The 56,964-nt window shown below is 70.6% G+C and carries 52 protein-coding genes, 2 tRNA genes and 3 rRNA genes (2 of these 57 running past the window's edge); 29 read left to right on the forward strand and 28 right to left on the reverse strand.

Translation table 11 applies throughout. The annotated features are described in order from the left end of the window. Positions 1-443, forward strand: the 3' end of a protein-coding gene (locus tag K5S26_RS09850; protein WP_308122879.1) for a M23 family metallopeptidase. The gene continues 721 nt to the left of window position 1, outside the view; only the last 443 of its 1,164 coding nucleotides appear in the window; its start codon lies beyond the left edge, outside the window; it ends in the stop codon at positions 441-443. Positions 444-519: 76 nt separating this feature from the next. Continuing rightward, on the forward strand, positions 520-816 hold the full coding sequence (locus K5S26_RS09855) for a DUF6112 family protein (RefSeq protein WP_221857822.1): 297 nt from the start codon (positions 520-522) through the stop codon (positions 814-816). A 49-nt stretch (positions 817-865) separates the two neighbouring features. On the opposite strand, the gene K5S26_RS09860 is transcribed toward K5S26_RS09855, so the two are convergent. After that, positions 866-1,216: a DUF6907 domain-containing protein gene (locus K5S26_RS09860; protein WP_221857823.1), complete on the reverse strand. Its 351-nt coding sequence runs from the start codon at positions 1,214-1,216 to the stop codon at positions 866-868. A 329-nt stretch (positions 1,217-1,545) separates the two neighbouring features. Here K5S26_RS09860 and K5S26_RS09865 point away from each other — a divergent pair, with 329 nt between their 5' ends. The 12 genes from K5S26_RS09865 to K5S26_RS09920 all read left to right on the forward strand — a co-directional run bounded on the left by K5S26_RS09865 (position 1,546) and on the right by K5S26_RS09920 (position 12,422). Next, positions 1,546-1,887 (forward strand): DUF6112 family protein, encoded by a 342-nt coding sequence (locus tag K5S26_RS09865; RefSeq protein WP_221857824.1) that lies wholly within the window; start codon positions 1,546-1,548, stop codon positions 1,885-1,887. Between the two features lie 33 nt (positions 1,888-1,920). After that, positions 1,921-3,441: a TrbL/VirB6 family protein gene (locus K5S26_RS09870; RefSeq protein WP_221857825.1), complete on the forward strand. Its 1,521-nt coding sequence runs from the start codon at positions 1,921-1,923 to the stop codon at positions 3,439-3,441. Positions 3,442-3,583: 142 nt separating this feature from the next. Beyond that, positions 3,584-5,044 carry an SCO6880 family protein gene (locus tag K5S26_RS09875; RefSeq protein WP_221857826.1) on the forward strand — a complete coding sequence of 487 codons (1,461 nt, stop codon included), beginning with the start codon at positions 3,584-3,586 and terminating at the stop codon, positions 5,042-5,044. 78 nt (positions 5,045-5,122) lie between these two features. Next, a complete protein-coding gene (locus K5S26_RS09880) occupies positions 5,123-6,646 on the forward strand; it encodes a putative type IV secretion/conjugal transfer ATPase (RefSeq protein WP_221857827.1) in 1,524 nt (507 codons plus the stop codon). 64 nt (positions 6,647-6,710) lie between these two features. Continuing rightward, positions 6,711-6,992, forward strand: coding sequence for a hypothetical protein (locus K5S26_RS09885; protein WP_221857828.1), 282 nt, complete (start codon positions 6,711-6,713; stop codon positions 6,990-6,992). Beyond that, entirely contained in the window at positions 6,993-7,175 is a 183-nt protein-coding gene (locus K5S26_RS09890) for a hypothetical protein (protein WP_221857829.1), read from the forward strand. It abuts the gene before it with no gap. 52 nt (positions 7,176-7,227) lie between these two features. After that, the gene (locus K5S26_RS09895) at positions 7,228-7,770 is read left to right on the forward strand and encodes a hypothetical protein (RefSeq protein ID WP_221857830.1); all 543 of its coding nucleotides are present in this window, start codon (positions 7,228-7,230) and stop codon (positions 7,768-7,770) included. A gap of 98 nt (positions 7,771-7,868) precedes the next feature. Next, the gene (locus tag K5S26_RS09900; protein ID WP_221857831.1) at positions 7,869-9,650 is read left to right on the forward strand and encodes a type IV secretory system conjugative DNA transfer family protein; all 1,782 of its coding nucleotides are present in this window, start codon (positions 7,869-7,871) and stop codon (positions 9,648-9,650) included. 70 nt (positions 9,651-9,720) lie between these two features. After that, positions 9,721-10,242 carry a single-stranded DNA-binding protein gene (locus tag K5S26_RS09905; protein WP_221857832.1) on the forward strand — a complete coding sequence of 174 codons (522 nt, stop codon included), beginning with the start codon at positions 9,721-9,723 and terminating at the stop codon, positions 10,240-10,242. 110 nt (positions 10,243-10,352) lie between these two features. Beyond that, entirely contained in the window at positions 10,353-11,009 is a 657-nt protein-coding gene (locus tag K5S26_RS09910) for a hypothetical protein (RefSeq protein WP_221857833.1), read from the forward strand. Continuing rightward, the gene (locus tag K5S26_RS09915; RefSeq protein ID WP_246603866.1) at positions 11,006-11,218 is read left to right on the forward strand and encodes a helix-turn-helix transcriptional regulator; all 213 of its coding nucleotides are present in this window, start codon (positions 11,006-11,008) and stop codon (positions 11,216-11,218) included. Before K5S26_RS09910 ends, K5S26_RS09915 begins: the two co-directional genes overlap by 4 nt. Before the next feature lie 115 nt (positions 11,219-11,333). Further along, positions 11,334-12,422 carry a site-specific integrase gene (locus tag K5S26_RS09920; protein ID WP_308122883.1) on the forward strand — a complete coding sequence of 363 codons (1,089 nt, stop codon included), beginning with the start codon at positions 11,334-11,336 and terminating at the stop codon, positions 12,420-12,422. A gap of 177 nt (positions 12,423-12,599) precedes the next feature. On the opposite strand, the gene K5S26_RS09925 is transcribed toward K5S26_RS09920, so the two are convergent. Next, positions 12,600-12,673, reverse strand: a tRNA-Pro gene (locus K5S26_RS09925). A 193-nt stretch (positions 12,674-12,866) separates the two neighbouring features. On the opposite strand from K5S26_RS09925, the gene K5S26_RS09930 reads away from it, so the two are divergent. Next, positions 12,867-13,460 (forward strand): GNAT family N-acetyltransferase, encoded by a 594-nt coding sequence (locus tag K5S26_RS09930; RefSeq protein WP_221857835.1) that lies wholly within the window; start codon positions 12,867-12,869, stop codon positions 13,458-13,460. 4 nt (positions 13,461-13,464) lie between these two features. On the opposite strand, the gene K5S26_RS09935 is transcribed toward K5S26_RS09930, so the two are convergent. Beyond that, the gene (locus tag K5S26_RS09935; RefSeq protein WP_221857836.1) at positions 13,465-13,866 is read right to left on the reverse strand and encodes a PPOX class F420-dependent oxidoreductase; all 402 of its coding nucleotides are present in this window, start codon (positions 13,864-13,866) and stop codon (positions 13,465-13,467) included. A gap of 62 nt (positions 13,867-13,928) precedes the next feature. Between K5S26_RS09935 and K5S26_RS09940 the strand changes: the two genes are divergently transcribed. Further along, the gene (locus tag K5S26_RS09940; protein WP_221857837.1) at positions 13,929-14,297 is read left to right on the forward strand and encodes an RNA-binding S4 domain-containing protein; all 369 of its coding nucleotides are present in this window, start codon (positions 13,929-13,931) and stop codon (positions 14,295-14,297) included. A 129-nt stretch (positions 14,298-14,426) separates the two neighbouring features. Here K5S26_RS09940 and K5S26_RS09945 read toward each other — a convergent pair whose 3' ends face one another. The 9 genes from K5S26_RS09945 to K5S26_RS09985 all read right to left on the reverse strand — a co-directional run bounded on the left by K5S26_RS09945 (position 14,427) and on the right by K5S26_RS09985 (position 22,864). Continuing rightward, the gene (locus K5S26_RS09945) at positions 14,427-15,326 is read right to left on the reverse strand and encodes an NUDIX domain-containing protein (RefSeq protein ID WP_221857838.1); all 900 of its coding nucleotides are present in this window, start codon (positions 15,324-15,326) and stop codon (positions 14,427-14,429) included. Between the two features lie 123 nt (positions 15,327-15,449). Then, positions 15,450-16,973 (reverse strand): ribosome biogenesis GTPase Der, encoded by a 1,524-nt coding sequence (der, locus tag K5S26_RS09950; RefSeq protein WP_221857839.1) that lies wholly within the window; start codon positions 16,971-16,973, stop codon positions 15,450-15,452. Continuing rightward, positions 16,963-17,682, reverse strand: coding sequence for a (d)CMP kinase (gene cmk, locus K5S26_RS09955; protein WP_221857840.1), 720 nt, complete (start codon positions 17,680-17,682; stop codon positions 16,963-16,965). Before cmk ends, der begins: the two co-directional genes overlap by 11 nt. Further along, positions 17,675-18,805, reverse strand: a complete 1,131-nt coding sequence (locus K5S26_RS09960) for a prephenate dehydrogenase (protein ID WP_221858001.1) — start codon at positions 18,803-18,805, stop codon at positions 17,675-17,677. The genes cmk and K5S26_RS09960 overlap by 8 nt, the downstream gene beginning before the upstream one ends. A 26-nt stretch (positions 18,806-18,831) precedes the next feature. Then, positions 18,832-19,638, reverse strand: a complete 807-nt coding sequence (locus K5S26_RS09965) for a pseudouridine synthase (RefSeq protein WP_221857841.1) — start codon at positions 19,636-19,638, stop codon at positions 18,832-18,834. A gap of 58 nt (positions 19,639-19,696) precedes the next feature. Next, positions 19,697-20,365, reverse strand: coding sequence for an SMC-Scp complex subunit ScpB (gene scpB / locus K5S26_RS09970; RefSeq protein ID WP_221857842.1), 669 nt, complete (start codon positions 20,363-20,365; stop codon positions 19,697-19,699). Further along, positions 20,355-21,224 (reverse strand): segregation and condensation protein A, encoded by an 870-nt coding sequence (locus K5S26_RS09975; RefSeq protein ID WP_221858002.1) that lies wholly within the window; start codon positions 21,222-21,224, stop codon positions 20,355-20,357. Before K5S26_RS09975 ends, scpB begins: the two co-directional genes overlap by 11 nt. 91 nt (positions 21,225-21,315) lie before the next feature. Next, on the reverse strand, positions 21,316-22,215 hold the full coding sequence (locus tag K5S26_RS09980) for a ParA family protein (protein WP_221857843.1): 900 nt from the start codon (positions 22,213-22,215) through the stop codon (positions 21,316-21,318). A gap of 70 nt (positions 22,216-22,285) precedes the next feature. Then, complete coding sequence (locus K5S26_RS09985; protein WP_221857844.1) at positions 22,286-22,864, reverse strand: TetR/AcrR family transcriptional regulator; 579 nt, start codon at positions 22,862-22,864, stop codon at positions 22,286-22,288. Between the two features lie 102 nt (positions 22,865-22,966). Between K5S26_RS09985 and K5S26_RS09990 the strand changes: the two genes are divergently transcribed. Then, positions 22,967-24,007: an NAD(P)-dependent alcohol dehydrogenase gene (locus K5S26_RS09990; protein WP_221857845.1), complete on the forward strand. Its 1,041-nt coding sequence runs from the start codon at positions 22,967-22,969 to the stop codon at positions 24,005-24,007. A 70-nt stretch (positions 24,008-24,077) separates the two neighbouring features. On the opposite strand, the gene xerD is transcribed toward K5S26_RS09990, so the two are convergent. From xerD to K5S26_RS10040, 10 genes are all read right to left on the reverse strand, one after another. After that, positions 24,078-24,980, reverse strand: a complete 903-nt coding sequence (gene xerD, locus K5S26_RS09995) for a site-specific tyrosine recombinase XerD (RefSeq protein WP_221857846.1) — start codon at positions 24,978-24,980, stop codon at positions 24,078-24,080. A gap of 40 nt (positions 24,981-25,020) precedes the next feature. Continuing rightward, positions 25,021-25,644, reverse strand: coding sequence for an NUDIX domain-containing protein (locus K5S26_RS10000; protein ID WP_221857847.1), 624 nt, complete (start codon positions 25,642-25,644; stop codon positions 25,021-25,023). A gap of 1 nt (position 25,645) precedes the next feature. Further along, positions 25,646-27,331, reverse strand: coding sequence for a CTP synthase (gene pyrG, locus K5S26_RS10005; RefSeq protein ID WP_221858003.1), 1,686 nt, complete (start codon positions 27,329-27,331; stop codon positions 25,646-25,648). A gap of 136 nt (positions 27,332-27,467) precedes the next feature. Next, complete coding sequence (locus K5S26_RS10010; protein WP_221857848.1) at positions 27,468-30,416, reverse strand: DUF2207 domain-containing protein; 2,949 nt, start codon at positions 30,414-30,416, stop codon at positions 27,468-27,470. A gap of 43 nt (positions 30,417-30,459) precedes the next feature. Continuing rightward, positions 30,460-32,151, reverse strand: a complete 1,692-nt coding sequence (gene recN, locus K5S26_RS10015; protein ID WP_221857849.1) for a DNA repair protein RecN — start codon at positions 32,149-32,151, stop codon at positions 30,460-30,462. 25 nt (positions 32,152-32,176) lie between these two features. Beyond that, positions 32,177-33,208, reverse strand: coding sequence for an NAD kinase (locus K5S26_RS10020; RefSeq protein WP_221857850.1), 1,032 nt, complete (start codon positions 33,206-33,208; stop codon positions 32,177-32,179). Between the two features lie 40 nt (positions 33,209-33,248). Continuing rightward, positions 33,249-34,046, reverse strand: coding sequence for a TlyA family RNA methyltransferase (locus tag K5S26_RS10025; RefSeq protein WP_221857851.1), 798 nt, complete (start codon positions 34,044-34,046; stop codon positions 33,249-33,251). After that, the gene (locus K5S26_RS10030; protein ID WP_221857852.1) at positions 34,043-34,219 is read right to left on the reverse strand and encodes a hypothetical protein; all 177 of its coding nucleotides are present in this window, start codon (positions 34,217-34,219) and stop codon (positions 34,043-34,045) included. Before K5S26_RS10030 ends, K5S26_RS10025 begins: the two co-directional genes overlap by 4 nt. A gap of 126 nt (positions 34,220-34,345) precedes the next feature. Continuing rightward, entirely contained in the window at positions 34,346-35,383 is a 1,038-nt protein-coding gene (locus K5S26_RS10035) for an HAD-IIA family hydrolase (RefSeq protein ID WP_221857853.1), read from the reverse strand. Then, positions 35,367-36,197, reverse strand: coding sequence for a hypothetical protein (locus K5S26_RS10040; protein ID WP_308122885.1), 831 nt, complete (start codon positions 36,195-36,197; stop codon positions 35,367-35,369). Before K5S26_RS10040 ends, K5S26_RS10035 begins: the two co-directional genes overlap by 17 nt. Between K5S26_RS10040 and K5S26_RS10045 the strand changes: the two genes are divergently transcribed. Further along, positions 36,189-37,448, forward strand: coding sequence for a hypothetical protein (locus tag K5S26_RS10045; RefSeq protein ID WP_221858021.1), 1,260 nt, complete (start codon positions 36,189-36,191; stop codon positions 37,446-37,448). The two genes, K5S26_RS10040 and K5S26_RS10045, sit on opposite strands and share 9 nt — an antisense overlap. Positions 37,449-37,494: 46 nt before the next feature. On the opposite strand, the gene rrf is transcribed toward K5S26_RS10045, so the two are convergent. From rrf to K5S26_RS10060, 3 genes are all read right to left on the reverse strand, one after another. Further along, positions 37,495-37,611, reverse strand: a 5S ribosomal RNA gene (gene rrf, locus K5S26_RS10050). A 104-nt stretch (positions 37,612-37,715) separates the two neighbouring features. Then, positions 37,716-40,820, reverse strand: a 23S ribosomal RNA gene (locus K5S26_RS10055). Positions 40,821-41,174: 354 nt separating this feature from the next. Next, positions 41,175-42,697 (reverse strand): 16S ribosomal RNA (locus K5S26_RS10060). Together the 16S, 23S and 5S rRNA genes form the textbook arrangement of a ribosomal RNA operon. Before the next feature lie 667 nt (positions 42,698-43,364). Between K5S26_RS10060 and K5S26_RS10065 the strand changes: the two genes are divergently transcribed. The 10 genes from K5S26_RS10065 (at position 43,365) to K5S26_RS10110 (ending at position 54,401) form a co-directional block, all read left to right on the forward strand. After that, positions 43,365-44,738: an MmgE/PrpD family protein gene (locus K5S26_RS10065; RefSeq protein WP_221857854.1), complete on the forward strand. Its 1,374-nt coding sequence runs from the start codon at positions 43,365-43,367 to the stop codon at positions 44,736-44,738. 26 nt (positions 44,739-44,764) lie between these two features. Further along, entirely contained in the window at positions 44,765-45,601 is an 837-nt protein-coding gene (locus tag K5S26_RS10070; RefSeq protein WP_221857855.1) for a phosphosulfolactate synthase, read from the forward strand. Between the two features lie 124 nt (positions 45,602-45,725). Further along, a complete protein-coding gene (mvk, locus tag K5S26_RS10075) occupies positions 45,726-46,697 on the forward strand; it encodes a mevalonate kinase (protein WP_221857856.1) in 972 nt (323 codons plus the stop codon). Next, positions 46,694-47,722 carry a diphosphomevalonate decarboxylase gene (mvaD, locus tag K5S26_RS10080; protein WP_221857857.1) on the forward strand — a complete coding sequence of 343 codons (1,029 nt, stop codon included), beginning with the start codon at positions 46,694-46,696 and terminating at the stop codon, positions 47,720-47,722. The genes mvk and mvaD overlap by 4 nt, the downstream gene beginning before the upstream one ends. Next, entirely contained in the window at positions 47,719-48,810 is a 1,092-nt protein-coding gene (locus K5S26_RS10085) for a phosphomevalonate kinase (RefSeq protein ID WP_221857858.1), read from the forward strand. The genes mvaD and K5S26_RS10085 overlap by 4 nt, the downstream gene beginning before the upstream one ends. Then, complete coding sequence (gene fni, locus K5S26_RS10090; protein WP_221857859.1) at positions 48,800-49,921, forward strand: type 2 isopentenyl-diphosphate Delta-isomerase; 1,122 nt, start codon at positions 48,800-48,802, stop codon at positions 49,919-49,921. Before K5S26_RS10085 ends, fni begins: the two co-directional genes overlap by 11 nt. Further along, positions 49,918-50,991 (forward strand): hydroxymethylglutaryl-coenzyme A reductase family protein, encoded by a 1,074-nt coding sequence (locus K5S26_RS10095; protein WP_221857860.1) that lies wholly within the window; start codon positions 49,918-49,920, stop codon positions 50,989-50,991. Before fni ends, K5S26_RS10095 begins: the two co-directional genes overlap by 4 nt. After that, a complete protein-coding gene (locus tag K5S26_RS10100; RefSeq protein WP_221857861.1) occupies positions 50,988-52,178 on the forward strand; it encodes a hydroxymethylglutaryl-CoA synthase in 1,191 nt (396 codons plus the stop codon). Before K5S26_RS10095 ends, K5S26_RS10100 begins: the two co-directional genes overlap by 4 nt. Continuing rightward, entirely contained in the window at positions 52,175-52,948 is a 774-nt protein-coding gene (locus K5S26_RS10105; RefSeq protein WP_221857862.1) for an L-threonylcarbamoyladenylate synthase, read from the forward strand. Before K5S26_RS10100 ends, K5S26_RS10105 begins: the two co-directional genes overlap by 4 nt. Positions 52,949-53,081: 133 nt before the next feature. After that, positions 53,082-54,401 carry a S1C family serine protease gene (locus tag K5S26_RS10110; RefSeq protein ID WP_221857863.1) on the forward strand — a complete coding sequence of 440 codons (1,320 nt, stop codon included), beginning with the start codon at positions 53,082-53,084 and terminating at the stop codon, positions 54,399-54,401. 55 nt (positions 54,402-54,456) lie between these two features. Here K5S26_RS10110 and K5S26_RS10115 read toward each other — a convergent pair whose 3' ends face one another. Next, positions 54,457-54,918, reverse strand: a complete 462-nt coding sequence (locus tag K5S26_RS10115) for a MarR family winged helix-turn-helix transcriptional regulator (RefSeq protein WP_221857864.1) — start codon at positions 54,916-54,918, stop codon at positions 54,457-54,459. 96 nt (positions 54,919-55,014) lie between these two features. Between K5S26_RS10115 and K5S26_RS10120 the strand changes: the two genes are divergently transcribed. After that, entirely contained in the window at positions 55,015-56,028 is a 1,014-nt protein-coding gene (locus K5S26_RS10120) for an LLM class flavin-dependent oxidoreductase (RefSeq protein WP_221857865.1), read from the forward strand. 78 nt (positions 56,029-56,106) lie between these two features. On the opposite strand, the gene K5S26_RS10125 is transcribed toward K5S26_RS10120, so the two are convergent. After that, a tRNA-Ala gene (locus K5S26_RS10125) sits at positions 56,107-56,179 on the reverse strand. Positions 56,180-56,243: 64 nt separating this feature from the next. After that, positions 56,244-56,964: the 3' portion of a hypothetical protein gene (locus K5S26_RS10130; RefSeq protein WP_221857866.1), read on the reverse strand. The gene runs 176 nt beyond the window's last position; 721 of the gene's 897 nt are visible here — the last part of the coding sequence; its start codon lies off the right edge, out of view — the gene reads right to left on this strand; the stop codon is at positions 56,244-56,246.

Genomic DNA, 56,964 nt, shown 5'->3' on the forward strand with positions numbered 1-56,964 from the left:
CGTACGTCAAGACCTCCTCCTTCGGTCCGCGTATCCATCCGATCACCGGTGGATCCCGTCTGCACGCCGGCACCGACTGGGCAGCCCCCAACGGCACGGAGATCTTCTCCCTCGCCGACGGAGTCGTCACCTACGCCGGCATGGTCGGCGGCACGTCGGGGCAGATCACGATCGAGCACACCATCGACGGGCAACCCGTCGCGACCAAGTACATCCACATGTGGGCCCACGGCATCCACGTGAAGGCCGGCGACCGGGTGATCGCCGGGCAGCACATCGGCGACGTCGGCAGCAGCGGACAATCCACCGGCCCCCACCTGCACTTCCAAGTCCACCCAGGCGGCGCCGACCAGCCCGCGGTCGACCCCGAGCCCTGGCTCGCCGAACACGACGTCGACGGCGTCGACACGCCCACCGGTGGCGGACCGTCCTGCGCCGCCTAACCCCACTCAATGCAGGCGTGCGAGCGGCGCACCTGAGAGGTGCCCGCCCGCCTTTCACGTGTCAGGAGCCCCGCTCATGCATCGCCTCACGACGCTCATCCTCGCCGAGAACGTCTACCCGGATCTCAGCGGAGTCGGTGGCAAGGACACACTGATTTCAATCGTCGGCGCCCTGTTGACGTTCGTGCTGGTCGTCGCGGTGCTGATGCTCATCGTCTCCGCGATCGTCTGGGCCATCGCCTCTGCCCACGCCAACCCCCAGGTCGCGGCCCGTGGCAAGACCGGCGTGTTCGTCGCGCTGGGAGCAGCCGCGCTTGCCGGTGCGGGCGTGACGTGGATGAACTTCCTGCTGGGCCTGGGAGACACTCTCTGACATCGGGTCACGTGCGTCGCTGCGCGCGGGTGAAAGCTCAGGCCCACAGTCAGGGAACGGTCCCGGTGGGCGCTGTGATCCGCTTGAGCAGCTGCCCGAGGGCCACGTGTACGCGGGCCGCGCTTTCGGCGGTGACTTCGACATGTTGGCGGTCGTTTGCGATCACCACCCAGGTCTCCCTCGCATCCACGTCCCGGTACGCGACGATGTTGAGCTCATCGGCTTCCACCTCATCGGGGGCTGTGTCTGCCCCGGGGATGCGTTGACGGTGCTGGATCACCGCGGCGATCTCGTACTCGCTGTGATGGCGCTGGTCTTCGAGGAGCCGTTGCTCGTCGTGCTGGCCGTCACACCATGCCGGGCAGTGTTCGGTGAGCCGTTCAGGATGTTCGTTGGACACGTTGTCTCCTTATCTCCCGGACGCACGATGTCTCCGGGAGAACACAACACAGCCCGGAGTCCGGCGATGAAGCTAGCAGCTTCGCAACCGGCGAACACATGTACTGCCACCGCCGAGCAGATCGAGCAACGCCTCACCGACGGAACTGTTCGAAGCAGCCGACCGGGAGACCTGGTCACCCGCCTGGCCGGCGCCCGGCGCGACCGCGGCCGCGGCCGCTAACCCCCGCAGACCGCCCGACCCCGCCAAAGTGCGTGGGGATCGCGCGTCGCACCTGTCCAGGTGACCGCTTCCCGTCCCGGGGAGGGGTCGCCTGTGAAGGAGCCGCCATGTCTGCCGTCCTCGACATCCTCACCACCACCTTGACCGTCGCCGCCGCGAGCGGGCTCGTCTCCGCGGAGATCGACGTCACCCCGAACGACTCGGGCCTGCCCGGGATCGCGGCACTCCGCACCATCGTCGGCGCCGTGATGACGATCGGCCTCATCCTCAGTGTCTTGGCGCTGATCGTCAGCGCAATCGTGTGGGGGTTCGGCGCGAACTCCTCCAACCCGCACCTCGCCTCCCGCGGCAAGATCGGCGTACTCGTCTCCTGCGCTGCGGCGATCATCACCGGCGCGTCCGTGACGCTGATCACCTTCTTCTGGAACGTCGGCCAGACCGTCTCCTGACCACCACCGCGACCTCGGGAAGGGAGGGGTGACGTGGCTGGCATCTGTGACGTCCCCATCATCAGCAACGTCTGCGACACCGTCGGCGAAGGCGCAGCCACCCTCATCAGCGCCCCGTTCGACTGGCTCGCCCAGGCCATCGGCCATGCCGCATCCTGGCTGTTCCAGGGCGTATGGTGGCTGTTCGACACGACAACGCTCGTCGACCTGACCGACGCGGGCTACATCGGCGTGTACAACGTGATCTTCGGGATCGGCATCTTCCTCATGCTGATCTTCTTCTGCCTCCAGCTCATCACGGGTCTCATCCATCGCGACCCCGGTTCGCTCTCCCGTGCCGGGATCGGGCTCGCCAAGAGCGTGCTCGGGTGCTTTCTGGTGATCACGCTGACCGCGACGCTCCTTGAGGTCGTCGACCAGCTCACCATCGGGGTGATCCAGGCGACCGGGACCACGCTGGAGGAGATGGGCGGGAAGATCGGCGTCCTCATCGCCGGGCTCACCGCCATTAACCTGACCGCACCCGGGGCGGGGGCGATCATCACGATCTTCCTCAGCTTCCTCGCGATCTGCGCGGCGGCGATTGTGTGGTTCAGCCTGCTGATCCGCAAAGCGTTGATCCTCGTCGCGGTCGTGATGGCGCCGATCGCCCTGGCCGGCGGGTCGTGGGATGCGACCCGGGGCTGGTTCGGGAAGTGGGCGTCGTTCGTGCTCGCCCTGATCTTCTCGAAGCTGGTGATCGTGGTCGTGTTCCTCGTCGCGATCAACCAGGTCAACGCCCCGATCGACCTCGACCTGGCCTCGATCGCCGACCCGGTCGCGGGCATCGTGCTGATGTTCGTCGCCGCGTTTGCGCCGTACATGGTCTACAAGTTCATCAGCTTCGTCGGCTTCGACCTGCACCAGGTCATGTCCGCCGAGCAGGAAGCCAAACAGTCCATGAACCGACCCATGCCCCTGCCGACCAAACCCGACGGGGACGGCCCGAAGAAGGTCCTCGACGGGTCCGGCGACGGCAATCCGCCGGGCGGGAACAACGGCGGCGGAGGCGGTGACACACCCCCGCCACCATCTCAGCCGGGCGGTCCAGCACCCGCATCCGCCGGCGCCGGCGGTACGGGCGCGAGTGGCACCGCGGCGGCGGGCAGCGGAGGCGCGGCCGGTGCGGCAGGTGGTGGTGCGGCCGCGGGTGGTGCCGGGGCTGCCGGTGCGGGAGCTGCGGCCGGGCCGGTCGGGCTCGCGGTGGTCGGCGGCGCGACGGTCGTCAAGGGTGCTGCGGAGGCGGGACCGAAGGCCGGGAACGCGATCGGACAGGCCGCAGAAGGCCACGCCGACGCCGCCTCCGACGGCCAGGCACCGCCACCGAACACTCCCGGGAACCAGCCTGCTCGGCCGACACCGCCGAGCAGTCCACCGCCAGCCGACGCCGCACAGGCACCGTCGCCGGCGTCGACGCCGCCGTCGTCTCCGCCTCCACCGTCGTCTCCGAAGCCGCCCCCGCGGGGTGATGGCGGGGCGCCGAAGCCCCCGCTGCCTCCGGAACCGAAGCCATAGGGCTGCAGCACGTCAGCAGAAGGGAGGTGATGACAGTCCCGTCGGTGTGGGCGGCAGCACGATCGCGTGCTGCCGCCCACGGCCATTCCCGGGGCGCGTACCTGACTGGCGACCCGTTGTCTTTGCCATTCCAGGAGCGCTCATGGCCACTGCATCTCCCGCGAACGAGTTCGAGCTGTCCCCGGTGAAGTTCTCCCGCCTCACCAAGCGCGGCATCATCCTCGGGCTGTCTCTGCCGCAGGTGATCGCCCTCGCCGTCGCGGTCGCCGTGTTCGTTGCTTCCCTCTACGCGGGTGGCCCCGCCGCGCTCTACACGTCACCCGTTTGGGGCACCGCGCTCGCGCTCACCTGGGCGGGCGTCGGCGGGCGCAAGCTCGTCGAGTGGGTGCCGATCAGCCTCCACTGGGTGTTGCGGTCGTTCCTCGGGCAGACCCGGTACCGGCGTCGCATCGTCAAGCCCCGGCCGGCGGGGACGCTCGCGCTTCCCGGGGATGCGGCGCCACTTCGGCAGTACGAGGACCCCGAGACGGGGGCGGTCATGGTCCATGACACGCACGCGCAGACGCTGACCGTGCTGGTGGAGGTGACGCATCCGTCCTTCATCCTCCTTGACCCCGGTGAGCAGGAACGACGCGTCCACGCCTGGGGCCGGGTGCTGTCCACCGCGTGCCGGTCCACCCGCATCGCCCGCCTGCAGGTCCTCGAACGCACCATCCCCGACTCCGGGCAGGGGCTGGCGCAATGGTGGGCGGAGCAGGGCACCGACGACGACTCCTGGGTCGCCCGCACCTACCGCGAGCTCATCGACCGGGCAGGCCCCACCGGGGAACGCCACATCTCCACGATCTCCCTCTCCCTCGACATGCGCACAGCCACCCGGCCGATCCGCGCCGCCGGCGGCGGCCACAAAGGCGCAGCCGCCGTGCTGCGACAGGAGATGGACACCCTCACCACCGCGCTGCGCACCGCCGACCTCAAACCCTCCGACTGGTACACGCCCGGGCAGCTGGCGATCATCCTCCGCTCCGCCTACGACCCCGCCATCGCCGCCACCCTCGAACGGTCCGGAGAGATCGGCAAGGACCTCGCCGCCGCAGGCCCCGTCGCCGTGGAGGAGACCTGGGACGGGCTGCGCTCGGACTCCGCGCATCACGTGGTGTTGTGGATCAGCGAGTGGCCGCGCGCGCTCGTCTACCCGGGGTTCCTCGCCCCGCTGCTGCTGAGTTCCGGGATCCGGCGGGCGTTCACGCTGCTATGCGACCCGATCCGCTCCGACCAGGCCGCCCGCGACATCCGCAAGAAGAAAACCGAATACATCAGCGACGCCGCGCAGCGGCAGAAGGTCGGGCAGATCGAGGACGCGCAGCAGACCGCCGAGTACCAGGACGTGCTGCAGCAGGAAGCCGACCTCACCAGCGGCCACGGCGTGCTTCGTTACACCGGCCTCCTCGCCGTCTCCGCTCCCACCAGCGAGGAGCTCGAGACGGCGGTCGCGGCGATCGAGCAGGCCGCGATCCAGGCCTCCTGCGAGACCAGGCGTCTCGTCGGGCAGCAGGCGCAAGCGTTCGTCGCCGCAGCGCTGCCCCTGTGCCGCGGGATCTGAGCCGCCAGGCCCGACAGCGAGCGCCTGATGGCCGTACCTGACAGGTGCCCACGTTCGTTCACAGGAAGGTGCCTGCGCATGGGAACCGATGGTTCGAAGAAGCGGTTGTATTCGACGGTGCTGGTCGAGGACGGCACCGAGAAACGCGCCCGCAAGGCGCGCGAACGCGCCGCCCGCCAGGTCGTCGCCCGCGACCACGCCACCCAGCGCCAGCAAGCTCGGGAGCGGGCGAACGCGGAGCGCGCCGAAGCCCGCTCCACCCTCTACCTCCCGCCGGGCGGCGAGCCGGGGAAGGCGGCGTTGCGGTCGTACCGGCCGTTCCGGGTGCCGGCGCATCAGGACACCTCCGCGGCACTGCGGGGCGCGTATCCGTTCCTCGCAGAAGGGGGCCTCGGGTCGCAGGGGGTGTTCGTCGGGCAGGACATGTACTCGGGCGGGTCGTTCGTGTACGACCCGTGGCGGTTGTACCAGCGGGGCGTCATCACCGCCCCGAACCTGGTGCTCGCTGGCATCGTCGGCTCAGGGAAGTCATCGCTCGCAAAGAGTCTGTACACGCGGTCGATTCCGTTTGGGCGGCGCGTGTACGTCCCCGGCGACCCGAAGGGTGAGCATACGCCGGTCGCTGAGGCCGTCGGTGGGAAGGCGATCGTCCTCGGCCACGGGCTCCGCAACCGCCTCAACCCGCTGGATGAGGGCTACCGGCCCGCCGGGCTCTCCGACGTCGAATGGGCGTCGACCGTCGCCGCGCGCCGCCGCGACCTGATCGGCGCCCTCGCCGAGACGGTGCTGGAGCGGGCGTTGTCGCCGTTGGAGCACACGGTCATCGACATCGCCCTGCAAGCTGTCGTGTCGACGGCGGCGGTGCCGATCCTGCCGATGGTCGTCGACCGCATCCTCACCCCCGACCCCGGCGGCGACGGGCGGCTCGCCGAAGATGGCCGCATGGTCGGCCACGCCCTGCGGCGCCTGGTCGCCGGCGACCTCGCCGGCCTCTTCGACGGGCCCAGCACGGTGTCGTTCGACCCGTCGTTGCCGATGATCACCCTCGACCTGTCCCGGGTCGTGGAGAACTCCACGTTGATCAGCGTGCTCATGACCTGCTCGTCCGCGTGGATGGAATCCGCGCTCCTGGACCCGAACGGCGGGCAACGGTGGGTCGTGTACGACGAGGCCTGGCGGCTCATGTCCCACCCGGCCCTGCTGAAGCGGATGGACGCGCACTGGCGGCTCGCCCGCCACTACGGCATCGCGAACCTGTTGATCTTCCACAAGCTCACCGACCTCGACAACGTCGGCGACTCCGGCTCCGCCATGCGCAGCCTCGCCAACTCGTTGTTGGCGAATGCAGAGTCGCGGATCATCTACCGGCAAGAGTCGGATCAGATCGGGACGACAGCGAAGACGCTCGGCCTGACCGGCACCGAGCAGAAGCTTCTGCCGACGCTGGGGACGGGGCAGGGGCTGTGGCGGATCAAGGAGTCCAGCTACGTGGTCCAGCACCAGCTGCATCCCGAGGAGTTGCGAGCCTTCGACACGACCCAGCGCATGGGCGAGATCCCGCGGAAACACGCCGCAAAAGCCCCGGAAAGGGAGCTTTTATGAGCGCGCGCCTCGCACACGTTTCACACCAGAAATCCGGCCTGTTCTCGCCCGAGGAGGTGCGCCCGTGGTGCTGAGTGAGGCGGAGCTGACGCGGAACATGATGGCGCTCGACGAGGGTCTGCACCGCATCGAGAAGCAGTTCGACGAGCATGTGCTGTTCTTCTACGAGGACCCGCTGACCTTCGGCGGCGGGCACTTCGTCCTCTACCCCGTGGAAGGCTCGTCTCCTCGGTTCGCGATCGAGGAGCAGTATCCGCTCGGGGTCGACTGGTCCGACGAGGACCGGGTGCCGACGTCGTGGACGTGGGTGGCCGAGGCGTACCTTCCGCAATCGGGCGGCTCGTAGATGTGGGTGCCGCACGGCGAAGGCGAGATCGCCTCGCAGGACTATCGGGAGCTGCTGACGATCGCGGAAGCATGGGCGCAAGCCCTGCACGACGTGCTGGCGCGTGAAGAGTCCCTCACGCCGGATCCGCCCGTCGCGGAGCAGACCGGGCGGCAGGATCCGGGGCGTACCTGGCTGGCATGAGCCACAGAACAACATCCTCACCATCCGTCGCTGGAACCGACGAGGCGACCGCGTGAGCGAGCAGCAGGATCATCCTCGGCGGCTGCGCCGACACGGCGCCGCCCGTGCTGGATCGGCCAGGGTGGTGCCGGCGGTGCTGCCGCAGATCGTTCTCGAGGCGGTCAGCGCGGACACGCTGATCGCGACCGTGAACGGCGATAAGATCACCGCCGCCCCGATCGCGCGCGCCGAGGTGCCCAAGACGGTCACCGAGCTCGTCGCTCGCCTCGGAACACCGACGCGGGTGGAGGTACGGGAACTGGACGGCACCGTCCACGCCGACATCCTCACCCCGCCCCCGCCCGCTGCTGACGATCCGGCGACCGGCGAGTCGGATACGACGCGGCGGTCGCTACCGGCGCTCGCGGAATTCACCGCGGACGGGTACGTGCCCGGTGAGGACGTCGCGATCGCGATGATCGTCCGCCACACGTCCGCCGACCACACGGGCCGCGCTCGAGCCCTCCTCGACCGGGCAGAACTCCCAGACCGGCCCGGGGAGCTGATCCTGCTCGGGCGGATCTCCGAGACTCTCTCGATCCACCGCACCGACTGACCCCGGCACCGGCCGGCGACGATTCCTGAACGCGTTGTCGGACGCACCTGTCTCTCGCCGCGCACCACCGACGCGTGCGGGGTAGGAAGGTGCCCTCCATGTCTGGCCCGGCGCAGGCGAAGCCCGCCAACGATCTGTTCATCAACCTCGCCCTCGGCGCGATCGTCACCGCCGTCTGCGTCGCCGGTCTCCTCCGCGTCGCGGGTTCGGTGACGGCGTTCCTCACCGGGCTCCCGCAGCCGACCGGCGGTGTCAGCTCCGGCATCGCCGTTCTCGCCACGCCCCTCGATCCCGGGGCCGCGTTGGGGGCTACGGGCTTGAACCCGTTCCTGTACTGGCTCGTCGTCGCCGTCTTCCTCGCCGCCCTCGCCACGGCGCTGGTCTTCGTCGCTCGTGCGGTCCTGGCAGGCAGGGGCCGGGCCGATCCTCATCGGCTCGCCGGGACCGCAACCGGTGCGGAGGCTGCCGCGGTCGCGTCCCCGAAGGCGTTGGTGAAGAAGGCTGCGACGTTGCGGCCCTCCCTCGGGGGTGGAAAGGCGCGGCCGGAGGAGGTCGGGTATCTACTGGGGACGTCGAAGGGCGGGCAGGTGTGGGCGACGGTCGAGGACTCGATCCTGCTCATCGGCCCGCCCCGCTCGGGCAAGGGCCTGCATGTGGTGATCAACGCCATCTTGGATGCTCCCGGCGCGGTGATCACGACCTCCACCCGCCCCGACAACCTCACCGCGACGCTCAAAGCCCGACAGGAGAAGGGGACGGCGGCGGTGTTCGATCCGCAGCACCTCGCGCCCGGGCTGCGGGCGGGGATGCGGTGGTCGCCGGTGCGGGGCTGCCAGAACCCGCTGACGGCGATGATCCGCGCGAAAGGCCTGGCGACCGCAACCGGATTCGGCGGCGTGCAGGACGCCGGGTTCTGGGAAGGCAAGACCACCGCCGCGATCCAAGCGCTCCTCCACGCCGCTGCCCTCGACGGGCGGGACGCGAAGACCCTCTACCAGTGGGCGCTCAACCCGACGCTCGCCGCCGACGCCGTCCGCATCCTCTCCTCCCACCCCGACGCCGCCGAGGGCTGGGCGGATTCGCTGGATGCGATGGTGCAGGCCGACCCGCGCACCCGGGACTCGATCTGGCAGGGCGTCTCCCTCGCCTTCGCGGCGCTGGCCGACCCCCGCGTCCTCGACGCCGTCTCCCCCGCACCAGGTGAAGAGTTCGATCCGGAGACGTTCCTCCTCGGCAACGGCACGCTCTACCTCCTCGCCACCGGGGCGGGCGCGGGAGCGTCGTCGGCGCTCGTGGCGGCGCTCATCGAAGACCTCGTCGAGACCGCCCGGAAGATCGCCGCCCAATCCCCGGGATCGCGGATGGACCCGCCGCTGCTGCTCGCCCTGGACGAGATCGGAAACCTCGCCCCGCTCCCGTCGCTTCCAACCTTGATGGCCGAAGGCGGCGGCACCGGCATCACCCCGCTGCCGGTACTGCAGTCCCTCGCGCAAGCGCGAGAGAAGTGGGGCGAGAACCAAGCGAACGCGATCTGGGACGCCTCCATCGTGAAGATCATCCTCGGCGGCGCCTCCAACTCCCGCGACCTCCAGGACCTGTCCACCCTGATCGGGGACCGCGACGAGACCACCGACTCCGTCACCACCGACGCGCACGGGGCGCACTCAAGCCAGCGGTCGATCCGGCGGGTGCCGGTGCTCCCGCCGGACGTCCTCCGCACCCTCCCGTTCGGCACCGGGGTCGTGATGCTCCGCACCGCACGCCCCATCATCATGAGGCTCCGCCCCTGGCCCGCCCGGCGCGACGCGACCGCGCTGAAGGCGCAACGGGGCGAGATCGAGAAGGCCCTCCAGGCCGGCACGGTCCCGGCCGCGGAGTAGCGCGGCGCGGGGTTCGTACCTGTCGGTTAGCCCCGCCCCGCCGGGCGGGCGTGACCGAAGGAGAACAGTCATGGTGATCCGCACGAAGGAATCCCTCTCGGGGTTCGTCGCTTCCGACCCTGAGCTGACATTCACCAGCAGAGGCGACGCCCGCCTGTATCTGCGGGTCGGGCAGCCCCAGGTGAAGTTCGAAGAGGACGGCACGTTCACGCAGCTGGACCCGACGTTCACGGACCTGGTGATGTTCCGCAAGTCCGCCGAGCGCGCCCACGACCAGTTCCGCAAGGGCGACAACTTCATCGCCGAGGGCGAGAGCCGCACCTACACCGGGCAGGACGGCGCCGAACGCGAGCAGTTCGTCGCCTCCCGCATCGGGCACGACAACAACATCACCCGCTACAGCGTCGACCGCACCCCGCCCCAGCGCGACGCCGCCGACCGGGAGACCCCGGCCCGGGAGGAGACCTCCCGTGAGCCGGCCGCGCGGGAGACGGCTCAGCAGGCGGTCGCAGCGCGCGAGGCGGCGCTGGAACCCGACCCGGAGCCCTCCGCGAGCACGACCAGCGTGCAGCGAGAAGCCGTCACCCGATAAGCCGCGGGTGCGGCGACCAGCCCACCGCCTCCACCTGGCCGCCGCACCCGCACCCCTCCGTCGCGCACGGGCGCGGCCCTCGTTCTTCCATCGATCCCAGGGAGCTTCCGATGAGCGACACCCCGACACCACCGCCCGACGACGAGCCGCCCGCCCCGCGTCCGGGGACGATGCGACCGGATGACCTGCCGCCGGAGATCGTCGCCGAGGCGAAGCGGATCGCGAAGGAACAGTTCACGACGGAGATGACCCAGGTCCTCTCCACGACGCCCAGGCCGATCAACTGGCGCACCCTGCCCCCGCCCGACCTCGAACGGGAACTGCTCGAGCTGAACCAATGGGTCGACTGGCTCCGGCACACCTACGGGCTGCCGGCGCAGGTGATCCCGCCGATGTGGCACCGGCACCCGGAACTGCTGTGGGAGCTGTCCGCGCTGCGGCAGCACTGGCTGTTCTGCTTCGACCCCGCAGCGAAAGGCAATCAGGCACTTGCCTGGCATCACGACTTCGCCGTCGCCCGCGAACGCCTCCGCGACTGGGTCACCATCTCTGGCACGCGCCTGGACCGCGACCGCCCCACCCGCATCACCGCCTGGCCCGGCGGGGAGCCCGAAGGCTGGGAGCCGCCGGACACGGCCGAGCGGCCGGTGACGAAGCGGAGCGAGGACTTCGTCGCGTTCGTCGAGGAACAGGTCGCGGCCCGGCAGCGAGAGCAGGACGCGACGATCCGAGAGATCGTGAACACCGAATGGAGCGACCGGCCATGAACGACATGACCGCCGAGACGCCGCTGGTGTCGCCGCTCCTGGACAGCCGCGAGGTGTCCGCTTACCTGAAGGTGTCGGAGGCGACGTTGTCGCGGTGGCGCACCGATAAGAAGGGACCGCCGTTCCTGCGCATGGGTGGGATCACCCGGTACCGGCTCGACGACGTCCAGACCTGGCTCGCATCGCTCACCTCCGATGAGCACAGCTGAGAACGCCCCCCTGGTCCCGCCCTTCGGGGTCAAGGTCACCACGGACCTCGAGCACCGTCCCTCCGGCATCCGGGCACGAGCGCGCTGGATCGACCCCCAGAGCAAGCGGCGCATCGTGCGCGCACTCGTCGTGCCCGACGAAGACGCCGCGGAAGCGTTCTTCAACGATCTGCGGAAGTCCTCACAGATCGGCATCGACCGCCACATCACCTTCGCCCAGTACCTGACGACCATCGGCGATCGATGGACACGAGGGCTGGACCCGACCTCAACCGCCGACGGATACAAGGTCGGCCTACGACTGCGTGTGCTCCCCGCGCTCGGACACCTCCCGCTCTCGCAGATCACCGCCGGGATGATCGACCGGACCATCGACGGCTGGGAGAAGGTGCACTCCCCATCGACGATCAAGAACACCATCGCACCGCTCGTGCGCGTGCTCGATGAGGCGGTGCGCGACGACGTGCTCGCCAGCAACCCCGCCCGCAACAGGTCCCGGCGCAGCCTCGGCAAATCCGCCCTCATCATCCCCACCGACAAGACCTCACCGCGCGCTCACGCTCTGCCCGATCTGGCCACGCTGAACCGGCTCGCCGAAGCCTGCGGACAGGTGCACCAGAGCTACTCCGACTTCGTCATGCTCTGCGCTCTCCTCGCCTCCCGCGGGTCCGAGATCGCCGGGCTCCGCGTGGGCGACGTGAACTGGGACACCAACATCGTGACCATCGAGCGACAGACCTACCCGGGCTCTGGAGGCCTCGTTACCAAACAGACCAAAGGACGGGCGGCACGCCCTGTCCCGATCCTCAACGCTCTCAGACCCGTCCTGGAGCGTCTGACCGCAGAACGCGAACCCGACGAGCGGCTGCTGCGCGGCCCGCGCGGCGGCGTCCTGACCACAGCGAGCGTGCGCGACGCGACCAAGTGGGACGAACTCATCACCGGACTCGAACTGCCCTCGCTCACCCGACACGGGCTCCGGCACACCGGCGCTACTTGGATGGCCGATGCGGGCATCCCGCTGCACGTGCTGCAACGCAGCCTCGGCCACAAGTCGATCGAGACCACCCGCGGCTACCTGCACCCGGACACCCGTCACCTCGCCTCGGCAGCCGCGCAGGCCAACGCGTTCCTCGACGCTCAAGAACGGCAGCCGATGTCCGCGCAGCGCTCCCCCGGGAACCGGCGTTCACCGCAGCGCTGACCGGCGTCACGCATCGCAGAATCCGTGCCGGTGTCCCGGCTGTGTCCCGGCGCTTGGCAACGCGCCCCAATCTCGACGTCACGACGCAGGAGAGCGTCGCTCGCGCAGGTCCGCGTAAACTCTCGGCGCGAACGACGAAGCCCCGACGAGAAATGGCTTCTCATCGGGGCTTTTCCGTCGGGATGACAGGATTTGAACCTGCGACCCCCTGACCCCCAGTCAGGTGCGCTACCAAGCTGCGCCACATCCCGTTGTTCACTTTTCAGGCTGAAACAGCCGCTACCGCACTTGACCCCCAGTCAAGTGCGCTACCAAGCTGCGCCACAGCCCGATGCCCGCCGAAGCGGACAACTCGACTAGTCTACCCGGTCGCCGAGGGTGCTGCGAACCGGTGTGGCGATCGGGGCCGTCGCGCGTGTCGGAGGCCGGTCGTACGCTGACGGCATGGCTCAGATCACGACCCGGCCGGCGACGATGGCGGAGTGGGACGACGTGCAGGCGGCGCTGACAGGCGGCGGCGACGGGCGGTCGTGCCAGTGCGTGTGGCCGCTGCTGCCGAGCAAGGAGTGGAGCGTCACGACGGTCGACGAGCGGGAGCAGCTGCTGCATGACGAGATCGAGGCGGGGCCTGCTCCTGGTCTCGTGGCGTATGTCGACGGTCGGGCCGCCGGCTGGATCCGGATCGGCCCGCGCACAGCGCAGGCGCGCATCCTGCGCAGCCGCATCGTGAAGAGCGGATCGGACGAGCCCCTCGACGACGGCGACGTCTGGGCCGTCACCTGCTTCTCCGTGCGGAAGGAGCACCGCGGGCAAGGCCTCAACGCCTCGCTGCTCGAGGCCGCAATCGACTACGCACGCGACAGCGGAGCACGCGTCGTCGAGGCGTACCCGATCGCGACCGACACGACGAAGACGTCGTCGAACTCGCTCTTCGTCGGCGCGCTGTCCACGTTCCTCGGCGCCGGGTTCCACGAGATCGCCCGCCCCACCGCCACCCGCGCGGTGGTCGCGCTCGACCTGCCCGGCGCCGCGGCCTGACCGGCTACTGCTTGGTGGCCCGCTCGATCGACATGACCAGCACGACTCGGTCGGCCGAGTCGGGCGGGGGCGTCGTGCTCGGGTTGCCGTAGCGGTTCTGCAGCCGCACGTAGAAGGCGCCCTCCGGGTCCGGCACCGCCTCCACCAAACGGCCCGCCACCTCGACGTAGCGGAACACGTCCTCCGGGTCGATCACCGACAACGCCATCGACGGGTTGTGCCGCAGGTTGCGGAACTTCTGACGCTTCGTCGTGTGCGTGAAGCGCACGAACTCGCCGTCGAACTCGAACCACATCGGCGTCACCTGCGCCGTGTCATCCGGCCTGATCGTCGCCAGATGCCCATACAGCGGCCGCTCCAACAGATGGCGGTACTCGGCCGGGATGATCTCGTCGACGCTGCTCATGCCGCCAGTCTGCTGCACCCGCGCAGAAGCCGGACCGGCGCGCGCGATCCTACGATGGACCGATGAGCGAATCCGTCCGCGTCGACGCCTGGCTGTGGGCGATCCGCGTCTACAAGACACGCTCGGCCGCCACCACCGCGTGCCGCGCCGGGCACGTGCGCGTCAACGGCGCCCACGCCAAGGCCGCGCAACTGGTCCGCCCCGGCGACGAACTGCGCGTGCGCGTCAACGGCTTCGACCGCATCCTCGCCGTGCGGCGGACCATCGCCAAGCGCGTCAGCGCCGCACTCGCCGCCACCGCCTACGAGGACCGCACCCCTCCCCCGCCTCCGCGCGAGTTCGCCGGCACCATCGCCACCCGCGACCGCGGCGCCGGACGCCCCACCAAGCGCGAGCGCCGCGACATCGACCGGCTGCGCGGCCGCGACTGACGCGTCGCCGAGCGCCACGTGGCACTCGCGGACGGGACGTGAGTGCGTTAAGGCACTCGCGAACGGCGGCCGAGTGTCATACGGCACTCGCGGGGCCGGCCCCACGCCGCCCGTCCGACGCCCAAGCCGTCAGCCCAGCAGCCCCGTCAGCCAGCCGGCGCCGTGGACGGTCGCCCCGGCGTCCTCGGCGCGGGCCCGCAGGCCGCGGTCGCTCGTGACCACCGTGACCGCGTGTCCGTCGTCGGCGAGCGCCGCCGCCTCCGCCGCGATCGTGTCGTCGCCCTCGCCCGGCGCGCGCACCGTCCGCACCCCGTCGATGTCCATCACGTCCCGAGCCTGGCCCTCGACCACGACGACGAAGTCGGGGAACCAGTGCGTCGCGCCGAGGCCCAGCGCGTCGGCCGGCACTCCGGACGACGCCAGCGCGGCCACGCGCGTGAGCAGGTGCTCGGCGGCGCCCGCGCGATCCTTCCACCAGCCGTCGGGCACCGACCCGACCACGTTCGCGGCGTCGACCACGATCACGGGGCGCACGTGCAGCAGCGACCGCAGCGACGACCACGCGTCGGCGAACCCCGGATGGAGCGGTCGGTCGTCCACCTCGTCCACCGGCGACCACTCCACCGCGAAGCTCTCGGGGTCGGTCACGGCCGCGGCGAACCGCTCGATCACGTCGGCGACGACGGTCGTGTACGACCAGACGCCCAGGTCCAGCACGTTGGTGAAGCGGGGGCGGACGGACGCGACCGGCACACCGGCCTCCTCGTGCGCCTCGCGCAGCGCGCCGGCGATCGCGGGCTCGCCCTGATGCAGCGCGCCGCCCGGCAGCGCCCATGTGCCGCCATGGTGGCTCCAGCCGACGCGGTGCTGCAGCAGCACCCCGCGCTCGGTGTCGAACGCCATGAGCCCCGCGGCGCCGAAGCGCCCCCAGTACCGCTCGCCGGCCTCGGTCACCACCCAGGCGTCACCGGGGTCGCGCGGGCCGGCGAAGCGCGGCGGCTGTCCGGGCAGCGCGGGCTCGATGGTCACCGTCCCAGCCTGTCACAGCCACGCCCGTCGCGCCCGCCGCCCCGTAACGGTTGCTCGCACAGCTCGCACAGCCGCCCCAGCGCAGCCGCCCGGGTCCTGAGGCCCGGACGGCGCCGACACGGATCAGCGCTGGCGGCGCTCCCGCACGCGCATGTTGATGACGATCGGCGTGCCCTCGAAGCCGTACAGCTCGCGCAGGCGGCGCTGCACGAAGCGGCGGTAGCCCGGGTCGAGGAAGCCGGTCGTGAACAGCACGAACGTCGGCGGCCGCGTGCCCGCCTGCGTGCCGAACAGGATGCGCGGCTGCTTGCCGCCTCGCAGCGGGTGCGGGTGCTCGGCCACGAGCTCCGAGAGGAACGCGTTGAACTTGCCGGTCGGGATGCGCTGATCCCACGATGCCAGCGCCGTCTCAAGCGCCGGCACGAGCTTGTCGAGATGACGGCCGGTCTTCGCCGAGATGTTCACGCGCGGCGCCCACGCCACGTGGGCGAGGTCGGTCTCGATCTCGCGCTCGAGCATGCGCCGGCGGTCGCCGCCGCGGCGGTCGTCCTCGAGCAGCTCGTCCCACTTGTTGAACGCGAGCACCAGCGCACGACCCGACTCGAGCACGAGGTCGATGATGCGGATGTCCTGCTCGCTGATCGGCTGACTCACGTCGAGCACGACGACGGCCACCTCGGCCTTCTCGAGCGCGGCCGACGTGCGCAGCGACGCGTAGAAGTCGGCGCCCTGCTGCAGGTGCACGCGCCGGCGGATGCCCGCGGTGTCCACCAGCGTCCACAGCTTGCCGCCCAGCTCGACGATCTCGTCCACCGGGTCGCGCGTGGTGCCGGCGAGCTCGTTGACGACCACCCGCTCCTCGCCCGCCGCCTTGTTCAGCAGTGACGACTTGCCGACGTTCGGGCGACCCAGGATCGCCACGCGGCGGGGTCCGCCGATCTCGTGCTTCGCGACGGCCGAGACCTCGGGCAGCACCTTCATGATCTCGTCGAGCAGGTCGGCGACGCCGCGGCCGTGGATGGCCGAGACGGGGTGCGGCTCGCCCAGGCCGAGGTTCCACAGCGCGTACGCCTCGGGCTCGTGGCGCGCGTCGTCGATCTTGTTGGCGACGAGGAACACCGGCTTATCGGTCTTGCGCAGCAGCTTCACGACGTGCTCGTCGGTCGACGTCGCGCCGACCGTGGCGTCGACGACGAACAGGATCACGTCGGCCAGGTCGATCGCGACCTCGCTCTGCGCCGCCACCGAGCGGTCGATGCCTCTCGCGTCCGGCTCCCAGCCGCCCGTGTCGACCAGCGAGAACCGGCGGTCGAGCCACTCGGCCTTGTACGTGACGCGGTCGCGCGTGACACCCGGGGTGTCCTCGACGACGGCCTCGCGGCGGCCGAGGATGCGGTTCACGAGCGCCGACTTGCCGACGTTCGGGCGCCCGACGATCGCCACCACCGGCAGCGCCGGCATGTACTCGATGCCGTCCTCGCCGCGCTGCACGCCGGCGAGCAGCTCGGCGTCCTCCGCGTCGAGGTCGTAGTCCTCGAGCCCCTGGCGCAGGGTGGCGGCGCGGCGCTCGGCGAGCTCCTCGTCCACCTCGGCCAGGCGCTCGGCGAGCCGGTCCGGCTTGCCCTCGTACTCGTCGTCAACGGCCATCGCGGCCTCCTAGCTTGCTGTCGATCACCGTGGTCACGGCATCGATGCTCTGTTCGAAATCCAAGTCGGTCGAGTCGACGACGTCGACCCCCGGGTCTGCCTGCGCGAGGTCCAGCACGTGGCTGTCCGACTCGTCGCGGGCGTTGATGGCGGCCGCCACCGTCGCGGTGTCGGCGCCGAGCTCGAGCCCGCGGCGCGCGGCGCGCACCTCGGGCGATGCGGTCATCAGGATGCGCACGGGCGCGTCCGGGGCGACGACCGAGGTGATGTCGCGGCCCTCCATCACGACTCCGGGCAGCCCCGACTCCCCCGCCAGCCGGCGGTAGATCGCGTTGAGGTACGCGCGCACCTCGGGCACGCGCACGAAGCCCGCGATCGCCGCGGTCACCTCGGGCGTGCGGATGGCGGCGGTCACGTCGGTGCCGCCGACGGTCACCGTGCGGTCGTCGGGCTCGAGGCCCAATCGCAGCTCGAAGCCGCCGAGTGCCGCGATCACGGCGTCCGCGTCGGCGGAGTCCACCCCGGCCGAGCGCAGGTGCCACGACAGGGCGCGGTATCCGGCACCGGTGTCGAGGTAGCCGTAGCCGCGGCGGCGCGCGACCTCCTTCGAGACGCTCGACTTGCCGGATCCGGCGGGCCCGTCGATCGCGATGATCGGGGTCTGCTCGGTCGTCGCCCGGTGGGCGGCGGCGGTGTTCGGGTCAGTCATGGGTCGTGCTCGCAATCCGCCAGCCGCGCTGCTCGAGCCCCTCGACGGCGCCGCGCAGGGCACCCGGCACCACGCTGATCTCCGCCAGGCCGAACTGCGCGCCGGGCGAGTGCTCGAGGCGCAGGTCCTCGATGTTGATCTGCAGCGTGCCGAGGTCGCCGAACAGGCGGCCCAGCTGGCCGGCGGTGTCGTCGATCATCACGACGAACGACTCGAAGCGGCGGTTCTGGCCGTGCTTGCCCGGCAGGCGCTCCACGCCGTCGTTGCCGCGGCGGATCGCGTCGGCCAGCGCGCGTCGGGCGCCGGCGGCGTCGGGATCGCGCAGGGCGTCGGCGAGCGAGGCGAGGTCGGCGGCGAGGGCGTCGAGCACGTCCACGACCGGAGCGTGGTTCGCGCCCAGGATCTGCACCCACAGCTCGGGGGCCGAGTGCGCGATCCGGGTCGTGTCGCGCACGCCCTGGCCCGCCAGGCGCAGGGCCTCGTCGGGGGCGTCGGTGAAGCGCCCGGCCAGCAGGCTCGCCACCACCTGCGGCACGTGCGAGACCAGCGCGACCGAGCGGTCGTGCTCCTCCGGCGTCATCTCGATCGGGGTCGCACCGAGGTCGAGCGCGAGCGCCTCGACGAGGGCGAGGTCGGCCGCCGTCGTCTCGCCGTCGCGGCAGATCACCCACGGGCGGCCCGCGAAGATGTCGGCGCGGGCAGAGATGGCGCCGCCGCGCTCGCGCCCGGCCATGGGGTGCGAGCCGATGTAGTGCGTGAGGTCGAGGCCGCGCTCGCGCAGCTCGCTCAGCGGGCCGAGCTTGACCGACGCGACGTCGGTGACGACGACGCCCGGGAACCGCTCGAGCTCGCGCTGCACGACGTCCGCAGTGACGTCCGGCGGCACGGCGACCACGATGAGCGACGGGGCGTCGCCCGCAGCCTCGGCCCGCCCGGCGCCGTAGTCGATCGCGAGGCGCAGCTGCGTCGGTGAGGTGTCGGTCAGGATGACGTCCACGCCGAGCGCCCGCAGGGCGTGTCCGATCGACGCCCCGAGCAGACCGGCGCCGACGATGCGCACGGTGCCGGACACGCGCGCGGCGCGGTCCCTGTCGGCGGACGGACGCGGAGCGGCAGCGGTCACGTCGCGCGCAGGCGCAGCGGTATCGCTCACGAGTTCTCCGAGTTCTCTCCCGACGGGGGCGCCTCCCCCACAGGATCCGCCTGGTCAGGGCCCGATCCACGGCGCGAGAGAGTCAGCAGCGCGCCTCGCTCCAGTTTAGTCAGTTCCCGCGCCTGACCCACTGGGAGGGTTCCCAGGTGCAACGGCCCGAACTGGCGCCGCACGAGCTCGACGACGGGGTGGCCGACCTCGGCCATCATCCGGCGCACGATCCGGTTTCGCCCGGAGTGCAGCGTCAGCTCCACGAGGCTCGAGTCGCCCGACGCGTCGAGCAGCCGGGCCTTGTCGGCCTGGATCGGCCCGTCGTCCAGCTCGACGCCCCGCGTTAGGCGCGCGATCGTCTGCGCCGTGACGCGTCCGTCGACCTTGGCGATGTAGACCTTCGTGACGCCGAACGAGGGGTGCGCGAGCACCTGCGCCAGCTCGCCGTCGTTCGTCAGCACCAGCAGGCCCGACGTGTCGTAGTCGAGGCGGCCGACGTTGAACAGACGCTCGTCCCAGTCCTTCGCGTAGTCGCGCAGGTCGGGGCGCCCGCGGTCGTCCCGCATCGAGCTGATCACGCCGGTCGGCTTGTTGAGCATCACGTAGCGCTTGTCGGCGTCGAGCTGCACGGCCACGCCGTCCACGTCGACGAGATCGGTCTCCGGGTCGATGCGCGAGCCGAGCTCGGTGACCGTCTGGCCGTTGACGCGCACGCGCCCCTCGACGATCAGCTGCTCCGACACCCGCCGGGAGGCGACTCCCGCGTTCGCGAGCACCTTCTGCAGGCGGATCCCCTCAGCCTTCTCTTCCATGTCTCACCTTCTGGGCTTCCGCCCTCTCCCCCGGCCCATGATCGAGCCGGGGCATGTCTCAGCCGACGATGTCGTCGAAACCGTCGGAGCCGTCGTCGAGCAGCGGCGAGATGTGCGGCAACTCGTCGATCGAGTTGATGCCGAGCTGCTGCAGCAGCAGCCCGGTCGTGCCGTACAGGATCGCCCCGGTCTCGGGATGCGTGGAGACCTCCGTGACGAGGCCACGCGCCAAGAGCGTCCGCACCACCGAGTCGACGTTCACCGCGCGGATCGACGCGACCTGTGAGCGCGTCACCGGCTGCTTGTACGCGATCACCGCGAGCGTCTCCAGCGCCGCCTGCGACAGTCGCGCCGGGGCCTGGCCGCCCACGTAGCCGGCGACCATGTCGTCGTAGTCGGAGCGCACGTAGAAGCGCCAGCCGCCACCCACTTCACGCAGCTCGAAGCCGCGCTCCGGCGTGCCCTTCACCCCGTCGTAGTCCTCGACCAGCGCGGCCAGCGCCTTGCGCACCGCCGGCACCGGGGCGCCCACGGCCGTCGCGAGCGTCACGACGCTCAGCGGCTCGTCGGCGATCATCAGGATCGCCTCCAGCCGCTGGGCGACGCCGCCGGGGAAGTCCGCCGGCTCCTCGGCCGCCTGCTCGACGGGCTCCAGCTCGGGCGCGGCCGCCGCGACCGTCGCGTCCTGATCGGGCTCGACCGCGTCGGTCGTCGTCTCATCGGTCATAGTCGGCCCCCAGGGTCGCCAGCGTCTCGTCGGACCAGTGGTCCGCCGTCCAGGTCAGCGTCAGCTCGCCGAGCGGCTCGAGCTGCTCGAACGAGATCGCCGCGTGCCGGTACAGCTCCAGCACCGAGATGAAGCGCGCCACGATCACGCCCGCGCCGTCCGCCCCCGCGACCAGCTCGCGGAACGTCAGGCGTTCGGCGCTGCGCAGCAGCGTCACCACCACCGCCGCCTGCTCGCGGATGCTCACCAGTGGAGCGTGCAGATGGTCCAGCCCCACGCGCGGGATCTCGCGGGGCGCGAACGCCAGCATCGCGATCGCCGCGAAGTCCTCGGGGCTGAGCGTCCACACCAGCTCGGGCGTGCGCGAGCGGTACTTCGGATCGAGCGGCACGCTGCGCGTGTGGCGCCGGTCCTCGCCCTGCAGCCGCCGCGCGAACCAGCCCGACACCTCCTTGAACGCGCGGTACTGCAGCAGGCGTGCGAACAGCAGGTCGCGCGCCTCGAGCAGCGCCACCGCCTCGGCGTCCACCAGCTCGCCCTGCGGCAGCAGGCCCGCGACCTTCATGTCGAGCAGCGTGACCGCCACGACGAGGAACTCCGACGCCTGGTCGAGCTCCTCGTCCGGGCCCAGGTCGCGCAGATAGGCGATGAACTCGTCGGTGACCTTCGACAGCGCGACCTCGGTGATGTCGAGCTCGTGCTGCGAGATCAGGTTGAGCAGCAGGTCGAACGGGCCGTCGAAGTTGGACAGCGACACCCGGAACCCCGGCACCTCGCCGTCGGCCGCCGCATCGGCAGTCGAATCGGCCTCGACCTCACTGGCCGGCTCGACCTCACCGTCGCCCGGCGACGGCGCCACAGTGCTGAACTCCGCCTCCGGCGGCCGCGGGCCGTCGCTAGGCGACGGCGCCACGGTGTTCGACTCCGCCTCCGGCGGCCGCGGGCCGTCGCTAGGCGACGGCGCCACGGGCGACCAGCTCCCGCGCAAGCCGCAGGTAGGCCTGAGCGGCCGGATGCTGGGGCGCGAACTCGGTGATCGGCACGCCCGAGACGGACGCGTCCGGGAACTTCACGGTGCGGCCGATGACCGTCTCCAGCACGTCGTCGCCGAACGCCTCGACGATCCGCTCCAGCACCTCGCGCGAGTGCAGCGTGCGCGGGTCGTACATCGTCGCGAGCAGCCCGTCGAGCTGGATCGACGGGTTCAGCCGGTCGCGCACCTTGCCGATGGTCTCGATCAGCAGCGCGACGCCGCGCAGCGCGAAGAACTCGCACTCCATCGGGATCAGCACGCCGTGCGCGGCGGTGAGGGCGTTGATGGTCAGCAGCCCGAGCGACGGCTGGCAGTCCACCAGGATGACGTCGTAGTCGGCGGCCACCTTGCGCAGCACCAGCGACAGGATCTGCTCGCGGGCGACCTCGTTGACCAGGTGCACCTCGGCGGCCGACAGGTCGATGTTCGCCGGGATCACGTCGAGGTTCTCGGTGGCGGTCTGCACGATCGCCTCGTGCGGGTCGCGCTTGGTGTCGAGCAGCAGGTCGTAGATCGTCGTGACGTCGTGCGCCTGCACCCCGAGGCCCACCGTCAGCGCGCCCTGGGGGTCGAAGTCGACCGCCAGCACGCGACGGCCGTACGAGGCGAGCGACGCGGCGAGGCTGATGGTGGTCGTCGTCTTGCCGACGCCGCCCTTCTGGTTGCACAGCGCGATGATGCGCGCGGGGCCGTGGCCCTCGAGCTTCGGCGGGGTCGGGAAGCCGTGGTACGGGCGTCCGGTCTCGCCCAGGATGACCTCATCCTGCTTCTTCGCCCGGGTCGCCTTGTCCGTCACCGATTCTCCCGCCTTCGACATGCTTGCTCGATTGTAGCGATGCTCGCCTGCGCGCCCGCGGATCGGGCCCGGCGATCCCCGGGACGCGGCCTCAGGGAGCCAGCACCCGGGTGACGCTCTCGCGCAGCAGCTCGCGCCGACGTGTGTGCACCGCGGCCGTCTCGTCGAGGCCGGCGGCGTAGACGCCGCTGGCGGGAGACCACGCGCACGACATCCCGATCACCAGCGTCAGCAGCTCGAACGGATCGCCTGCCCTGATGCGCCCGGCCGCCTGGGCCTCCTCGATCGCCGTCAGCTTCGCGGCGTGATCCGCGTCGTCGAAGAGACGACCGGTGGGCCGGCGCTCGAGGCGGATCCAGGTCGTCAGGCGGATGAGCTCGGGCTGCCGCAGGTACTCGTCGTACAGCCGCACCGCCCACCCGGCGAGGTCGGCGCCCTCGAACGGCGCGATGGTCGTCAGCCGGTCGATGGAGTCGGACACCACGGCGTCGAACAGCCCGTCCTTGCTGCCGAAGTAGCCGTAGACCTGGGCCTTGTTCGTGCGCGCGGCGCGGGTGATCCGCTCGATGCGCGCTCCGGCGATGCCGCGCTCGGCGAACTCGTCGGCCGCGACGTCGAGGATGCGACGGCGCGTCGCCGTGCCGCGTGCGGTGGATGGCAGCTCGGGCATGTGCCGAGCCTAGCGAGAGACGAACCGGTCTGTTTGCGGGAGAGGCTTGCGCGGCGTACATTAACAAACCGAACGGTCTGTTTCTCATCTCTGGAGGATGACATGCGCACGACGGAAGGCTGGCAGGCGACGGACGGGACCACCCGGCTGAGAAGGGTCGCGGTGCCCCGCCGCGACCTGCGCGACGGCGACATCGCCGTGCGCGTCGACTACTGCGGGGTATGCCACAGCGACCTGCACTCGATCCACCGCTCGGGCTCCGACGGCGCGGTCCCCGGCCACGAGTTCGTCGGCACGGTCACGGAGCTCGGATCGGACGTCGCCGCCCTGCGGGTCGGCCAGCTCGTCGCGATCGGCACCATCGTCGACTCCTGCGGAGAGTGCGATGCATGTCGCGCCGGCCAGGAGAACTACTGCGCCGAAGGAGCGACCCTCACCTACGGCGGCACCGACCGCGTCGACGGCAGCCGCACGGCGGGCGGATACAGCCGCGAGTACGTGCTGAGCGCGCGCTTCGCCTACCCCCTCCCCGAGGGACTCGACCCGGCCGCCGCCGCGCCGCTGCTGTGCGCGGGCATCACGGTCTGGGAGCCGCTGCGGGTCACGGGCATCGGCCCCGGCAGCCGCGTGGCCGTCGCCGGCATGGGCGGCCTCGGCCACCTGGCGATCAAGCTCGCCGTCGCGCTCGGCGCCGAGGTCACCGTGCTCAGCCGCACGGTCGAGAAGGCCGACGACGCACGCGCCCTCGGCGCGGCGCGACTGGTGCTGTCCACCGATGAGGCCGCCCTGCGCGACGCGGCGGGCTCGTTCGACCTCATCCTCGACACCATCTCCGCGCCTCACGACGTGCCGCCGCTGCTCGACCTGCTCGCCATCGACGGCACGCTGTGCATGCTGGGCTTCTTCGGCGAGGTCGCCGTGCCCGTCATGCGGCTGATGATGGGACGCAAGCGCCTGACCTCCTCGGGAACGGGAGGACGCGCGCACACCGCCGAGCTGCTCGAGTTCTGCGCCGAGCGCGGGATCACGGCCGACGTCGAGGTGCTGCCGTCGGCCCGCGTCTCCGAGGCGCTCGATCGGCTGGAGACCGGAGACGTGCGCTACCGCTTCGTGCTCGACCTCGCCGACCTCGACGCCGGCTGACCCGCCCTGCGCGCTCGACCGGCCGCCGCCGCGACGCGGGTGGTCGGTCGAGCGCGGCGGGCGCCCCGGCTCAGCGCGCCCGGGGGTGGCTGGTGACGTACACGTCGCGCAGGGTGTCGACCGTGACGTGCGTGTAGATCTGGGTGGTCGCGACCGACGCGTGGCCCAGCAGCTCCTGCACCACGCGCACGTCGGCGCCGCCCTGCAGCAGATGGGTCGCGAACGAGTGGCGCAGCGTGTGCGGCGACACGTGCGCCTCGATCTGGGCCTTCTCGGCGGCGGCCTGGATCACGAGCCAGGCGCTCTGGCGCGACAGCGGCGCCCCGCGTGCGCCGAGGAACAGCCGCGGCGTCGCCCTGCCGCGCGTCGCAAGATCGGGGCGCACCCGCGTCAGATACGCGTCGAGCGCCGCACGGGCGTACGAGCCGACCGGCACGATCCGCTCCTTGTCGCCCTTGCCGCGCAGCCGCAGCACGTCGCCGGTCTGGACGTCGTCGACGTCGAGCTGCACGGCCTCCGACACACGGGCGCCCGTGGCGTAGAGCAGCTCGAGCAGCGCCCGGTCGCGGATGCCGATCGGGTCCTCCCCCGAGGGGGCCGCGAGCAGCCGCTCCACCTGGTCGACGGTGAGCGCCTTCGGCAGGCGGCGGGCCTGTTTCGGCGGCCGCAGCCGCTGCGAGGGGTCGGCGTCGGCGATGCCCTCGCGTGCGAGGAAGCGGTGCAGGCCCCGCACCGACGACTGCAGGCGCGCGAGCGACGACGCCGCGGGCGGCGGCTCCGCGGAGGCACGCTCCGCGCCGAACGCGGCGATGACCGCCGGGGTCACGTCCTGGGTCTCGACGACGCCGCGCTCGTCGAGCCACTCCAGATAGCCGACGAGGTCGCGGCGGTAGGCCGCGACGGTGTGGTCGGAGAGCCCGCGCTCGATCGTGACATGCCGCAGGTACGCGTCGAGCGCGCGCTCCAGCCTCATCGCGGGCTCCGCTGCTCCAGGTGCGCGATCGGGCGCCGCATCACGCCGCGGCGTCCGCCCGTCGCCGCACCCTCTCGGCGGCGAGCATGACGCCGAGCATCATCGCGCCGTTGGCGACCTCGCCGCCCAGCACCGCCGAGACGGCCTCCTCGATCGGCACCCACGCCAGCCGGATGTCCGCCTCCTCGCCGTCCCGGTCGAACGCCTCGGGAGCGTCCGAGAGGCCGGTGGCCAGGTACAGGTGGATCACCTCGTCGCTGCCGCCGGGAGTCGGCGCCATGCGGGCGAGCTTCTCCCAGTGGTCGGCGACGAGGTCGACCTCCTCGGCGAGCTCGCGCTGGGCGGCCTCGAGCGGATCCTCGCCCTCGACGTCGAGCAGGCCGGCCGGGATCTCCCAGTCGCGCGCACGGATGGGATGCCGGTACTGCTGGATCAGCAGCACCCGGTCGTCGTCGTCCAGCGCGACGACCGCCGCGGCGCCGGTGTGCGCGACGTAGTGACGCACCAGCTCGTGGTCGTTGTAGCGGAAGCGGTCCTCGCGCACGTCCCAGACGTGCCCCTCGAAGGCGAGACGCGAGTCGAGCACCTCGACCTCGAACGGCTCGTCCCGGATGTGCTCTTCTTGGATGTGCTCTTCTTGGATGTGCGCAGCGTGCGAGGGCATGTCAGGCGCTCTCGACCTCGAACAGCTCGCTCGCCCGGTGGCGCTCGACGGCGGCGCCGACGAGCCCGCGGAACAGCGGGTGCGGGTCGGTGGGGCGCGAGCGCAGCTCGGGGTGCGCCTGCGTGGCGACGTAGTACGGGTGCACGTCGCGCGGCAGCTCGACGAACTCGACCAGGTTCAGGTCGGGGTTGATCCCCGAGAAGACCATGCCGGCGTCGGCGATCTGCTCGCGGTACGCGTTGTTCACCTCGTAGCGGTGACGGTGGCGCTCCTGCACCTCGGTCTGCCCGTACGCCTCGGCCACGATCGATCCGTCGGCGAGCTTCGCGGGGTACAGACCCAGGCGCATCGTGCCGCCCAGGTCGCCGCCGGCGATGATGTCGACCTGCTCGGCCATCGTCGCGATGACCGGGGCCGACGTCTCCGGGTCGAACTCGCTCGACGACGCGTCCTCGATGCCGGCGACGTGTCGGGCGTACTCGATGACCATGCACTGCAGGCCGAGGCAGAGGCCGAGCGCGGGGATGCCCTGCTCACGGGCGAAGCGCAGCGCGCCGAGCTTGCCCTCGATGCCGCGGATGCCGAAGCCGCCCGGCACGCAGATCGCGTCGACGTCGGCCAGCTGCTTGGCCGCGCCCTCCGGCGTCTCGCACGTGTCCGAGGGGATCCAGCGGATGTTGACCTTCACCTCGTGCGCGAAGCCGCCGGCCTTGAGCGCCTCGGTCACCGACAGGTAGGCGTCGGGCAGGTCGATGTACTTGCCGACGAGGCCGACCGTGACCTCGAGCTTCGGGTTGTGCACGGCGGTCAGCACCGTGTTCCAGCGCGTCCAGTCCACGTCGCCGGCGGTCAGCCCGAGGCGGCGCACGATGTACGCGTCGAGGCCCTGATCGTTCAGGGTCGAGGGGATGTCGTAGATGCTCGGCAGGTCGACCGTGTTGATGACGCCCTCGACGTCGACGTCGCACATCAGCGCGATCTTGTTGCGGTTCGACTCGCTCACGGGGCGGTCGCTGCGCAGCACGAGCGCGTCGGGCTGGATGCCGAGCTGGCGGAGCGCCGCGACGGAGTGCTGGGTCGGCTTGGTCTTCTGCTCCCCCGACGCGCCCATGAACGGCACGAGCGACACGTGGACGAAGAACACGTTGTCGCGACCGAGCTCGTGGCGCAGCTGACGCGCGGCCTCGAGGAAGGGCTGCGACTCGATGTCGCCGACGGTGCCGCCGACCTCGGTGATGATGACGTCGGGCTTCGGGTCGGCCTCGGCCTGCAGGCGCATGCGCCGCTTGATCTCGTCGGTGATGTGCGGGATCACCTGCACCGTGTCGCCGAGGTACTCGCCGCGACGCTCCTTGGCGATCACCTGCGAGTAGATCTGACCGGTGGTGACGTTCGCCGCCTGGCTGAGGTTGACGTCGAGGAACCGCTCGTAGTGGCCGATGTCGAGATCGGTCTCGGCGCCGTCGTCCGTGACGAACACCTCGCCGTGCTGGAACGGGTTCATCGTGCCCGGGTCGACGTTCAGATACGGGTCGAGCTTCTGCATCACGACGTGCAGTCCGCGGGCCGTCAGCAGATTGCCGAGGCTCGCCGCGGTGAGGCCCTTGCCGAGCGAGGAGACGACACCACCCGTCACGAAGATCTGCTTGGTCGTGTCGTTCTTGGGTCCCGCGCCAGGAGTCTGCATCACGGGCTTCGATCCTAACAGTCGCAGCTTCGAGCGAGCCGTGCGGCACGCCCGTGGAGACCGCGCCCGACCGCCGGACGGCATGCGGCGGGGTGCCGCGCTCGTCGCGCCGGGCCGTGCGCTTCGGCATATCGTGTCATGGCCGGGGCTTCGACCGCGAACGGCCGGTGCGCGCTGCGGGCGCGTTCGCGGCACGGCGCGTCGCGACGAGCGACCAGATCGCCGCGACGACGTTCACGAGGAACAGGATCCCCATCGGCGCGAACCACGGCTCGTCGCCGCTCCAGTCGGCCGTCGTCCACACGAACACCGGCAGCTGGGCCACGGTGGCGGCGGGCGCCAGCCAGCGCGCGGCGTCGCGTCGCGCCCCCTGCGGGAGGCTCCGTCCGCGCCGGATCCCGACGAGCGCCGCGGCGAGCGCCGTCAGGCCGATCGCCATCGTCAGGACGATCGGGAACGCGCGCCAGCCGGCCCAGAGCACCCAGCCGGTGCGTTCCGCGTCCACGACCGAGCCCTCCGGGAACAGCAGCTGCAGCCCGAGGTAGCGCGCGTCGTCGTCAGGCTCGGGGTGGAGCCGGTAGGTCACGTCTTCACCGTCGCGCTGGACGGCATCGGGCTCTCGCACCGAGACGTCGTCGTTGCGGCGGTGATCGAGCGCGCCGATACCCGCCGCCTGCTCGGCGAGGTCCGCCGGCATCGTGAGCGACACGGCCACGTCCTCGACCTCGATCGTGTCGCCGCCCAGTTCGAGCAGTCCGTCCCAGCCGAACGACCAGTCCGGGTCGATCGCCGTCCAGCGCAGCTCGTCGTGCCACGCGCCGTCGGCGAACGTCCGTACAGCGGGCGTCTCCAGCCGGTAGGCGATGACGACCTCGTGCTCGCCCGGCCAGTCATCCTGCAGCGTGGTGCTCATCAAGAGCTTCCCCTGCAGCCGGCTCGTCTCGAACGGCACCTCCTCGCCGTCCACCGTCACGCTCTCGACGACGAGACCCTGGTCCTGCCCGTCGGGCCGGTCGGTCCACTGGCGGGTGACCTGCCTGACGTACCGGCCGCCGTCGGCGACGGTCACCTGCAGGCGCTCCTCGACGGCGAGCGCGAGCCCCTCGTCGGATCGGTCGAGGCGGGCGTCCGCGGCGAACTCCCGCACGAACATGCCGTAGCTGCCGGGGACGTCGCCCAGGAAGACGGCGTCCATCTCGGGGCGGACGGTGGGCGAGGGCACGAGGGCGGCCACGAGGAACGCCCCGACGACCAGCACCGCCGAGCCGACCCGCAGCGCGATGCGTCCCCCGCTCAGGAACGCGGGATCGGCTTTGACGTCGCGGGCCACACCCGCGTCGTCCATCGCCCGGGCGACGATCGCGGCCGCGCGCCGGGGCCGCGAGAACATGACCGCGTACGGCAGCAGCGGGTCGGCGAGCGTGCCGCGCTCGGCCAGCTGCGTGCGCTCGGCGAACAGCCGCACTCCCAGGAGGTGCTCGCGCACGAACGCGCCGGGACGCGTCAGGGGTCGAGCGGTGAGCGCGATGACCAGCACGAGGGCTCCGAGCAGGATCGCCACCGCGACGGCGGCGACCGGCCACCAGTAGACGCTGAGCGGGAACTGGTGCGAGAGCTGCCGGGCGAGCCCCAGCTGCACGACGGGCAGCGCGAGGGCGGCGCCGACGAAGTTGTCGCGCACGAAGCCGTGGGGCACGCGACGCAGCTTCAGCCGGAACGTCTCCGACCAGGCCGGCGCGCCCAGGTAGTGGGTCCACGCGTGGGGCCAGTTGCCGAGCCTCCCCGCGCGGTGCAGCTCACGTGCCAGCGCGCGCCGGGCGTCCTTCGGTCGTGCGGCCGCCTGCGCGCCGCCGGAGCTGTCGACGGCTCGCCCGCCCTTGCCCTTCCGCCGCCAGCGCGGGGCCTTCCGCTCCGTCTCGGCCGCGCCCGCCGTCGCCTCCTGGTACGCGGCGAGCGCGCGCACGAGCGGGGCGGTGCCGATGGAGCGCCAGAGCCGTGCGGCGATCGACGGCGAGACGCCCTTCGGCGGATCCGACTGCGCGACGTACCAGGCCCTGCCGCGCGCATCCCCCCAGGCCACGGCGCGGGCGGCGAGCGCGAGCAGCAGCGCGAGCGCGGCCAACAGCAGCGGCACGAAGGGGCCGACCACCATCACCCAGTACAGGGCGGTCGGCGCGGGCATCTCGAATGTGCCCGGCGCGAAGTGGAACCGGAACCAGAACGACGAGTGCGGAGGTAGCGTCTGGTCGTTCGTGAGCTCGTAGGTGACGGTGTCGGCGGTCTCGCTGTCCGGTTCGAGCGCGGTGCTGTCGGCGGCGAGCAGCCACTCCACGCCGCCGCGCGGCTGCCGAGCGTACGCGTCGACGAGGTCGCGCGGCATGGTCACCGTCACGGTCGTCGACGCGGAGCCGTGCGCCCAGTCCGGGCCGAACGCGTCCCACTCCAGCATCTGCGTCCACGCCCGCGTCGACTCGTCGAACGTGTCGGCGGCGGCGTCGCGCAGCGTGTAGCGCAGCACCACGTCGTGGTCGCCGGTCAGGCGCTCCCCCGCGTCCACCCGCAGCTCGGTGCGCGTGGCGCTCCGGCGCACCTCCGCGTCGACCGCCGCGCCGTCGAGCTCGGCGGAGACCAGCGCGACGTCCAGGTCGTGGCCCTCGTACTCGCCCACCAGCACCCGCTCGACGGACGACTCGTCCACGTCCTCGGGGAAGAGGGCGGTGATCCGCTCCTCGACCTCGATCGCGAGGTGGCCGTCCTCCTCGCGCGAGACGGTGTAGTCGGCCTCGAAGCTGCGCGCGATCCACGTCTCCGTGCCCGACTCCGCCGCATCGATGTAGTCGTCGAACCCCATCGGGGCGTTGATCACGGGGCCGAACAGCAGCAGCACGCCGAGCGCCGCGACCACGCCCCATGTGATCCTCGCCGCGCGGCGGGAGCGCTTCGAGCCTCGGGCCCGAGCCCGCGCCTCGGTGCGCAGCAGCCACACCGAAAGCCAGCGGTACAGCGGCGTCTGGCGGCGAGGCGGGATCGCGACGGCCTCCGCCGGCGGGGTCGCCGTCGGGTCGCCGTCCCGCGCGTCGGTCATGCTCCCGCGCCCGTCACGCCCGCGGCCCTCAGGCCCGCAGCCCTCATACGCGGGCAGTGCCGAGCTGCAGCAGCTCGCGAGCGTGGGTCAGTGCCGCGTCCGAGTCGGCCAGGCCCGACAGCAGCCGCGCCATCTCGGCCTCGCGGTCGCCGCCGTCCAGGCGGGTGACGCTCGACGACGTCACCGACCCGTCGTTCGCCTTGACCACGCTGAGGTGGTTGCCCGCGAACGCGGCGACCTGCGCCAGGTGGGTGACGGCGATCACCTGCGACGTCTCGGCGAGGCGCGCGAGGCGTCGTCCCACCTCGATGGCGGCGGCGCCGCCGATGCCGGCGTCGACCTCGTCGAAGACGAACGTCGGGACCGGGTCGGTGCCGGCGATCACGACCTCGATCGCGAGCATCACGCGGCTGAGCTCGCCGCCCGACGCGCCCTTCGACACGGGGCGGGGCTCGGCGCCCGGATGCGGCGCGAGCAGCAGCGAGACGTCGTCGCGGCCGTGCGTCGACTCTGCCCCCGGGACCACGTCGACCAGCAGACGGGCATCGGGCATGGCGAGGGCGTGCAGTTCCTCCGTCACCGCCCCGGCGAGCCTCGCCGCGGCGTGCGTGCGGGCGGCGGTGAGCGCGCCGGCGTGGGCGTCGAGCGCGTGCCTCGCCTCGGCGAGCTGCGCGCGCAGCCGGTCGACGCGGTCGCCGTCGTCGTCCAGCTCCGCCAGCCGGGCGGATCCGGTCTGCAGCAGCTCGATGGCGGCGTCGAGCGACCCGTGCGCGCGCACGAGGCCGTTCAGGATCGCGCGTCGCTCCTCCACGCCGGCGAGCTCGGCCGGCCCGCTCTCGTCGAGGTCGGCCAGGAAGCCGGACAGCTCGACGGCGATGTCGGCGGCGCGGTACCCGAGATCGGCGAGCTGCTCCGACAGCGCGGCGAGCGCCGGGTCGGACGCCCGCTCCAGCGCGCGGCGGGCATCGGCGAGCAGCGTCGACACGTCGACCGCGTCCTCCTCGCTCGAGAGCGCCTCGCGGGCGACAGCGGCGGCGTCGCGCAGCTCCTCGGCGTTCGCCAGTCGCTCGGCGCGCTCGGCGAGGGCGACGTCCTCGCCGGCCTCGGGCGCCGCCTGCTCGATCTCGTCGAGCGTCGCCCGCAGGGTCTGCGCCTCGGCGGCCCGGGCGTCGCGGTCGGTGACCAGCGTCGACAGCTCCTGCTCGAGCGCGCGCCAGCCGTCGTAGGCGTCGCGGTACGCGGCGAGCGCGTCGCGCACCGGCTCGCCGGCGAAGCGGTCGAGCGCGTCGCGCTGCGCCGCCGCAGACTTCAGCCGCAGCTGGTCGGACTGGCCGTGGACGACCACGAGCGCGTCGGCGAGCTCGGCGAGCACCCCGGCCGGTGCGGCCCGGCCGCCGACGCTCGCGCGGCTGCGTCCCTCGGCCGCGAGCGTGCGCGACAGGTACAGCTCCGCGCGTCCCCCGCCGATCGGCTCGAGGTCGCCGCCCGCCTCGCGCACGCGCTCGGCGACCGGCCCCTCCTCGGGCACGATCCAGACGCCCTCGACCGAGGCCTGCGGCGCGCCGGCCCGCACGGCGCCGGAGTCGGCCCGCTGACCGAGCAGCAGGCCGAGGCCCGTGACCACCATGGTCTTGCCGGCGCCCGTCTCGCCCGTGATGGCGGTGAAGCCCGCCCCCATCGGCAGGGCGGCCTCGCTGATGACGCCGAGGTCGCGCAGACGCATCTCTTCGATCATGTGGTCGCCTCCGCGACGTGGTCGGTCATTCGCCCTGCTCCGTGAAGGGGCCGGGGGCCGGGATCGCGTCCAGCACGCCGGTCGCCGTCGGGTCGGCCGGGCCGCGCCATCCCTGCACGGGCAGCTTGAACTTGCGCACGAGCCGATCGGTGAAGGCGGCCGGGTGCAGCCGGGCGAGGCGGACGGGCTGGGGCGAACGGCGCACCGAGACGCGCGCACCCGGTGGCAGCGGGTGCGAGCGGCGGCCGTCGCACCACAGCACGCCGGAGGCACCGGCCCCGCCCTCGAGCACCTCCACCGCGACGGAGTGCTCCGGGCCGACGACGAGCGGACGCGCGAACAGCGCGTGCGCCGACAGCGGCACGACGGCAATCGCCTGCACGGACGGCCAGATCACCGGGCCGCCGGCCGAGAAGTTGTAGGCCGTGGAGCCGGTGGGCGTCGCGATGACCACGCCGTCGGCGCCGAAGGCGGACAGCGGACGCCGGTCGATCTCGATGACGACCTCGATCATCTTCTCGCGGCTGTCCTTCTCGACGGTCGCCTCGTTGAGCGCCCACGTCTCGTAGACGACGCGGTCGGACCGGTCCTTGACGCGCACCTCGAGCGCCAGGCGCTCCTCGACGGCGTAGTCGCCCTCGACGGCCCGCTGCACCGCGGCGTCCATCGCGTCGCGGTCGATCTCGGCCAGGAAGCCGACGTGGCCCATGTTGATGCCCAGCACGGGCGCGGTGCCGGAACGCACCAGCTCCGCGGCGCGCAGGATCGTGCCGTCTCCGCCGAGCACGATCGCGAGGTCGATGTCGGCGAGGTCGACCCCGCCGTCCTCGCCGAGCGCGGCGACGTCGGCGAGCGACGGTGCGAGCGCCGACAGCTCGGCGCGGTCGTCCGGGGCGAGCACGGGCACCGCACCGGCCGAGCGCAGCAGCCCGACGACCCGCACGGCGGCGTCCACCGTGTCGTCGCGGTGCGCGTGGGCGACCACCAGGATCTTCCGCTCGCGACGCGAGGCGGCACGCTCGGACGTCGAGCCGCTCGCACTGTCGTTGCGATTCATCGTCCTCCGTCGCTGTGGTCGTGCATCGGTCCGGCGGTGCTCAGCCGGCGCAGCAGCGCTCGACCGTGGTCTTCCATTGTGTCGGATCCGTCCCCCGGCCCGGCGCGATGTGGATCAGCGCCTCGACATTGCCGTGCGTGCCCCGGAGCGGGGACGGCAGGACGCCGAGCGTGCCGAGCCCCAGGTCGTGCGCCGTGAACAGCACCTCCATCACGGCGTCCGCACGCAGGCCGGGGTCGGTGACCACGCCTCCGCGCACACGCGTGCGGCCGACCTCGAACTGCGGCTTGACCAGCAGCACCACGTCGGCGTCGCCGGAGGCGACCTCCGCGACGGCCGGCAGCACGTGCGTCAACGAGATGAAGGACAGGTCGCCGACGATCAGGGACGGCGCCTCCGTGACCCCGCTGGCCTCGACGAGCGTCTGCGCGGTCATGTGCCGCACGTTGAACCCCTCGACCGCGCGCACCCCGGCGTCGAGCGCAATGAGCAGCGCGAGCTGGCCGTGTCCGACGTCGACCGCGATCACGGGCTCCGCGCCGCGCTCGCGCAGCACCTGCGTGAACCCGCCAGTCGACGCCCCCATGTCGAGCGCGACGCGACCGGCGGCGGCGATGCCGAAACCGTCGAGCGCGCCGATCAGCTTCTGCGCGCCGCGGCTGACGTAGTGGTCGGCGTCCGACACGGCGATCTGCGTGTCGTCGTCGACCTTCATCGACGCCTTGGCCGCCACCCGTCCCGCGACCGTCACGCGGCCTTCCTCGATGAGCGAGGCGGCGTGCGAGCGGGAGCGGGCGAGACCGCGGGCGGCGAGAGCCGCGTCGAGCCGGCTGCTCATCCGGCGCCGCGCGCGGCGCCGCCGGCATCCGAAGGGGCCTGCTCGAGCCGGCGCGCCAGCTCATCGTGCAGGCTCGCATAGGCCTCGGCGCGGGCGGCGAGCGGCTGCTGCTCGATCACGCGCACCCGGCTCACCAGGCCCTCGGCACCCGTGTCGTCCGTCGTCTCGCTCACCGTCCCAGGTTACGTCCTGATCCCTCCCGTTCCCGGGAATGGGCAGATCGGCCGAGGACAGCGAGTGAAGACAGGTTCCTCACCGCCCTGAGCCGATCGGGGCAGGGTGCGAGCGCGCGGCGCTGCTCAGCGGCGGGCGACGCGGAACGGGTCCGCGTAGAGGCGCTCGGGCACCCGGAAGCCGAAGATCTGCCGTCCGGTGTCCCAGATGGCCTTCGCGGACGCGCGCAGCAGGTCGATCGGCGCTCCCTCGGCCACGATCTGCACGTCCGGCCCGTCGATCCGCACGGCCGCGTCGCGCACCCAGACCGTGTCGCCCTTCACCTTCGCGACCGGATACGGCTCGAACAGCTCCCGCAGGTCGGTGACGATGTAGGTCGGACGCGAGTCGGGCGGCGCCGCCAGCACGTGCTTCGGCCGGTCGATGCCGGTGAGGACGAGGACGGACGGCACGCCGGCGCGGTTGGCGCCGAGGATGTCGGTGTCGAGCCGGTCGCCGATGAACAACGGCGAGGAGGCGCCGAAGCGCGCCACTGCCTCATGGAAGATCGGAGCCTCCGGCTTCCCCGCCACCGTCGCGAGCCGGCCGACCGCCGTGTGCACGGCCGACACCAGCGTTCCGTTGCCCGGCGCGATGCCGCGGGCCTGCGGGATCGTCCAGTCGGTGTTGGTGGCGATCCAGGGGATGCCGCCCTCCTCCTCCGGCGTGTGCAGCGCGTAGGCCGCCTCCGCCAGCTGGGTCCAGGACACGTCGGGCGCGAAGCCCTGCACGACGGCCGCCGGGTCGTCGTCGGCGCTGCGCGTGACGGTGAAGCCGGCGCGCTCGACCTCGACGACCAGCCCTTCGCCGCCCACGACCAGCACGGTCGAGCCGGCGGCCACTCTGTCGGAGAGCAGACGCATCGCCGCCTGAGGACTGGTGACGACCTCCTCGGGCTTGGTGCGCAGCCCGAGCTCGGCCAGGTGCGCCGCGACCGTGGCGTCGGTGCGGGAGGCGTTGTTGGTGATGTAGCCGAGCCGGCGCCCCTCGGACGCCGCGCGGTTCAGGCTCTCGACAGCGTGCGGGATCGCTCCCGCGCCGGCGTAGACCACGCCGTCGAGGTCGGCGAGCACCACGTCCACGCCGTCGAGCGGCGTGCTCTCGCGCTTAGAAAAGAGCGCCATCGGGACGGTCCTCGTCCTTCTCCCCCTGCGCCGGGGCAGGGTCGGCCTCGCCCGGCTCCGGGGCGGCATCGACCTCGGCGAGGATCTCGGCGACCTCGTCCTCGACGGTGAACTCCTCCCCCGCCTGCTCCTCGGGGATCGCCTCGGGCTCGGGCGAGACCTCAGGCTCGGGCTCGGGCTCGGGCTCGGGCTCGGGCTCGGGCTCGGGCTCATCGGACGGTGCCGGCTCGTCGGTCGACGGCTCCGAGTCCTCGTCCGGCTCGTCGACGCCGACCGGCTCGTCCGTCTCGATCTCGTCGGGCAGTTCCTCGGTGTCCGCGTCGTCGATCTGGATCACGTCGAACTCGTCCTGATCGACCGCATGTCCCAGCGCCTCGGCGGCGACCTCGGCGCGGCGGCGCCACTGGGCCGCCTCATCCGCCGAGCCGAGGTCCTCGAGCACGGCGGCGCGCGCCGCGAATAGGCCGGGGCTCCACTCGAACGCACGGTCGGGGTCGAGCTCCGGGATGTCCAGCTCGACCAGCGCGAGCTGCGTCTCCCCCAGGTCCAGGCGTGCACCCGACATCGCCACGGCGAGCTCCACGCGCACCGACGTGGGCAGCGCCGCGCGGTCGACGCCGCGGCCTTCCTCGAGGGCACGCTCGGGGCGTCCCATGCCGCGCTCGCTGTCGACGATGAGCGCGATCAGGTCATCGCGCCCCGTGATGCGCCGGTGCGTGCGCAGCTCTCGCAGCGCCAGCGCGAAGTCGCCCACCGTGTAGGCCGTGATCGCCAGCGTCTCGCGCGCGATCGCGACGCGTCCCGCATGCCGCACCGCCGCCTGCGCGTGCTCATGCGCCAGCGCCGGGTCCTCATCGAGGGTCTGCGCGACGAACGCGAGGTGTCGGGCGACGCGCTCCGCGTTCTCCTTGCTCAGGGTCTTCAGCTCGTTGCGCGCAGCCGACGGGAGATCGCGGGCCGTGATGTCCTCCGGCAGCTCCGGGTCCCTGACGCGCGCGGACTCCGGCGGGCGCGAGTTGGTGCGGTCCCGCGAATCCCACCCGCGGTCGTCGAACCGGCGACGGTCGCCGTCCCGCGGAGGGCGACGGTCGTCACCCGATCGCTGCGGCCGATCTCCGTCTCGCTGGTACCGCGGACGCTCGTCACGCTGCTGACGGTCTCCCCCGCCGTAGGGGCGGTCTCCGCGGTACGGACGCGCCTGACCATCGCGCGAGTAGCCGGAACGCTCGCCGTCCCGACGCGGGCGGTCACCGTCACGCTGCGGACGCCCCCCGTCACGGGAGTACCCGGGCCGGTCGCCCTCACGACGCGGACGATCGCCGCCGTACGAGCGGCCCCCCTCGCGCGAATAGCCGGAACGCTCTCCATCGCGCTGGGGACGCCCACCGTCTCGCGAGTATCCGGGCCGGTCGCCATCACGACGCGGGCGATCGCCGCCGTACGAGCGGCCCCCGTCGCGCGAATAGCCGGGCCGGTCGCCATCACGACGCGGACGATCGCCGTCACGCTGGGGACGCCCACCATCTCGCGAGTAACCGGGCCGGTCGCCATCACGACGCGGACGATCGCCATCGCGCTGCGGACGCCCACCATCGCGGGAGTAACCCGAACGCTCACCGTCCCGACGCGGGCGGTCGGCGCCGTACGAGCGGCCCTGCCCGTCCCGGGAGTACGACGGCCGGTCCCCATCGCGGTGCTGCGGTCGCTCCCCATCGCGCGAGTAACGCGGGCGGTCGCCATCCCTGCCCTGTCGGTCGCCGTCGCGCTGCGGACGCTCACTGTCCCGGGCATAGCGCGGGCGATCTCCGTCGCGCTGGGGACGATCACCGCGGTACGACCGCTGCTCGCCACCGTCCCGAGAAGAGAACGGCCGGTCCCCGTCGCGGCGCGGCCTGTCGCCGTCCCGCGAGGAGCGGGGCCGGTCGCCGTCCCGACGGGGGCGATCGGCGGATCTGTCGTCACGGCCTCGAGAAGCGCCGTGGCCTTCGCCGCGGTCCTGCCGGTCCCGGTCCGGGCGGTCGCCGTCCTGGTCAGCCATGTCCACTCCTCCATACTGCCGTGTTAACGCAGAGAGGCCACCCAACATTGGGTGGCCTCTCTACCTAAAGGAAGTCCGGCGGTGTCCTACTCTCCCACAGGGTCCCCCCTGCAGTACCATCGGCGCTGAGAGGCTTAGCTTCCGGGTTCGGAATGGGACCGGGCGTTTCCCTCTCGCTATGACCGCCGAAACACTGTTGATGTTTCAGTCACAACAAAAGCTCTATGCTGTTGTGTTCTCGACCGTACATCGAGAACCACTCAGTGGACGCGAACGCTTATCAGAAAGCGAAGTGTTATCAAGTCATCGGCTTATTAGTACCAGTCAGCTGCACACGTTGCCGTGCTTCCACATCTGGCCTATCAACCCAGTAGTCTGGCTGGGAGCCTCTCACCCACAAGGGGCATGGAAGTCTCATCTTGAGGCCGGCTTCCCGCTTAGATGCTTTCAGCGGTTATCCATCCCGAACGTAGCTAATCAGCGGTGCTCCTGGCGGAACAACTGACACACCAGAGGTTCGTCCAACCCGGTCCTCTCGTACTAGGGTCAGATCCTCTCAAACTTCCTACGCGCGCAGCGGATAGGGACCGAACTGTCTCACGACGTTCTAAACCCAGCTCGCGTACCGCTTTAATGGGCGAACAGCCCAACCCTTGGGACCTACTCCAGCCCCAGGATGCGACGAGCCGACATCGAGGTGCCAAACCATGCCGTCGATATGGACTCTTGGGCAAGATCAGCCTGTTATCCCCGAGGTACCTTTTATCCGTTGAGCGACAGCGCTTCCACAAGCCACTGCCGGATCACTAGTCCCGACTTTCGTCCCTGCTCGACCTGTCAGTCTCACAGTCAAGCTCCCTTGTGCACTTACACTCGCCACCTGATTGCCAACCAGGTTGAGGGAACCTTTGGGCGCCTCCGTTACTTTTTGGGAGGCAACCGCCCCAGTTAAACTACCCACCAGGCACTGTCCCTGAACCGGATCACGGTTCGAAGTTAGATATCCAGAGTGACCAGAGTGGTATTTCAACAACGACTCCACGATAACTGGCGTCACCGCTTCAAAGTCTCCCACCTATCCTACACAAGCCACACCGAACACCAATACCAAGCTGTAGTAAAGGTCACGGGGTCTTTCCGTCCTGCTGCGCGTAACGAGCATCTTTACTCGTAATGCAATTTCGCCGAGTTCGCGGTTGAGACAGTTGGGAAGTCGTTACGCCATTCGTGCAGGTCGGAACTTACCCGACAAGGAATTTCGCTACCTTAGGATGGTTATAGTTACCACCGCCGTTTACCGGGGCTTAAATTCTCAGCTTCGCCTTGCGGCTAACCGGTCCTCTTAACCTTCCGGCACCGGGCAGGCGTCAGTCCGTATACATCGTCTTGCGACTTGGCACGGACCTGTGTTTTTAATAAACAGTCGCTACCCACTGGTCTCTGCGGCCTCCAAACGCTTTCGGAGCAAGTCCTAATACGTCGAAGGCCCCCCTTCTCCCGAAGTTACGGGGGCATTTTGCCGAGTTCCTTAACCACGATTCTCTCGATCTCCTTGGTATTCTCTACCTGACCACCTGAGTCGGTTTGGGGTACGGGCGGCTGGAACCTCGCGTCGATGCTTTTCTCGGCAGCATAGGATCACCCACTTTTTATCCGCATCGTGTCTCAGCCACATGACTCCCGGATTTGCCTAAGAGTCGGCCTACGCACTTGCACCAGGACAACCATCGCCTGGCTTGGGCTACCTTCCTGCGTCACACCTGTTAATACGCTAACCGCACCAGCATGGGGTCGCGCGCTAGCCCACCCGGTGTCACCCGAAGGTGACGATGGATGGATTCGGGCGCTTAGCACCACTGGATTAGTTTGGGCGGTTCTTCGCCGGTACGGGAATATCAACCCGTTGTCCATCGACTACGCCTGTCGGCCTCGCCTTAGGTCCCGACTTACCCAGGGAAGATTAGCTTGACCCTGGAACCCTTGGTCTTTCGGAGGACGTGTTTCTCACACGTCATTCGCTACTCATGCCTGCATTCTCACTCGTGTAGCGTCCACGGCTGGTTCACACCGCCGCTTCACTCGCCACACGACGCTCTCCTACCCATCAAAACGGCTGGACCACGAAGGCCTGCCAATAGTTTCAATGCCACAACTTCGGTGGCGTGCTTGAGCCCCGTTACATTGTCGGCGCGGAATCACTTGACCAGTGAGCTATTACGCACTCTTTCAAGGGTGGCTGCTTCTAAGCCAACCTCCTGGTTGTCTAAGCAACTCCACATCCTTTCCCACTTAGCACGCGCTTTGGGACCTTAGTTGGTGGTCTGGGTTGTTTCCCTCTCGACTATGAAGCTTATCCCCCACAGTCTCACTGCTGCGCTCTCACTTACCGGCATTCGGAGTTTGGCTGACGTCAGTAACCTTGTAGGGCCCATCGGCCATCCAGTAGCTCTACCTCCGGCAAGAAACACGCAACGCTGCACCTAAATGCATTTCGGAGAGAACCAGCTATCACGAAGTTTGATTGGCCTTTCACCCCTATCCACAGCTCATCCCCTCAGTTTTCAACCTAAGTGGGTTCGGCCCTCCACGACGTCTTACCGTCGCTTCAGCCTGGCCATGGATAGATCACTTCGCTTCGGGTCTAGGACACGCGACTGAATCGCCCTATTCAGACTCGCTTTCGCTACGGCTGCCCCACACGGGTTAACCTCGCCACGTATCACTAACTCGCAGGCTCATTCTTCAAAAGGCACGCTGTCACACCTACCAGGGGTGCTCCAACGGTTTGTAAGCAGACGGTTTCAGGTACTATTTCACTCCCCTCCCGGGGTACTTTTCACCTTTCCCTCACGGTACTTGTCCGCTATCGGTCATCTGGGAGTATTTAGGCTTATCAGGTGGTCCTGACAGATTCACACGGGATTTCTCGGGCCCCGTGCTACTTGGGATACTCTCCACGCCAGCACACGCATTTCGACTACGGGGCTTACACCCACTCTGGCCGGCCATTCAAGACCGTTCGTCTATACGCTGCTGTCACGTCGACCCTTCGGCAGAAAGATCAAGAGAGTCCCACAACCCCGAACGTGCAACGCCTGCCGGCTATCACACACGCCCGGTTTAGCCTCATCCGGTTTCGCTCGCCACTACTCACGGAATCACTGTTGTTTTCTCTTCCTGTGGGTACTGAGATGTTTCACTTCCCCACGTTCCCTCTACCCGCCCTATATATTCAGGCGGGAGTCACCAGGTCGCACAAACGCCTGGCGGGGTTTCCCCATTCGGACACCCTCGGATCACAGCTCGCTTATCAGCTCCCCGAGGCTTATCGCAGATTGCTACGTCCTTCTTCGGCTCCAGATGCCAAGGCATCCACCGTCTGCTCTTAAAGACTTGAAATCACATGAGCCACAAAACAAACAAAGTTTGATCTGTGTTCGCTATCTTTAAAGATGCTCGCGTCCACTGTGTAGTTCTCAAAGTACGGGCGGTACCCCACCAAGACCCCCGCAACCGCGGAAACCCCAGCAGGGCCCAGAAGGAGGGAACCCAGAGGCCCCGGTCCTTCAGGACCCAACAGCGTGCAGCCGCCCCGCTCCCCGACCAGACCGTTCCAGACCCGCAAGCAGGTCGTACTAGCTCCAATCAGCTGCGCTGACGGCATGTCAAATGTTCCACCCATGAGCTAACCAGCAGAACACATTCGGTCCTGATCTGGCGCCTGGAAGGCCGAGGCCTCCAGATGCTCCTTAGAAAGGAGGTGATCCAGCCGCACCTTCCGGTACGGCTACCTTGTTACGACTTAGTCCTAATTACCGATCCCACCTTCGACGGCTCCCTCCACAAGGGTTAGGCCACCGGCTTCAGGTGTTACCGACTTTCATGACTTGACGGGCGGTGTGTACAAGACCCGGGAACGTATTCACCGCAGCGTTGCTGATCTGCGATTACTAGCGACTCCGACTTCATGAGGTCGAGTTGCAGACCTCAATCCGAACTGGGACCGGCTTTTTGGGATTCGCTCCACCTCACGGTATTGCAGCCCTTTGTACCGGCCATTGTAGCATGCGTGAAGCCCAAGACATAAGGGGCATGATGATTTGACGTCATCCCCACCTTCCTCCGAGTTGACCCCGGCAGTATCCCATGAGTTCCCACCATTACGTGCTGGCAACATAGAACGAGGGTTGCGCTCGTTGCGGGACTTAACCCAACATCTCACGACACGAGCTGACGACAACCATGCACCACCTGTATAGAGACCTTGCGGGGGAACTGTTTCCAGAACTTTCCTCTATATGTCAAGCCTTGGTAAGGTTCTTCGCGTTGCATCGAATTAATCCGCATGCTCCGCCGCTTGTGCGGGTCCCCGTCAATTCCTTTGAGTTTTAGCCTTGCGGCCGTACTCCCCAGGCGGGGAACTTAATGCGTTAGCTGCGTCACGGAGACCGTGGAAAGGCCCCCACAACTAGTTCCCAACGTTTACGGGGTGGACTACCAGGGTATCTAAGCCTGTTTGCTCCCCACCCTTTCGCTCCTCAGCGTCAGTTACGGCCCAGAGATCTGCCTTCGCCATCGGTGTTCCTCCTGATATCTGCGCATTCCACCGCTACACCAGGAATTCCAATCTCCCCTACCGCACTCTAGTCTGCCCGTACCCACTGCAGGCCCGAGGTTGAGCCTCGGGTTTTCACAGCAGACGCGACAAACCGCCTACGAGCTCTTTACGCCCAATAATTCCGGATAACGCTTGCGCCCTACGTATTACCGCGGCTGCTGGCACGTAGTTAGCCGGCGCTTTTTCTGCAGGTACCGTCACTCTCGCTTCTTCCCTGCTAAAAGAGGTTTACAACCCGAAGGCCGTCATCCCTCACGCGGCGTTGCTGCATCAGGCTTCCGCCCATTGTGCAATATTCCCCACTGCTGCCTCCCGTAGGAGTCTGGGCCGTGTCTCAGTCCCAGTGTGGCCGGTCACCCTCTCAGGCCGGCTACCCGTCGACGCCTTGGTGAGCCATTACCTCACCAACAAGCTGATAGGCCGCGAGCCCATCCCGAACCAAAAAATCTTTCCCACCACTACAGATGCCTGTGCGGTGCGTATCCAGTATTAGACGCCGTTTCCAGCGCTTATCCCAGAGTTCGGGGCAGGTTGCTCACGTGTTACTCACCCGTTCGCCACTGATCCACCCCAGCAAGCTGGAGCTTCACCGTTCGACTTGCATGTGTTAAGCACGCCGCCAGCGTTCATCCTGAGCCAGGATCAAACTCTCCGTAAAGAAAAATACTGCGATCACCGGGAAAACGATGAAGCAGCGAGTTTGAAACTGACCAAAAACGGATGTCAAAACTGACTTCCATAAATTGATCCAAAGGAATCTCTGCCAACCAACTCCAAAGAGTCAGCCGACGAGGTTATTTGGCATTTGACAAGTGCACGCTGTTGAGTTCTCAAGGATCGGATGCTCCCAGCCCTGCGACTCCCGCCGCAGCCCTCCGGGGCAACTTCTCTATCTTATCCAGCTCGTTCGGCCTGTCAAACCGACACGCCGCCTCGGTGACCGCCTGAGCGGGCCGACCCGACATCGTCGAGTCGAGCCCGAGAAGCTGGATCCCCCACGCTAGACCCGAAGGCCAGCACGCTCAAGAGCGTGATCTTCACGTGGGGTTGTCGTCGACCTGGGGTGGGAGCCTTCCGGCTCAACCTCACCGCTTGGCGGCGACAAGGGAATACATTACGCGAATCCCCCCGGACGGGCAAACCGCGGCCGGTCCCGGGCGTGTCGCGGCGCCCACCCCCTCGCCCGGCGCCACCACCGCCGCCCACCGCTCGCATCCCGGACCACCTGTGCGTCCGCTCCGAGGCCACAGATTTATCTTGACATCAAGATAAATCCCGAGTGTTCTTTAGGTAAGGCATACCTAAATCAACCTTCGGAGGCTCCCATGACCGAAGTACAAGACCTCGCCCGCTTCGTGGCGGACGCGTCCGCCGCCCGACTCGATACCGAGACCGTCGAGCAGCTCAAGATCCGGGTGCTCGACACCCTCGGGGTCGCCATCGGAGCGCTGGACGCGGAGCCCCTCGTCCGCATCCGCGGGCTGGTGGACGACCTCGGCGGCTCGCCCGTGTCGACCCTGATCGGCGGCGGTCGCACTGCTCCCGACCGGGCGGCGTTCTTCAACAGCGCCCTGAGCCGATATCTCGACTTCATGGACTCCTACCTGGCCAAGGGCGAGACGAACCATCCCTCCGACAACCTCGGCGCCGTGCTCGCCGCAGCGGAGAGCGCCGAGGCGAGCGGCGCCGAGCTGCTGACGGCCCTCGCGGTCGCCTACCAGGTCCACACACGCCTGTCGGACGTCGCCCCGGTGCGGGCGAAGGGCTTCGATCACACGACGCAGGGCGCCTACGCCGCCGCCGCGGGCGCCGCCAAGGCGCTGCGCCTGGACGAGCAGCAGATCGCCAACGCGGTGTCGATCGCCAGCACCGCCAACGTGGCCCTCCGTGTCACGCGCACCGGCAACCTCAGCCACTGGAAGGGACTGGCCTACCCGCACGTCTCAAAGGAAGGGACCTTCGCCGCGCTGCTCGCCTCGCGGGGCATCACCGGCCCCGAGGCGGTGTTCGAGGGCAACAAGGGCTTCAAGGACTCGATCGCCGGTCCGTTCGAGATCGACTGGTCCGCCGAGCCGCTCGACAGCGTGCGACGGACCATCATCAAGAAGCACAACGCCGAGATCCACTCGCAGTCGGCGCTCGACGCAGCCCTCGACATCCGCGCGCAGCGGGGCTTCCGCGTCGACGACGTCGCGACGGTGACCCTGCGGACGTTCGACGTCGCGTTCTCGATCATCGGCGGCGGCGAGGAGGGTGACAAGCGCACCGTCCGCACCAAGGAGGAGGCCGACCACTCCCTGCCGTGGATGATCGCCGCCGTCCTGGTCGACGGCGAGCTCACCCCGCGTCAGTACGCTCCGGAACGCATCCTCGCCCCGGACGTGCAGTCGCTCATGTCACGGGTGCGGATCTTCCCGGACGACGCCTTCTCCGACCGGTTCCCCGCCCACATGCCGGCCGAGCTCGTCGTCACCCTGCGGGACGGCACCGTGCTGACCGCGGCGCGCGACTCGTACCAGGGCTTCCACGACGACCCGCTGAGCTGGGAGGGCGCTCGGGCCAAGTTCGACGCGCTCACCTCGCCGTTCGCGGACGCCGCGCTGCGCGACGAGATCGCGGGCGTCGTGCGAGACCTCGAGCACCGGCGAGTGGCCGAGCTGACCGACGCGCTCGCACGCGTCTCGATCACCCGCTCCTGAGACAACCCCAGAGAAAGGAACACCCCATGAGCAATGCCGTTCCCCACGACGTCTCCTTCAACTTCGTGCCGCGCGCGTATCGCCCGGCCAAGCCCCGCACGTTCGGCATCACCGAGATCCGGGCTCCCTACTACTACACGTTCGGCACACGGCGCATGCAGGACGTCTTCGACGTCGCCGGCCCGTGGGTCGACGGCATCAAGTGGGCCGGCGGGTCCTTCGCCCTGCTGCCCGCCGAGCAGGTGCGCGCCTTCAGCGACATCGCCCACGAGAACGGCGCGTACGTCTCGTCGGGCGGATGGATCGAGACCGTGCTGCGGTACGGCGACGACGCCGTGGACCAGTACCTCAAGGAGGCGAAGGACGTGGGCTTCGACGTCATCGAGATCTCGACGGGCTTCATCATGCTCAACACCTCGGGCCTGCTGCGACTCGTCGACAAGGTCGTCTCGGCCGGCCTGAAGGCGAAGCCCGAGCTCGGCATCCAGATCGGCTCGGGCGGCGACTCGAGCGAGGCGGAGCTCGCCGGCGAGGGCAAGAAGGACATCGGGGACCTCATCGACCGCGGCAGGCGGGCGCTCGACGCAGGCGCCTCGATCATCATGATCGAGTCCGAGGGCATCACCGAGAACGTCTCGGAGTGGAACACCGGCGCGGCCGCTTCGATCATCAACGGCCTCGGCATCGAGAACGTGATGTTCGAGGCGGCCGACGGCCCCGTCTTCGAGTGGTACATCAAGAACTACGGCAACGAGGTCAACCTGTTCGTCGACCACAGCCAGATCCTGCAGCTCGAGGGACTGCGCCAGAACATCTGGGGCAACAAGAGCACGTGGGGGCGGGTCATCAACCCCGCGCCGTGACCGTCCGCCTCGACGGCGCCGACCTGCCGGACCCCCCTCCGGCACGCGGCGCCGTCGAGGCGCGTCCACGTCGCCCAGACCGCACGTCCGTCACCGTCGCGCCCCGGCGCAGAACCGTTGATCCATGACCTTCACCCTTCCCCTCACCGGCACGGGCCGCGCCCACGCGAAGGCGATCCTCGTCGGCGAGCACGCCGTCGTCTACGGAGCACCGGCGCTCGCCATCCCGATCCCGGAGCTGTCGGTCCGAGCCACGCTCGAGGCGGCCCCGGCACCCGCCGTCGCCAGCTCCCTGTACCGCGGACCGCTCGCCGACGCCCCTCCGCGCCTCGCCCCTCTCACCGCCGCGGTGGAGGCTGCTCGGCACCGCCTGGGCCTCCCGCCGCTGTCCGTCACGGTGCTCAGCACCATCCCGACGGCCCGCGGGCTCGGCTCGAGCGCCGCGGTCGCATCGGCGATCGTGGCCGCGGCCGCGGACGCCGCCGGCGTCCGGTTGGGCCCCGACGAGCGGTACGCCCTCGTCCAGCAGTCGGAGCGTGCCGCGCACGGGGCGCCCAGCGGGATCGACGCACGCGCCGTCGCCGCCGACACCGCGATCAGGTTCAGCGTCGTCGAGACGCCGGCTCCCGTCGTGGTGACGGCGCCCGTCGCCTTCGTCGTCGCCGACAGCGGTGTGCGACGCTCCAGCGCCGACGCCGTCGACCGCGTGCGCGTGCTGCGGCAGGCCGACCGGCGCGCCGTCGACCGCATCGTCGCCGAGCTCGGCGACATCGCCGACCCGGCCGCGCAGGCCCTGGCCGCGGCGCGAGCCGACGAGCTCGGCGACCTGCTCGAGCGGGCACATGGCCTGCTCCGGCGGCTCCGCGTGAGCACGCCGCGACTCGACGCGCTCGTCGACGCCGCCCGCCGCGGCGGCTCCCCGGGAGCGAAGCTCACCGGCGGTGGGCGCGGCGGGTGCATCGTCGCCGTCGCCCCGCATCCCGACGGGGCGGCCCGGCTGGTGAGCGTGCTGCGCGACGCGGGCGCAGCGCGCGTGTGGACGACGGTGATCGGCGGCGACGGGCCCCGCACCGACGCGACGGAGACGCCGGCATGACCGCCGCCACGGCACACGCACATCCCAACATCGCTCTCGTGAAGTACTGGGGGAAGCGGGACGAGCAGCTCATGCTGCCGCAGACCGGCAGCCTTTCCATGACGCTCGACATCCTGCCGACGACCACGACCGTCGAGCTGGACCCGGACGCCGCCGCCGATGAGTTCGTCCTCGGCGACACCGCCGCCGGCCCGGCGGCGACCGGCCGAGTGGTGCGATTCCTCGATCTGGTGCGTGAGCGCGCGGGCCGCCCCGAACGGGCGGTGGTGCGCTCGGTCAACACGGCGCCGACCGGCGCCGGCATGGCGTCGTCGGCAGCGGGGTTCGCCGCGCTCGCGGGCGCTGCGTCGGCCGCCTACGGCCTGCCGACCGACGCCCGCTCGCTGAGCGTGCTCGCCCGGCGCGGATCGGGCTCGGCCGCGCGCTCGGTGATCCCCGGGCTCGCCGTCTGGCACGCGGGCCACGACGACTCCTCGTCGTTCGCCGAGCCCGTCGACGCCCCGCCGATGCGCCTCGTCGCGGTGTCGGTCGACGCCCCCGAGAAGGCCGTGTCGAGCCGGGAGGGCATGCGACGCACGGCCCTCACGTCGCCGTTCCACACCGCATGGACCGCTTCCGCCTCGCGAGACCTGGAGGCGATGCTCGACGCGTGCCGCGACGGCGACTTCTCTCGCATCGGGAGGATCGCGGAGACCAACGCGCTGCGGATGCACGCGGTGACGCAGGCGGCGGACCCGCCCATCCGGTACCTGCGGCCGTCCAGCATCGCGGTGCTGGACGAGGTGCAGTCGATGCGGCGGGCGGGGCTGGAGGCCTACGCGACGGCCGACGCCGGCCCGCACGTGTTCGTGCTCGCGCGACCGGCCGACGCCGACGCCGTCGCGAGAGCCCTCGCCCCGCTCGGCGAGGTGCGCGTGGCCGGCCCCGGACCCGGAGTGCGGGTCGAACGGCACGACGAACGGCACGGAGCAAGACAACGCGGCGGAGCGGAGCACGGCGACGAGCGGAGGAACGCGGACGCATGATCGAGACACGAGCACCCGGCAAGCTCTTCATCGCCGGCGAGTACGCCGTGGTCGAGCCCGGTCAGCCCGCCGTGCTGATCGCCGTCGACAGGTACATCACGGTGCGGCTGACGGAGGGCTCCGGCGCGGGACGCGTGCACTCGCGCGAGTACGGCAGCCTGCCGCTCGTCTGGGTGCGCGACCAGGACAGCGTCGGCATCGTCCTCGAGCACCACCCGTACGACTACGTCGTCGCGGCGATCGCCGTCGCGGAGAGACTGCGCGCCGAGCGTCGGCTCGCGCCGCGGTACTTCGACCTGCGGATCGAGAGCGAGCTCGACGACGCCGACGGACGCAAGTTCGGCCTCGGCTCGTCCGCGGCTGTCGTCGTCGCGACGATCGCCGCCCTCGACGAGTTCTACGGTCTCGCCCTCACACGGGCCGAGCGCTTCAAGCTCGCCCTGCTGGCCACGATCCAGGTCGCTCCCTCCGCGTCGGGCGGCGACATCGCCGCCAGCACGTTCGGAGGGTGGATCCGCTACAGCGCACCGGACCGCGGCGCGCTGCGCGAGCACCTGCAGCGCCACGGCCCGAGCGCCGCGCTCGAGTCCGATGCCTGGGCAGAGTGCTCGGTCACGAGGCTCCCCCATCCGTCGGCGCTGCGCCTGCTGGTGGGTTGGACCGGCTCCCCCGCCCCCACCGAGCGCCTGGTCGACGGCGTCCGGCCGCACGGCGAGACCGCCGGGGGCAGCTACGGCGCCTTCCTCGAGGAGAGCCGCACCTGCGTCGACGACCTGGTGTCGGCGCTCGCCGACGACGACGGGCCGCGTGCGCTCGCGGTGGTGCGCCGCGCGCGCCGCCTGCTGCGGCGCCTCGGAGCGGCGTCGGGCACGCAGATCGAGACCGAGAAGCTGCGGGTGCTGTGCGACGTCGCCGAGGAGAACGGCGCCGCGGCCAAGCCCTCCGGTGCCGGCGGCGGCGACTGCGGCATCGTCCTGGCCAGCGCGGACGCCCACGCCGCGGCGCTGCTGCGCGCCTGGGAGCGCCACGACATCCGGCGGCTCCGCCTCGGGGTGCACCCCGCGGAGGGAGGCGTCTTTGGACTCTGAGACCGTCACGGCCGGCACCCGCGCCGCGCGCAAGGACGACCACCTCCGCCTGGCGGTGACGCAGCAGCGCGAGCCGGCGGCGCGCAACGACTTCGACGACGTGGAGATCGTCCATCACGCGCTCGACGGCATCGACGTCGGCGACGTCGATCTCGCGACCAGGGTGGGCGACCGCACGTGGCCCGTGCCGCTCTACATCAACGCGATGACAGGCGGCACGGCGAACGCCGAGCGCGTCAACCGCGCCCTCGCGATCGCCGCCCGCGAGACGGGCGCGCCCATCGCCTCCGGCTCCCTCTCCCTCGCGCTGGACGACCCCTGGACCGCGCAGAGCTTCCGCGTGATCCGCGACGAGAACCCGCGCGGCGTCGTGCTCGCCAACCTCGGCGCCGACCGCGGCCCCGAGGACGCCGCACGCGCCGTCGACCTGCTCGAGGCCGACGCGCTGCAGATCCATCTGAACGCCGTGCAGGAGACGATCATGCGCGAGGGGTCGCGCGACTTCGGATCCTGGGCCGGCCGGATCGAGCGGATCGTCGCCGCGTCGCCCGTGCCCGTGATCGTGAAAGAGGTCGGCTTCGGCCTCAGCCGGCGCACCCTGCGGCGCCTCTCCGGCCTCGGCGTCCGCGTCGCCGACGTCAGCGGCACAGGCGGCACCAGCTTCGCCCGGATCGAGGACGCGCGCCGCGGCGGATACGCCTTCTTCGACGGCTACGGCCAGTCGGCCGCCTGCTGCCTGCTGGACGCCCCGGGCGACGGGCCGGCGCTGCTGGCCTCCGGCGGGGTCCGCTCCCCCCTCGACGTGGTCCGCTCGCTGGCGCTCGGAGCCCGCGCCGCGGGCGTCGCGGGCCCGTTCCTCGCCGTCGCGGTCGACGGGGGCGCGGACGCCGTGGTCGAGGACGTGCGGGCCTGGATCTCACAGACCGCCGAGCTGCTCGCGCTGCTCGGCACCCCGACTCCGGCAGCCGCCGCCGGCGTCGACCTCCTGCTGCGCGGACGCGTCCGCGAGTTCTGCGAGCTGCGCGGCATCGATCCCGGGGCGTTCTCGCGCAGGGGCGACGGCACGCCCGCCGCGGCCGTCGCCCCCATCCGGAAAGGCAGGACAGCATGAGCCCGCTCGGCGCAGAGGAGCCGCCCGTCACGACGATCCCGACCCGGTGGGTCGGGCCGATCCGCGTCACCGGCGCGGTCGACGAGGAGGTCGAGGTGCCCCTCGCGACCTACGAGACGCCGCTGTGGCCGTCCGTCGCTCGGGGCGCACGGGTGTCCCGGGAGGCCGGCGGCATCCACGTCTCGATCGTCGACGAGCGGATGACGCGTTCGGTGCTGCTCACCGCGCGGGACGCGGCGTCCGCGGATGCCGCGTCCCGCGCGATCGACGCACGCCTGGGCGAGCTGCAGCTCGTGGTGTCCGCCCAGAGCCGTCACGCCCGACTGCTGGAGGCGAGGTCGGAGATCGTCGGCAACCTGCTGTTCGTGCGGTTCGCGTTCACGACGGGGGACGCGTCCGGCCACAACATGGTCACGTCCGCGTCGGACGCCCTGCTGCGCACGATCCTGTCGTGGGGGCTCGCCGTCGAGTACGGGTCGGTGTCGGGCAACTACTGCAGCGACAAGAAGGCGACCGTGGTCAACGGCGTGCTCGGGCGCGGGCGCCGAGCGCTCGCCGACATCCTGATCCCTCACGACGTCGTCGCCGGCACGCTGCGCACCAGCACCGCCCGGCTGACGGACCTGGTGACGCGCAAGAACCTCGTCGGCAGCACGCTCGCCGGCGCCTTGCGCTCGGCCAACGCGCACTACGCCAACATGCTGCTGGCCCTCTACCTCGCGACGGGGCAGGACGCGGCGAACATCGTGGAGGGCTCGCAGGGGATCACCTACGCCGAGACGCGGGACGAGGGGCTGTACTTCTCGTGCACGCTGCCCCACCTGATCGTCGGCACGGTCGGCAACGGCAAGCACCTGCCCCACGTCGAGCGGGCGCTGACCCGGCTCGGCTGCCGCGAGGAACGCGAGCCCGGCGCCAACGCCCGCCGGCTCGCCGCCATCACGGCCGCGACGGTGCTCTGCGGCGAGCTGTCCCTGCTCGCCGCGCAGACGAATCCCGGCGAGCTCATGGCCGCGCACACCGTCCTCGAACGCGGGGGCGCGCGCCCCGCGCGGGAGGACGAGCGGTGACCGCGGTCGGCATCCACGACCTCGCGATCGCCACCGCGCACCACGTCGTGGGGCTCGCCGATCTGGCCGCCCGGCGCGATGTCGACCCGGGCAAGTACCTCGTAGGGCTCGGTCAGGAGTCGATGAGCTTCCCGGCCGAGGACGAGGACGTCGTGACCATGGGCGCGGCCGCGGCCCGGACGCTCCTGCATCGCACGGGTGCCGACGGCGTCCGCTGGCTGCTGTTCGCCACCGAGTCGGGCGTCGACCAGTCGAAGTCGGCCGCCGTCTACGCGCACCGCCTCCTCGGGCTGCCGCCGAGCGTGCGTGCCGTCGAGCTCAAGCAGGCGTGCTACGGCGGCACGGCGGCGCTGCAGACGGCTCTCGGCATCGTGCACCGCGACCCGGCCGAGCGCGTGCTGGTGATCGCCGCGGACGTCGCCCGGTACGCGCTGCACTCGCCCGGGGAGCCCACCCAGGGCGCGGGCGCGGCCGCGATGCTCGTGTCCGCGGATCCGGCGCTGCTCGAGGTCGAGCCGGTGTCGGGCGTCGCCACAGCGGACGTCGACGACTTCTGGCGCCCCAACGACGCCTCGACCGCCGTCGTCGACGGGCGGCTGTCGGTCTCGGCCTACCTCGCCGCCCTCAAGTCCGCCTGGGACGACCACCGTGCGCGGGGCGGCGCGACGGCGTCGGAGATCGACCGGTTCGTGTACCACCAGCCCTTCACCCGGATGGCCGAGAAGGCCCACGCCGCCCTCGCGCGGCACGTCGGGCTGCCGGACGGAGAGCGGCTCGGATCGGGCCTCGAGTACAACCGGCGGCTCGGCAACACCTACACCGCGTCGCTGTATGCGGCGCTCGCCGCGCTGCTCGACGGCGACGACGCCCTCGCCGGTCGGCGGATCGGCCTGTTCAGCTACGGGTCCGGCAGCGTCGGCGAGTTCTTCACCGGCGTCGTCCGGCCCGGCTACGACGCCGTCCGCCCCCGCGACGAGGTGACGCGCGCGCTGGCGGCGCGCGTGCCGCTGAGCGTCGACGAGTACGAGCGACTGCACGCGGCGCGGCCGACCGGGTCGGCCGACGCCGTGACCCGGCGCGTGACGGACGGCCCCTACCGGTTCGCGGGCGTCCGGTCCCGTGCCCGCCGATACGAGAACACCGCGGACCGGCCGTCCGCGGCCGCAGAGCAAGGAGGAAGCGTATGAGCACCCACGTCACCTGGAGCGGCGTCGTCCCGCCGGAGGCGATCGAGGCGCTGCGCGCCGACGGCGGCATGATCGTGGCGCCCACGAAGGTCGGCTACGTCGTGATGGCCACCGACCGGGCCGGGCTCGAGCGCAAGTTCGCCGCGAAGCAGCGCGCGCGCACCAAGCCCGCGGTCGTGCTCTGCGGGTCGCTCGAGGAGCTCCGCGAGCTCGCGCAGCTCGACGACGAGGTCGACGGGTTCTACCAGCGGCACTGGGACGACGACATCCTGCTCGGCTGCATCCTGCCGTGGTCGGAGAGCGGACGGCGTCTGCTGTCCGACGACGCCGCCGAGCTCGCCACGGACGGACGGGGCACCAGCTGCTTCGTCGTCCGCTTCGGCACGCCCGGCGAGCAGATCGCGCGCGAGCTGTGGCAGCGCGACCGCACCATCGCATTCGCGAGCTCCGCCAATCCCTCCGGCCGCGGCAACCGCGGCGTGGTGGCCGGGATCGGCGAGGCCATCGACGCCGCCGCGGACGTCGTCGTCGAGGCCGACGACTACGTGCGGTCGATCCAGCCGTCGGCCTCGGCGCAGACGCGCTACGAGCAGGGGGTGATGGTGTCGTTCGTCGACGACGACGGCAGGCTCGTCCCCGAGCAGAGGGGGGCACGCGGCGTGCTGCCCGCGCCGACCGTGATCCGCGGGGGCCTCGACGTCGACCGCATCCTGTCGCACCTGGCGGCGGCCTTCCCCAGCTGGGACTACCGCCACGGCCAGTACTACTGACGGCTCGCCCTCGCCCTCGCCGCCGATCTCATAGCGCCCCCATATCGGTCCGATCGGCCTCTCATGGCGGCGCGCGCTGGAATCGTCCCGACGACATCGGACGGCCGGTGACGCGAGCCGGAGGGAGACGGGCATGGACCAGCAGGACGGCCAGCAGGAGACGGCACGGGACCTTCCCGAGGGCGGCGCGGCGGCCGCGTCGGCTCGCTCGCCCTGGTACCGCCGCCGCGGGCCGATCGCCTGCGCGGCGGCGGCGCTGGTCGTCGCCGGCGGGATCGCGTTCGCGGTGCCCGCGGCAGTCGGGGCGAGCGCCGACACGACGACCGCCACGGCTGACACGACGCCGACGCAGGACGCTCCGTCTCAGGCCGCGCAGTCTCGCGGCGGCGGCTGGTCGGCGCCCGGTCAGGACACCGGCGGCCAGGGCTCGCCGACGCAGACGTTCCCCGATCAGGGCGGCTCCTCGCCGTCCACCGGCGACTCCGCGGCCTCCGTCGCGGAGGCCGCCGCGGCGTCGGACGAGCAGTCGACCGGCGTCGTCATGATCGAGACCGTGCTCGGCTACCAGCAGGCGGAGGCCGCCGGCACCGGCATCGTCCTCACGAGCGACGGGCTGATCCTGACGAACAACCACGTCATCGAGGGGTCCACCGAGATCTCCGTCACGATCGGCACCACCGGCGAGACCTACACCGCCAGCGTGGTCGGCACGGCGGCGTCCGACGACGTCGCGCTGCTGCAGCTCGAGGGTGCCTCGGGCCTCGAGACCGCGTCGATCGACGACGACGAGGAGGCGGTCGGAGACGCCATCACCGCGGTCGGCAACGCCGAGGGCGGGGGCGTGCTGCTCGCCGCCGAGGGAGAGATCACCGCGCTGGGTCAGACGATCACGACCACCGCCTCCGCCTTGTCCTCCTCGGCCACTCTGGACGGCCTCATCGAGATCAGCGCGGACGTCGTGTCGGGCGACTCCGGCGGTCCGGTGCTCGACGCGGAGGGCGAGGTCGTCGGCGTCACCACGGCGGCCTCCAGCGGCACGGCGACGACGGTCGCCTACGCCATCCCGATCGACGAGGCACTGGGCCTGGTCGACCAGATCCTCTCCGGAGAGGACACGGACACGGTCAGCATCGGCCTGCCCGCCTTCCTCGGGGTGCAGCTCTCCGACACCACCGCGCAGGGGGCCTCCTGGCAGCCCGGGGCCTCGCAGCAGTCGACGACATCCGGGGCGACCATCGCCGGGGTGGTCGAGGGCACGCCGGCGGCGGAGGCGGGACTCGCCTCCGGCGACACGATCACCGCGGTGGATGGCACGGCGGTCGACGGGGCCGACGCGCTGCGCACGCTCCTCGTCGGCTACGAGCCCGGCGATGCGGTGTCGATCGACTGGACCGACTCGTCCGGTGCGACCCACAGCGCCACCGTGACGCTGATCGAGGGCGCCGCCGGCTGAGCGCCGCCCGCGCGATCCGTCGACACCGGTGCTCCCCGACGCTCCGAGCGCCTCGTCACCCTCGCGGAAGCCGGTCGCGAAGCCCGGCGGCGATCGGCCGCAGGAGGTCGCCGAGCGTCGCGACGTCGGCGGGATCGATGAGGTCGAGGACCGTCCGGCGGATCTGGTCCATGTGGCCGGAGGCCGCGTCGAGGAACGCCATCCGGCCCGCGCGGGTGAGGGAGACGTAGCGGTTCGCCCCGCGCCGGTCGCGGCTGACGAGCTCGCGATCCTCGAGCCTCGTGACCGAGTGGGACAGGCGGGAGAACGAGCCCGCGGTGAGCGTGCTGAGCTCCGCCATCGCCAGAGTGCTGCCCTCCGCGCGATACAGGGCGTGCAGCACCGCGTGCTCGTAGTGCCCGAGGCCGGCATCGCTGCGCAGCTGCTGGTCGACCACGGCGGGCAGGCACTGGGCGATCACGAACAGCTGGGCCCAGGCGTCCTCCTCCTCGGCGGTCAGCGCCGGCTTCCGGGTCATCGGTCCTCCTCTGTGGCCGAGTCCACCTTACTTGACTGTTCAAGTTGAAGCGCTAGCGTCTCAACTTGAACATTCAAGTATCAAGGTGAGAACGAGATGAAGAAGATCGGCTTTCTGTCCTTCGGGCATTGGAGCGATGCACGCGGCTCACGTGTGCGCTCAGCGGAGGAGTCGCTGCGGCAGTCGCTCGAGCTGGCCGTCGCCGCCGAGGAGATCGGGATCGCTGCGGCGCACTTCCGCGTCCATCACTTCGCCGCGCAGCAGTCGTCGCCGCTCCCCCTGCTCGCGACGATCGCGGCGCGCACGAGTCGGCTGGAGGTCGGCACCGGCGTGATCGACATGCGGTACGAGGCGCCTCTGCACCTCGCCGAGGAGGCGGCCTCCCTCGACCTCCTCTCCGGCGGACGGGTGCAGCTGGGCATCGGCCGAGGCTCCCCCGAGGCCGCCGACCGGGGCTACCAGCGCTTCGGGCACACCCCGAGGGACGATGAGTCACCCGCTGACCTGGCACGCCGACACACGGCGTCCTTCCTCTCCGCGATCGGCGGCGACGGCATCGCCACACCGGCTCCGGAGTCCGGTCGCGCCGGGGCTCTGCTGCCGATCACCCCCGTCTCACCCGGTCTGCGCGAGCGCGTGCTGTGGGGAGCGGGCAACCTCGACACGGCGCTCTGGGCCGCGCGGCAGGGGATGCAGCTGATGAGCTCCACGGTCATCATCGACGACAAGGGCATCCCCTTCGAGCACCTTCAACGCGAGCAGATCGACGGGTTCCGGAGCGCCTGGCGCGAGGCCGCGTGGCCGTGGGAGCCGCGGGTCACGGTGGTGCGCAGCATCGTGCCGCTCGTCGACGATCTCAGCCGCGCCTACTTCGGCGCCGATCCGCGACGGGACGAGGGATCCGGGGTGCTGCAGGGCCTCGCGTACAGGTTCGGCGGCTCTTTCACGGGCGAGCCGGAAGAGCTGGTCGAGCGCCTCCGCGCAGACTCCGCCCTCGCCGCCGCGGACACCGTCCTGATCACGATCCCCAACCAGCTGGGTGTCGACTACAACGCCCGACAGCTCGCCGCGGTGCACGCGATCGGGCGCGAGCTCGGCTGGCACGAGTAGCCCTCGAGCGACCTCCAGGCCAGACGCAGAACGGGAGCCCGGCCGATGGCCGGGCTCCCGTTCTGACACAGATTGCGGTGGACCCAGGGGGATTCGAACCCCCGACCTTCTCATTGCGAACGAGACGCGCTACCAACTGCGCCATGGGCCCGTGAACCTCGGACTACGTTACCAGACCTCGGGCGCCTGCCCGAACCGCGCGCGCCCCGGGCGGGTCACGCCGAGGCGCGGCGAGCGAGCAGATCGCGGACGTGCGCCTCGATCTCGGCGTCGTCGACGTAGCCCATCCGGGCGTAAGGCGACGACGCGGCCGCCGGCGCCGACTCGGGCCTGGCGGTCTCGATTGGCACGGGCGCCGGGCGGAGGCGCTCGGCGCGAGCACGCAGCGCCTCGGACTCTGCCGCGCGGCGCAGCGCATCGCGCGCCTCCTGCTCCGCCCGGGCGGCCTGGGCGCGTGAGCCCTGCGTCCCCGTGAGCGGCGCGGGAAGCGGACGGGGCACCCAGCCGCGGTCGGCCTCGTCGATCAGCGTCACCGGCTCGCGGCGACGCACGGGCTGCGGCACCACGGCGACCGCGGCGCGGCGCGCGGCTCGCACCTGGACCGCCGCCATGCGCTGCAGGACGCCCGCGCCGACGATCGCGAGCAGAGCCCCGACGACCAGCAGGAACGCACCTGCTCCGGCGATGAGCGCCCATACCCCGAGGCCGGACAGCACCACGCCCGACAGCGCGGCGACGGTCGCCGCCAGCCTCGCGCGGCGCCGGGCCTTCGCCTGGCGCACCTCGGGAGCGGCACGCAGGCGAGCGACCTCGCGCCGCTTCTCCTCGAGGGCCACCAGGTCCTTCTCGACGTGCAGGCGGCTCTGCTCCGTCTGAAGCTGCCGGGCGAGCCGCTGCTTGGCGGCCGCCTCGCGCGTGGTCAGCTCGACGCGCACC

Source organism: Microbacterium marinilacus (genome assembly GCF_019753765.1).
Classification (GTDB): domain Bacteria; phylum Actinomycetota; class Actinomycetes; order Actinomycetales; family Microbacteriaceae; genus Microbacterium; species Microbacterium marinilacus.

Coding starts and splice junctions, on each gene's coding strand:
- K5S26_RS10025 (WP_221857851.1), bottom strand. CDS start 34,046: ATGAGCAGCCGGCTCGACGCGGCTCTCGCCGCCCGCGGTCTCGCCCGC.
- K5S26_RS09890 (WP_221857829.1), top strand. CDS start 6,993: ATGTGGGTGCCGCACGGCGAAGGCGAGATCGCCTCGCAGGACTATCGG.
- K5S26_RS10035 (WP_221857853.1), bottom strand. CDS start 35,383: ATGGCGCTCTTTTCTAAGCGCGAGAGCACGCCGCTCGACGGCGTGGAC.
- K5S26_RS10085 (WP_221857858.1), top strand. CDS start 47,719: ATGATCGAGACACGAGCACCCGGCAAGCTCTTCATCGCCGGCGAGTAC.
- K5S26_RS10105 (WP_221857862.1), top strand. CDS start 52,175: ATGAGCACCCACGTCACCTGGAGCGGCGTCGTCCCGCCGGAGGCGATC.
- K5S26_RS09855 (WP_221857822.1), top strand. CDS start 520: ATGCATCGCCTCACGACGCTCATCCTCGCCGAGAACGTCTACCCGGAT.
- xerD (WP_221857846.1), bottom strand. CDS start 24,980: ATGAGGCTGGAGCGCGCGCTCGACGCGTACCTGCGGCATGTCACGATC.
- K5S26_RS09915 (WP_246603866.1), top strand. CDS start 11,006: ATGAACGACATGACCGCCGAGACGCCGCTGGTGTCGCCGCTCCTGGAC.
- K5S26_RS10120 (WP_221857865.1), top strand. CDS start 55,015: ATGAAGAAGATCGGCTTTCTGTCCTTCGGGCATTGGAGCGATGCACGC.
- K5S26_RS10070 (WP_221857855.1), top strand. CDS start 44,765: ATGAGCAATGCCGTTCCCCACGACGTCTCCTTCAACTTCGTGCCGCGC.
- scpB (WP_221857842.1), bottom strand. CDS start 20,365: ATGACCGATGAGACGACGACCGACGCGGTCGAGCCCGATCAGGACGCG.
- K5S26_RS10115 (WP_221857864.1), bottom strand. CDS start 54,918: ATGACCCGGAAGCCGGCGCTGACCGCCGAGGAGGAGGACGCCTGGGCC.
- K5S26_RS10095 (WP_221857860.1), top strand. CDS start 49,918: ATGAGCCCGCTCGGCGCAGAGGAGCCGCCCGTCACGACGATCCCGACC.
- K5S26_RS10110 (WP_221857863.1), top strand. CDS start 53,082: ATGGACCAGCAGGACGGCCAGCAGGAGACGGCACGGGACCTTCCCGAG.
- pyrG (WP_221858003.1), bottom strand. CDS start 27,331: ATGCAGACTCCTGGCGCGGGACCCAAGAACGACACGACCAAGCAGATC.
- K5S26_RS09980 (WP_221857843.1), bottom strand. CDS start 22,215: ATGTCGAAGGCGGGAGAATCGGTGACGGACAAGGCGACCCGGGCGAAG.
- K5S26_RS10000 (WP_221857847.1), bottom strand. CDS start 25,644: ATGCCCTCGCACGCTGCGCACATCCAAGAAGAGCACATCCAAGAAGAG.
- K5S26_RS09875 (WP_221857826.1), top strand. CDS start 3,584: ATGGCCACTGCATCTCCCGCGAACGAGTTCGAGCTGTCCCCGGTGAAG.
- K5S26_RS09985 (WP_221857844.1), bottom strand. CDS start 22,864: ATGCCCGAGCTGCCATCCACCGCACGCGGCACGGCGACGCGCCGTCGC.
- K5S26_RS10020 (WP_221857850.1), bottom strand. CDS start 33,208: ATGAATCGCAACGACAGTGCGAGCGGCTCGACGTCCGAGCGTGCCGCC.
- K5S26_RS09900 (WP_221857831.1), top strand. CDS start 7,869: ATGTCTGGCCCGGCGCAGGCGAAGCCCGCCAACGATCTGTTCATCAAC.
- K5S26_RS09905 (WP_221857832.1), top strand. CDS start 9,721: ATGGTGATCCGCACGAAGGAATCCCTCTCGGGGTTCGTCGCTTCCGAC.
- cmk (WP_221857840.1), bottom strand. CDS start 17,682: ATGACTGACCCGAACACCGCCGCCGCCCACCGGGCGACGACCGAGCAG.
- K5S26_RS09965 (WP_221857841.1), bottom strand. CDS start 19,638: ATGGAAGAGAAGGCTGAGGGGATCCGCCTGCAGAAGGTGCTCGCGAAC.
- mvk (WP_221857856.1), top strand. CDS start 45,726: ATGACCTTCACCCTTCCCCTCACCGGCACGGGCCGCGCCCACGCGAAG.
- K5S26_RS10010 (WP_221857848.1), bottom strand. CDS start 30,416: ATGACCGACGCGCGGGACGGCGACCCGACGGCGACCCCGCCGGCGGAG.
- K5S26_RS10045 (WP_221858021.1), top strand. CDS start 36,189: ATGCCGCACCGCCGCCTGCGCGTGCTCATGCGCCAGCGCCGGGTCCTC.
- K5S26_RS09935 (WP_221857836.1), bottom strand. CDS start 13,866: ATGAGCAGCGTCGACGAGATCATCCCGGCCGAGTACCGCCATCTGTTG.
- K5S26_RS09930 (WP_221857835.1), top strand. CDS start 12,867: ATGGCTCAGATCACGACCCGGCCGGCGACGATGGCGGAGTGGGACGAC.
- mvaD (WP_221857857.1), top strand. CDS start 46,694: ATGACCGCCGCCACGGCACACGCACATCCCAACATCGCTCTCGTGAAG.
- K5S26_RS09940 (WP_221857837.1), top strand. CDS start 13,929: ATGAGCGAATCCGTCCGCGTCGACGCCTGGCTGTGGGCGATCCGCGTC.
- K5S26_RS10065 (WP_221857854.1), top strand. CDS start 43,365: ATGACCGAAGTACAAGACCTCGCCCGCTTCGTGGCGGACGCGTCCGCC.
- K5S26_RS09880 (WP_221857827.1), top strand. CDS start 5,123: ATGGGAACCGATGGTTCGAAGAAGCGGTTGTATTCGACGGTGCTGGTC.
- recN (WP_221857849.1), bottom strand. CDS start 32,151: ATGATCGAAGAGATGCGTCTGCGCGACCTCGGCGTCATCAGCGAGGCC.
- der (WP_221857839.1), bottom strand. CDS start 16,973: ATGGCCGTTGACGACGAGTACGAGGGCAAGCCGGACCGGCTCGCCGAG.
- K5S26_RS09865 (WP_221857824.1), top strand. CDS start 1,546: ATGTCTGCCGTCCTCGACATCCTCACCACCACCTTGACCGTCGCCGCC.
- K5S26_RS09990 (WP_221857845.1), top strand. CDS start 22,967: ATGCGCACGACGGAAGGCTGGCAGGCGACGGACGGGACCACCCGGCTG.
- K5S26_RS09910 (WP_221857833.1), top strand. CDS start 10,353: ATGAGCGACACCCCGACACCACCGCCCGACGACGAGCCGCCCGCCCCG.